This window comes from Stenotrophomonas sp. YJH_SMC_54 (genome assembly GCF_059368435.1).
Window position 1 is genome coordinate 109,942 of the sequence record NZ_JCAFRS010000011.1, and the last position, 48,546, is coordinate 158,487.

A 48,546-nucleotide genomic window follows, 5' to 3' on the forward strand; every position below is an offset into this window, starting at 1 on the left:
CCCCAGCAACTGGCGCAGCCAGGTGTCGCTGCAGGACTGGCTGATCCAGCGTGGCGTGGTTGCCATCGCCGGCATCGACACCCGCAAGCTGACCCGCATCCTGCGCGAGAAGGGCGCGCAGAACGGTGCGCTGATGGCCGGCGACACCGACGTGGAAAAGGCACTGGAAGCCGCCCGCAAGTTCCCGGGGCTGAAGGGCATGGATCTGGCCAAGGTCGTCACTACCGAGAAGACCTACACCTGGACCGAGGGCCAGCTGGACCTGGATGCCAATGCCTTCGTCAGCGTGCCGGCCAAGTACAAGGTCGTGGCCTACGATTTCGGCGTGAAGACCAACATCCTGCGCATGCTGGCCGAGCGCGGCTGCGAAGTGACCGTGGTGCCGGCGCAGACCCCGGCCGCCGAAGTGCTGGCGCTGAAGCCGGATGGCGTGTTCCTGTCCAACGGCCCGGGCGACCCGGAACCGTGCGACTACGCCATCGAAGCGATCAAGACCTTCATCGACGTGAAGATCCCGACCTTCGGCATCTGCCTGGGCCACCAGCTGCTGGGCCTGGCCTCGGGCGCGCAGACCATGAAGATGGGCCACGGCCACCACGGTGCCAACCACCCGGTGCAGGACCTGGACAGCGGCCGGGTGATGATCACCTCGCAGAACCACGGTTTCGCGATCGATGAAGCGACCCTGCCGCCGACCCTGCGCGTGACCCACCGCTCGCTGTTCGATGGCACCAACCAGGGCGTGGCCCGCACCGACGTGCCGGCGTTCTCGTTCCAGGGCCATCCGGAAGCGTCGCCGGGCCCGACCGATGTCGGCCCGCTGTTCGACCGCTTCGTGGTGCTGATGGAGCAGGCCAAGGCGTGATCAGTACGCCGCCGGCCCCCCGGTGGCGTCGCGATGGACCGTAAACCCCGCATCGCTGCTGCCCCTGGCGCGGCGCTGCGGATCAAGATTCCTGATCGACAGCGTGCGATCACTCCCCCTTGTCACGCTGTACTGACTTAGAGAAGAAAATGCCCAAGCGCACTGACCTCAAGACCATCCTCATCATCGGTGCTGGCCCGATCGTCATCGGCCAGGCCTGCGAGTTCGACTACTCCGGCGCCCAGGCCTGCAAGGCCCTGCGTGACGAGGGTTACCGCGTGGTGCTGGTCAACAGCAACCCGGCCACGATCATGACCGACCCGGAGATGGCCGATGCCGTCTACATCGAGCCGATCAACTGGCAGACGGTCGAGAAGATCATCGCCAAGGAAAAGCCCGATGCGCTGCTGCCGACCATGGGTGGCCAGACCGCGCTGAACTGCGCGCTGGACCTGGCCGACAATGGCGTGCTGGAGAAGTACAACGTCGAACTGATCGGCGCCAAGCGCGAAGCGATCCGCATGGCCGAAGACCGCGAGCTGTTCCGCGTGGCCATGGGTGAGATCGGCCTGGAATGCCCGACCGCCGCCGTCGCCCACACCCTGGACGAAGCGCTGGAGATCCAGACCCGCGTCGGCTACCCGACCATCATCCGCCCCAGCTTCACCCTGGGCGGCAGCGGTGGCGGCATCGCCTACAACCGCGAAGAGCTGGTCGAGATCGTCAGCCGTGGCCTGGAACTGTCGCCGACCACCGAAGTGCTGGTGGAAGAGTCGGTGCTGGGCTGGAAGGAGTTCGAGATGGAAGTGGTCCGCGATACCGCGGACAACTGCATCATCGTCTGCTCGATCGAAAACCTCGACCCGATGGGCGTGCACACCGGTGACTCGATCACCGTGGCGCCGGCACAGACCCTCACCGACAAGGAATACCAGCGCCTGCGCGATGCCTCCATCGCCGTGCTGCGCAAGATCGGCGTCGATACCGGTGGCTCGAACGTGCAGTTCGGCATCAACCCGAAGACCGGCCGCGTGGTCGTCATCGAGATGAACCCGCGCGTGTCGCGTTCCTCGGCGCTGGCGTCCAAGGCCACCGGCTTCCCGATCGCCAAGGTCGCCGCCAAGCTGGCCGTGGGCTACACCCTGGACGAACTGAAGAACGAGATCACCGGCGGCCTGACCCCGGCCTCGTTCGAGCCGTCCATCGATTACGTCGTCACCAAGATCCCGCGCTTCGCCTTCGAGAAGTTCCCGGCCGCCGACGCCCGCCTGACCACCCAGATGAAGTCGGTGGGCGAGGTGATGGCGATGGGCCGCACCTTCCAGGAGTCGGTGCAGAAGGCCCTGCGTGGCCTGGAAACCGGCAAGGTCGGCTTCGACCCGACCGGCCTGGACCTGGGCAACGAAGACGACCTGCAGACCCTGCGCCGCGAACTGAAGGCACCGGGTCCGGAGCGCCTGTTCTTCGTCGCCGATGCATTCCGCGCCGGCATGAGCGTGGAAGAGATCTACGCGCTGTCGTTCATCGATCACTGGTTCCTGGACCAGATCGAGGAAATCATCGCTGCCGAAGCTGACGTCGCCGCCGGTGGCATCGACGCACTGGACGCCGCACGCCTGCGCAAGCTGAAGCGCGCCGGCTTCTCCGACGCACGCCTGGCGCAGCTGACCGGCACCAACGAAGCCGCCATCCGCGCGCTGCGTCGTGCGCACAAGGTGCGCCCGGTCTACAAGCGCGTGGACTCCTGTGCCGGTGAATTCTCCACCGGTACCGCCTACCTCTACTCGACCTACGAGGACGAGTGCGAGGCCGCGCCGAGCAACCGCGACAAGATCATGATCCTGGGCGGTGGCCCGAACCGCATCGGTCAGGGCATCGAGTTCGACTACTGCTGCGTGCATGCGGCACTGGCGCTGCGCGAGGATGGCTATGAAACCATCATGGTCAACTGCAACCCGGAAACCGTGTCGACCGACTACGACACCTCCGACCGCCTGTATTTCGAACCGCTGACCCTGGAAGACGTGCTGGAAATCGTCGAGCTGGAACAGCCGAAGGGCGTGATCGTGCAGTACGGCGGCCAGACCCCGCTGAAGCTGGCGCGCGCGCTGGAAGCCAACGGCGTGCCGGTGATCGGTACCAGCCCGGATTCGATCGACCTGGCCGAGGACCGCGAGCGCTTCCAGCAGCTGGTCGACAAGCTGGGCCTGAAGCAGCCGCCGAACCGCATCGCCCGCAACGACCAGGAAGCGCTGCTGCTGGCCCGCGAGATCGGCTACCCGCTGGTGGTGCGCCCGAGCTACGTGCTGGGCGGCCGTGCGATGGAAATCGTCTACGGCGAAGCCGACCTGGCCCGCTACGTGCGCGACGCGGTGAAGGTGTCCAACGATTCGCCGGTGCTGCTGGACCGCTTCCTCGACAACGCCGTCGAGTGCGACGTCGACATCATCGCCGACAAGGAGGGCAACGTCCTGATCGGTGGCGTGATGGAGCACATCGAAGAAGCCGGCGTGCACTCGGGCGATTCCTCGTGCTCGCTGCCGCCGTACTCGCTGTCGGCTGAAACCCAGGCCGAGCTGCGCCGCCAGGTGGTGGAGCTGGCCAAGGCCCTGAACGTGGTCGGCCTGATGAACACCCAGTTCGCGATCCAGACCAGCGACGAAGGTGCCGACACCATCTACCTGCTGGAAGTGAACCCGCGTGCCTCGCGCACCGTGCCGTTCGTGTCCAAGGCCACCGGCATGCCGCTGGCCAAGATCGCGGCGCGCTGCATGGCCGGCAAGAGCCTGGCCGAGCAGGGCGCGACCAAGGAAATCGTGCCGGACTATTACTCGGTGAAGGAAGCGATCTTCCCGTTCGCCAAGTTCCAGGGCGTCGACCCGATCCTCGGGCCGGAGATGCGCTCCACCGGTGAGGTGATGGGCGTGGGCCGCAGCTTCAACGCCGCCTTCGCGCGTGCGCAGGAAGCCGGTGGCATCAAGGCACCGCCGGTCGGCAAGGCCTTCGTTTCGGTCCGCGATCCGGACAAGAAACGCGTGCTGCCGGTGGCCAAGGCGCTGCTGGCGCGTGGCTACAGCCTGGTCGCGACCCGTGGCACCGCCGCGTGGCTGCAGCAGCACGGCATGGACTGCGAGATCATCAACAAGGTGGTCGAAGGCCGTCCGCACATCGTCGACTCGATCAAGAACGGCGAGATCGTCTACATCGTCAACACGACCGAAGGTCGCTCGGCGATCAACGACTCGTTCTCGATCCGTCGCGAGGCGCTGCAGCATCGCGTCACCTACTCGACCACCATTGCCGGCGCCAAGGCGCTGGTGGATTCACTGGAATTCCGCGGCACCGGCCCCGTCTGGTCGCTGCAGGAGCTGCACAAGGAGTTGAATGCATGAGAGCCCCCATCACGATGAAGGGCGCGCAGAAGCTGCGCGACGAACTGGATCACCTGAAGTCGGTCAAGCGCCCCAAGGTGATCGCCGCCATCGCCGAAGCACGTGAGCATGGCGACCTGAAGGAGAATGCCGAGTACCACGCCGCGCGCGAGGAACAGGGCTTCATCGAAGGCCGCATCAAGCAGCTCGAAGGCGAGCTGTCGCACGCCGAGATCATCGACGTGAGCAAGCTCAATGCCGGCTCCAAGGTGGTGTTCGGCGCCAGCGTGACGCTGGCCGACGTGGAAACCGACGAAGAGAAGAAGTACCAGATCGTCGGTGACCTGGAGGCGGACATCAAGCAGGGCCTGATCGCGATTTCCTCGCCGGTGGCGCGCGCGATGATCGGCAAGCTGGAAGGTGATTCGATCGTGATCGACGCCCCGGCCGGCCAGCGCGAGTACGAGATCGTCAGCGTCAGCTACGTGGACTGACCCGGTGGCAACGGCGACCCTGCTGTTGCCGGCACGCAGCCGCTTTGCCGCGGCTGCGCTGCCGGACGATGTGGCGCGCGCGCTTGGCCGCGCCACGACGGTGCAGGTCGCACCGGGTGAACGCGCGCAGCTGACGCGCCATTTCACGGTCGCCGCGCCGCAATGGCCGGTGGCCGCGTTGACCCGCCAGCGCGACGTCGGCGATGCCGCTGGCGCCAGCTGGCTGCGTGCCGATCCGGCCTGCATGGTGCCGGACATGCATGGCGCGCGGATGATGGCCTACGGCGAAACGCTGCGACCGACCCTGGCCGACTGCCTGGCCCTGCTGCCGGTGCTGCAGCCGTTGTTCGCCGATGCCGGATTCGTGCTCGACGCACCGGACCCTTCGCGCTGGTACCTGCGCCTGCCGATCGACCTGGCCCTGCCGGACTTCGACAGTCCGGACGAGGTGCTGGGCGATGACCTGTTCTCGCACCTGCCGGAAGGCGAGGTCGGCCGCCGTTGGCGGGCGCTGATGACCGAAGCGCAGGTACTGCTGCACAACCATTCCTGGAACCAGCAGCGCGCCGCGCAGGGACAACAGCCGATCAATTCGCTGTGGTTCTGGGGTGGTGGCGTGATGCCGGTATCGGTCAGCACGCCGCATGCGCAGGTGCGCAGCCGCGATGCGCTGCTGCAGGGCCTGGCTCTTGCGGCTGGCGTAGCCGTGGATGGCGAGCAGGCGGTGGATGCACTGGTTGATCTGCGCCAGCTGCGCTCGCTGCAGCAGCTCGGCAACGATGCGATCCGTCCGCTGCTGGCCGCGCTGAAGCGCGGCGAGCTGCAGCGGCTGGTGCTGGATTTCGAGGACGGCCTGCAGTTCCAGCTGGATCGCGGACAGCGCTGGCAGTTCTGGAAGAAGCCGCGCCAGCTTCACGACTGATCGGGGCCTCGGCCGAGCGGGGTCGGATCCGTTTTCCTAGGGAAAACGGCTCTGACCCCATTTTGTCTATCGATATCTGAAAGATGTGTCGACCAAGGTCGACACCTACCAGCAGCGGCGTGAACCTGTCGAAGGTGGGGCGGTGTCGGATTGCGGGGTGTCAGCCGCATGGATGCGGCTGCCAAGCCTACAGGGACGTACTTGCGGCGTCCCCGCAATCCGACACCGCCCCGCCAACCCACGGACTCCCCGCTGTTGCTGTTGCTTCGGATGTTGCTTCGGCAGGTGCAGGGCGCAGCCCTGCAAACAATCACCTCACCGTGCTGACCACGGTCGGCAGCTGCCAATGCCCTCCCGCCACGCCGCGGCACTGCCCGGTGGTGAACTCGCCGCTCTTCACGAATCGCGCACCATCCCAGGCCCAGTCGTGGCCGGAGAAGCAGTCACCGATGCCGCGCCCACGGAAGCGCCCGCGCAGCGTCGCGTCATCGCGATCAAAGTCCTCCGCGTTGGAGGTCACGAACTTCGCCTGGTACGGCGCCTTGTCCTGCACTACCCAGTAGCCGCTGCTGAAGTTGTAGGCACCCATGAAGCAGCTGGTGCTTGCCAGTACATGCTGGGCGTCCAGTCGCTGGATCTCGATCTCGTCTGTCCCACCCTCGCTCAGGCGGCCGCACTCATCCGGCTTCGGCAGGCTGGCGATCAGTGCCTTGCGCAGGCCCGGTGCGTTCGCCAGTGCCGCGTCAGAGGCGCGCGGTGCCATCAGCGTGCCGCGCATGATCACTGGCACCGGCAACGCCGCAGGCACGCTCGCTTCGGGCTTGTCGCCACGCCGCACCAGCGCACCGGGTGTGCCCAGCCGGCCCTGGGCCTCGTCCATCTTCAGCAGTACGGCCGCTGCACCGCTGTCGGAGATCGGCCACGCCTTGCCCTTGCCGTCGATGATGTCGATGCGTGCGTGGCGCGGCAGCGCGGCGACCAGCGCATCGGTCTGTCCCTGCTGCAGCAGTACTTGATCTCCGTCGCCGGTGTCGCGCACCGGGCCCAGGTCCTTGCCGTTCAGGCGCAGGCGCAGCGCCCCGGTCGGCGTCGCGCTTTCGCCATCCTCGCCGTTGCGCAGCCGCGCGAGCACCTTCGTACCCGGGCCGCCCACGCGTTCCAGCATCAGGCTGAGCAGATTGCCGGGTTGTTCCGGACTGTAGCCGGCGGCGCGGCAGGTGCCGGTGTTGTCACAGGCCAGCGACCAGTCGTTGTGTTGGAACTGCACGCCGGCCTTCGGTTCGGGCGTGGCGGCGTGGGTGGCCGGGGCCAGGGCGAGGCCCAGCAGCGCGGGAAGGAGCGTACGATGCATGCGTTGAAGTCCATTTCCGGGCCGACAAGCATGGAAGATAGGCTGGCAGATTCCAAATGCCAGCGATCGGGGTGGAGCCTCCTGCGGGCAGAGAGATCCGACCCCGCGCTATCATGGGGATGTCTTCCGCAACCCGGCGATGCCGATGTCCCTTGCCGCCGATGCTGCGCAGCCGTCCTCTGATACGCCGATGATCCGCCGCCGCGATGCGGTCGTACCCGGCAGCTGGCCAGACGGCACGCTGCCACTGCTGGCGCGACTCTATGCCAGCCGCGGCGCCGGTACGCCAGAGCTGGCACTGCCGAAGCTGGGCAGCCTCCACGCGCCGGAGCTGCTGACCGGCATCGATGATGCGGTGGGTCTGCTGATCGAGGCCATCGCCAACGACAAGCGCATCCTGGTGGTCGGCGATTTCGATTGCGATGGCGCCACCGCCTGTGCGGTCGGCGTGCGTGGCCTGCGCATGCTCGGCGCGCAACACGTCTTCCACGCGGTGCCGAACCGCATGGTGCACGGCTACGGCCTGTCACCTTCTCTGGTGGAGGAGCTGGCCGCGCTGCAGCCGGACCTGCTGGTCACGGTCGACCACGGCATCGCCTGCCATGCGGGCGTGATCGCGGCCAAGGCGCGGGGCTGGCAGGTGCTGGTCACCGACCATCACCTTCCCGGGCCGCAGCTGCCGCCGGCCGATGTCATCGTCGATCCCAATCTCGACGGTGATGCGTTCCCCAGCAAGTCGCTGGCCGGCGTCGGTGTGATCTTCTACGTGCTGATGGCGCTGCGCCGTCACATGCGCGAGGCCGGCGTCTTCGCCGATGGCAAGGGGCCGGACCTGACCACGCTGCTGGACCTGGTGGCGGTCGGCACCGTCGCCGACCTGGTGGCGCTGGATCCGAACAACCGGGCACTGGTCAGCGCGGGCCTGCGCCGTCTGCGCGCGGGGCAGGGCTGCGTCGGTCTGCGAGCGCTGATCGAAGCCAGCGGCCGTGACGCGGCGCGGCTGACCGCCACCGACATCGGCTTCGCACTCGGCCCACGCCTGAACGCGGCGGGCCGGCTGGAAGACATGGCGCTGGGCATCGCGCTGTTGCTGACCGAAGACCCGCGCCAGGCGCGGGAGATCGCGCAGACGCTGGAGCAGATCAACTCGGAACGGCGCGCCGTCCAGCAGTCGATGACTGACGACGCCGAGCAGGCCTTGACCCGCGTGGTGCTGGACATGGCCGGTCAGCGACCGGTCGCGGCCTGCCTGTTCGATGCCGACTGGCATCCCGGTGTGGTCGGCCTGGTCGCTTCGAAGATGAAGGATCGCCTGCATCGCCCGGTGATCGCCTTTGCCCCGGCCGAACCGGGCGCCGACACCCTGCGTGGCTCGGCGCGCTCCATTCCCGGCCTGCACATCCGTGACGCGCTGGCGTTGGTCGATGCGCGCCATCCGGGCCTGATCGAGCGCTTCGGTGGGCATGCCATGGCGGCCGGGCTGAGCATGCGGCTGGATCACGTCGATGACTTCAAGGCCGCCTTCGTCGCCGTGGTGCTGGAGATGCTCGATCCGGCCGCACTGCAGCAGCAGGTGCTCAGTGACGGCGAACTGGCGGCGGATGAGCTGGACCATCGCCACGCCGATGCGCTGCGCCTGGCCGGGCCGTGGGGCCAGGGTTTCCCCGAGCCACTGTTCGACGGCCACTTCGAAGTGGCCAACTGGCGAGTACTGAAGGAACGCCACCTCAAGCTGGAACTGCGCCTGCCGGGCGTACCCGGCACGATCAACGCCATTCATTTCGGCGGCTGGCACGGCAACGCGCCATCACGTCACGTCCACCTGGCCTACCGACTGGCCTGCGATGACTACCGTGGCGGCAGCGCCATCCAGCTGATCATCGAACACTGCCTGCCCGCCTAAAAAAAGGGGACGGAGGGGATTAAGCCGCTTTTGCCTTGTTTGCCAATTGCGACTTAATCCCCTCCGTCCCCTTTTTGGGGGCCCGCCAACCCCGTTACGGTTGCTGGTGCGTTCAACGATCCACGATCCCACTGGAGTCCTGTCATGGTCTTCGCCCGTTGCTGCACTGTGTTGTTGCTGGCCCTTGCGGCCTGGCCCGCTGGCGCGCAGTCGCCGCCGATCTCCCGGCCGCAGGCCAGCACGCCGTTGCTGATTGCCCCGGCTGCCGAGCAGGCGGTCCAACTGCGACACGCCCGCATCGAAGGCGAGGTCCAGGCCGGCGTTGCCCAGACCCGGATCACCTTGGAATTCCACAACCCGAACCGTCGTGTGCTGGAGGGTGAGCTGCAGTTCCCGCTGGCTGATGGCCAGCAGATCACCGGCTTCGCGCTGGATATCAACGGCGAGATGCGTGACGCGGTGCCGGTGGCCAAGGACCGCGGCCGCCAGGTGTTCGAGGAAATCGCCCGCCGTGGTGTCGATCCGGGCCTGCTGGAACAGACCGCCGGCAACCAGTTCCGCCTGCGCGTCTACCCGCTGCCGCCCGGTGGCAGTCGGCGCGTGCAGCTGGTGATCCGCGAACCGCTGGCCTTCGCCGGCCAAAGCTGGCAGTGGACGCTGCCGCTGCAGTTCGCCGCCGGTGCAGCCTCGGTTGAACTGAAGGTGCATGCTCCCGACGCGGCCACCGCAGGTACTGCGCCATTCCGCATCAGCGCGGGCCAGCTGCAGTGGCAGGGCAAGGGTGCGCAGCTGCCGAAGCAACTGCAGTGGAACCTGCCGGCAGCCCGCCAGGCACAGGTGCAGGTGGCGCCCTGGCAGGATGGGCACTACCTGTTGGCACAGCTGCCGGTGGCGGCCAGCAGTACACCCCGCACGTTGCCCAGCGAGATCGGCCTGCTTTGGGACGGCTCCGGTTCGGCGGGGCAGCGCGATCGCACGCGTGAGTTCGCCCTGCTGGATCGCTATTTCGCAGCGCTGGGTGACGGCACCGTGGCCTTGACCGTGCTGCGTGATCGCGCTGAACCGGTGCGTCGCTTCCGCATCCGCGCCGGTAACTGGAACGAGCTGCGCGCAGCACTGCAGGCGGTGCGCCCGGACGGTGCCAGCGCGCTGGCGCAGTGGCAGTCGCAGCCGGGCGTGAAGGAGTACCTGCTGGTCAGCGATGGGCTGTTGACCTACGGGCCGGAACAGCTGCCGGCGATGGCGCCGGATCAACGCCTGTTTGCGGTCAGCAGCGCCGGTGCGCGCACCGATGCCGTGCGACTGCGTGGTTGGACCGAAGCGCGTGGCGGCCGCTTCGTTGCGCTGGGCGAGGATGTTGATGCGGCGGCGCGCGAGCTGCTGTCGTCGCCGCTGGATGTGCAGGTCGATGCAGGGCGCGGCGTGCAGGACGTGGTGATCGATCGTCGCAGTGAAGCCCAGGGCTGGTTGTGGCTGCATGCACGACTGGCGGCCGACAGTGTGCCGATGCGGGTGCGCGTGGGTGGCGGCGAATGGCAGGCGCTGCCCGCCACGCAGAAGAGTGAAGGCGGCGAGCTGCTGGCCGGCTTGTGGGCGCAGGCGCGCCTGCAGCAGCTGGCCGCCGACCGCCGTGGCAACCGCGAGGCGATGCAGCGGCTGTCGCAGCAGTTTGGCCTGGTCGGCCCGGACACCTCGCTGATCGTGCTGGAGACGTTGGAGGACTACCTGCGCTATGCGATCCGCCCTTCGGGCACGCTGCGCGCCGGGTACGACGCCAGGTTTGCAGTGCAGGTAAGAGATCGCGCCGCTGCTGATCGCCAGCGCCTGGATGAGGTGGCGGCACGCTGGAAGGAGCGCCAGCAGTGGTGGAGCCGCAGCTGGCCGAAGGGTGTGCCACCGCAGGCGAAGGGCGGGGCACTGGAAGTGGCCTCGGCGGACCATGCGACGGAATCGGCGCCGGTGGCAATGCTCGCCGCGCCGGCCCCTGCGGCACCGCCCGCCCCGGCACCGATGGCCGCCGCCGCCGAGCAGCGCATGGAAGCCAGCAGCGCGCGTGCACGTCGCTCGGCGCCTGCATCGAACAAGGCCCTGGATTCAATTACGGTCACTGGTGGCCGTGTCGCTGCGCCCGCTGCCGCCAACGAGGGCGAGCTCGGTATCCAGCTGGCGGCCTGGCAGCCGGACTCGGCCATCGCCCGGCGCCTGCGCCAGGGCCCGGCGTCGCAACTGTATGACCGCTACCTGGCCGAGCGCGATGCGCATGCCGACAGCAGCGCGTTCTTCCTCGACGTAGCCGACCTGCTGCTGGAGCAGGGTCAGCGCGACCTGGCACTGCGTGTGCTGTCGAACCTGGCCGAGATGGACCTGGACAACCGGCACCTGCTGCGCGTGCTCGGTTACCGGCTGATGCAGGCTGATGCCCCCGCACTGGCGGTGCCGGTGTTCGAGCAGGTGCTGGCGATGGGCCAGGAAGAGCCGCAGAGCTTCCGCGACCTGGGCCTGGCACTGGCAGCGGCCGGCAAGCCGCAGCAGGCGCTGGCGCCGCTGTACCAGGTGGTGGTGCGGCCGTGGGACAGCCGCTTCGATGGCATCGCCCTGATCGCATTGGATGAACTGACCAACCTGGTGGCCCGCAGCACGCCCCGGCTGGATACCACCAGCATCGACCCGCGCCTGCTGCAGGCAATGCCACTGGACCTGCGCGTGGTGCTGTCGTGGGACGCCGACAACAGCGACATGGACCTGTGGGTGACCGACCCGAACGGCGAGCGCGCCTACTACGGCAACCGCCTGACCTACCAGGGCGGGCAGATGTCGCAGGACTTCACCGGCGGCTATGGTCCCGAGCAGTTCTCGCTACGCAATGCCAAGCCGGGCAAGTACAAGGTGGAGGCGAACTACTTCGGCAGCCGCCAGCAGCTGGTGACCGGGGCGACGACGCTGATGCTGCGCCTGACCACCCACTGGGGCACGTCGAAGCAAAAGGACCAGATGGTCACGATGCGGTTGAAGGATCGCGCCGAAACCGTGCTGGTGGGCGAATTCGAGGTGCGGTAGTGCCGGGCCATGCCCGGCGGCTGCACAGCCGGGGAAGGGCCTGTCCGCGCATGGCGTGGATCTACCGCACGTCTTCGACTGCTGGAAGGCGCTGGCGCGGAATCCACCGCGTCAGCGCCACGCCGCCGCCGAGGATCAACAGCGTGCCCACGGTCTGCCACAGCAGCTCGGTCGCCGGTACCTCCGGCAGCGCCGCAGTTCCGGCAAGCCAGTCGATCAACGGCCGCGCCAGCAGGTAGATCAGCACCACGCCCAACACGCGCAATATCCGCTGCACGATACCCTGCGGGTCCTTCGGCCAGCCACGCCATTGCAGCCACGCCACCAGCAGGCCCAGTGCGAGCAGTCGACCGGCTTCACCCACCGGAACGAAGCGGGTGGTTACCGCCGCCCAGGCCATCAGCACGCCCAGCCCCGGCAGGACCGGCAGCTGCCAACGCTGGTTTGAGCGCATGCCTGGCATCAACTGCCACGCCAGCAACGCAACACCGATGCCGACCAGCCAGCCGGCCAGCACGTCGGCCAGGAAATGCCGGCCCAGGTACATCCGTGACACCGCCATCAGCAGTGGCCAACCGAACGCCAATGCCCAGCGCAGCCAGCGGCGGCGGATGCCGAACGCCAGCAGCAGGCCCACGCCGGCGGCGGTGGCTACGCCGACGTGGCCACTGTTGAAGCCATAGTCGGCATCGGGCTGCGCGCGCAGCATCGCGGTGGCCCGGGAATCAGGCAGGGACCAGAACGTGTGCCCTCCGCCATCGACCACGAACGGATGCGACGGCACCCCTTTGTCCAGCACGCGTGCATCCACGTCCGATGGGCGGGGCAGGGCGGCACCCTGCTTGATCGCGTGGGTGGCGCAGGCCATCATCAGTACCGCCAGCATCACGCACAGGCCGGCGCGCAATCGTGCGCCGAACGCGCAGAGCAGGATCAGCGCGGTGTAGGCCATTTCGTAGCCGAGCAGGCTGATGAACTGCATCAGCGCCAGCATCCAGCCGCCGTCGAAGGTCTGCTGCAGCCACAGGTGCCAGTGGGTCTGGAACATCCGTTGTCCTCATCGCGCCGTGGCGGCGCGTACCGCCGGTGACGATAGCGGATCGGCCTTCAGGCCGAACAGGGGCCGCAGCCAGCGGGAGCGTCGGATCAGCAGTTCGTGGATCAGCATGCAGCCGCCGACGGTGCCGCCCAGCAGTAGCGACGGTTCCAGCCAAGGACCCAGTTGCAACGGCTTGAGCCAGAACAGCAGGGCGATGATCAGGCTCTGGTGCAGCATGTACCAGGGATAGATCGCCTCGGTGCAGTACGGCAGCCAGCGGAACGGGCGGTCGAGGAAGACTTTGCCCCAGCCGAGGATGCTCAGCAGCGCGGTCCAGACGTACAGCGACTGGCTGGCCCGGCCCTGCAGGTCCCAGAACGGTTCGGGCCATTGCCGCAGCGGTGAGTCGGCGGGCAGCACCTGGCCGAGGATGCGCAACCCCAGATACCAGCCAACGGCAGCAAGCGCCAGCCACAGCGTGGTGCGGCGCAGGGCGACCACGCGCTGCCAGAACACCGGCTCACGACCCAGCAGGTAGCCGGCCAGGAATACGGTTGCGTACTTCGCGTGCTGGTACCAGTCGCTGAGCAGGGCATTGGTGGACGGGTAGATCGGCTCCAGCCAGATCACCCAGGCCAGCAGCAGGGCGGACGGAAGGCCGATCAGCAGCATCGGCGATGCTGCGCAGAACGCCACCGCGCGGCGCACCACCGCCGTTCCCAGCAACGGCATCAAAAGGGCCAGGGCCAGCGTGTAGTTCCAGAGATACGCCAGGTACCACAGATGGTTCCAGGTGATGCCGTACTGCCAACCGGCAAAGCTCCCTTCCGGCCACGGCCGCACCTGCCAATAGCGCAGCAGGAAGTGGCCGAAGCCGGGTGCCACGTGGCCGTTGGCTACGCCTTCGCAGTAGGGTTGGATCGGCACGATCACGAACATGCCGAACAGCAGCGGCAGCAGCAGCCGCCAGGTGCGCAGGCCGGCGAAGCGCAGCAACCTGCCTTCCGGCCGCATCAGCGCGATGGCGATACCCGAGATCAGGAACAGCAGCGACATCCGCCAGCGGTTGACGAACAGCATCGGCCACTGCAGCCATTCGGCGGTATGCACGCTCTTGAGGTGAAAGCCCCAGTCGTCCACGTAGGCCATGGCGGTGTGGTAGAGGATCAGCAGGGCGAAGGCGAACACGCGCAGGGCGTCGATGTCGTAGCGTCGGGTCATGGTGGTGGTGTGCCGGAGAGTCGAGCCAAGGTGACGCCGTCCGGTCCGTGCGGCGACCGGCAAGGGGCCGCTGGAACCGACGCAGTGACCAATGGCGGGGGTGGTGGGACCAATGGAGCCGCTACCCTTGGTCCCTTGAGGCAGGCTGGAGCACCGCAACGACATGGATGCAGCAATGACCCAGGGCCGACCACCGCGCTGGCGCATTTCAACCCGACTGCTGGTATGGGCGGCAATCCTGTCGGCCTCGGCGGTGGCCAACGCGTTGGTCGATGTTATGGATGCCAGTCGCCGCGGCGCTGATCTCGGCTTGTGGGAACCCTTGATCTGGGAGTTCAGCAGCCTCGGCCTGATCCTGTTGACCCTGCCGTTGCTGTGGTGGAGCTGTGAGCGCTGGCCGCTGCATGCCGATACCTGGAAGCGGCGGTTGCCGCTGTATCTGCTGGCCAGCGTCGGCTGGTCGTTGCTGCATGTGGTGGGGATGATGCTGCTGCGGCACCTGGCCTACGCGTCGCTGGGCTACCGCTACCAGGATGATGCCGGCTGGTTGGAGCGTTTTGCGTATGAATACCTGAAGGATGTGCGCACGTTCGCGATTTTCGTCGCGCTGGAGCACTTCGCCAGCTGGTTCGGCCGGCGCAGGCAGGGCGAGGCGCGCCTGCTGGCCGAGCCCGACGTCGGCCCGCCGGTGGAACCGGTCGAGCGCCCCCAGCACTTCCTGGTGCGCAAGCTGGGCAAGGAGTTCCTGGTGGCCACGGCAGACGTGGAGTACGCCCAGGCGGCGGGGAACTACGTGAACTTGCGGGTACGCGGCCACGACTACCCGCTGCGCATCACCATGGCGGTGCTGGAGCAGCGGCTGGACCCGGGCGAGTTCCTGCGCCCGCACCGCAGCTGGCTGATCAATCGCGGCCAGTTGCGCTCGATCGAGCCGCTGGATGGCGGCGAGGCCCTGCTGCACATGGCCGATGGAGCCAAAGTGCCCTGCAGCCGGCGCCAGCTGCCGGTCCTGCGGCAGGCGCTGGGCGGCGCGGGCGCGGGTAGAGTCGACTGTTGGTCGACTATCGCGCGCAGCGCGGGCTCCACCGCAACCTGAATGAAAAGCAGTCGACTGACAGTCGACTCTACAGAGGCGGGTCTACCAGTGGTTGGCTCCCAGCGGCAGGCCTGGTCCCTCATTCCGGGCGCCCCCGGCCTGCGGTATCATTGGCAGTCATCTTTTGAATGCATAACCGCCGACATGATCGAACTGAATCCTGTCCGCCAGCGCATCACCGATCTGACCGATCGCGTGCTGTCGCTTCGGGGGTATCTTTGACTACGACGCCAAGAAAGAGCGTCTTGAAGAAGTAACGCGGGAGCTGGAAAGCCCCGACGTCTGGAACAACGCCGAGTACGCCCAGAACCTGGGCCGCGAACGTTCCAGCCTGGAAAAGACCGTGGGCGGCATCGCCTCGGTGCTGGATGGCCTGAACGACGCCACCGAACTGCTCGAGCTGGCCGAGTCCGAGCAGGACGAGGACACCGCACTGGCGGTGGTCGCCGACCTGGACAAGCACCAGGCGCACGTGGAAAAGCTGGAGTTCCAGCGCATGTTCTCCGGCGAGATGGACAATGCCGCTGCGTTCGTCGACATCCAGGCCGGTGCCGGTGGCACCGAAGCCCAGGACTGGGCCGAGATCCTGCTGCGCATGTACCTGCGCTGGTGTGAATCGCGCGGCTGGAAGACCGAGCTGATGGAAGTCTCCGGCGGCGACGTCGCCGGCATCAAGTCGGGCACGCTGCGCGTGGAAGGCGACTATGCCTATGGCTGGCTGAAGACCGAGACCGGCGTGCACCGCCTGGTGCGCAAGTCGCCGTTCGACTCGGACAATCGCCGCCACACCAGCTTCACCTCGGTGTTCGTGTCGCCGGAAATCGATGACAACATCGACATCACCATCAATCCGGCCGACCTGCGTACCGACGTGTACCGTTCGTCGGGTGCCGGTGGCCAGCACGTCAACAAGACCGAGTCGGCGGTGCGCATCACCCACATCCCGACCAACATCGTGGTGGCCTGCCAGACCGGCCGCAGCCAGCACCAGAACCGCGACAACGCGATGAAGATGCTGGCCGCCAAGCTGTACGAGCTGGAGATCCAGAAGCGCAACGCCGAAAAGGACGCCGTGGAAGCGACCAAGTCCGACATCGGCTGGGGCAGCCAGATCCGCAATTACGTGCTCGACCAGAGCCGCATCAAGGACCTGCGCACCGGCATCGAGCGTTCGGATACGCAGAAGGTGCTGGACGGCGACCTGGACGAGTTCGTCGAGGCCAGCCTGAAGGCCGGCCTGGCCGTGGGCTCCAAGCGCGTCGATGCCTGATCTGCGCGCCTGCGCGGATATCGTCACCCTCGTGCGCAACGCCGAGGGTGGCTGATCACGCTTCCGGTAGAGCCGAGCCCATGCTCGGCTGCTGTTGGCGCAGTAGCAGATGCGTCGAGCATGGCTCGACGCTACAACGGGTACGGCGGTGGCGATGATGCGCAGCGAAAGTGAACGCAAGGAACTTGGCGGCTTCCTCAAGGCCTGCCGCGCCCGTGTCGACCCCGCCACGCTCGGCCTGCCGGCCGGGCGGCGGCGCACCCCGGGCCTGAAGCGCGAGGAAGTGGCGCTGGCGATCGGGGTCAGCGTGAGCTGGTACACCTGGATCGAGCAGGGCCGCGAAGTGCGTGCCTCGCCCGAAGTGCTCGAGCGCCTGGCACAGGTGCTGCGCATGAGCGACGACGAACGCGCCTATGCCTTCGCGCTGTCCGGCTACGGCGTACCGCTGGAATCACCGGACGAGAGCGTGACCGACGGCCTGCGCCAGCTGGTGGAGGCGATGCAGCCGATCCCGGCGTACGTGCGCAACACCCGCTTCGACATCCTGGCCTGGAACCCGGCCATCGCCGATCTGTTCGTGGACTACAGCCAGCTGGCGCCGCACGAGCGCAATACGCTGCGGCTGATGTTCCTGTACCCGCCGTACCGCACGCTGATCCTCAACTGGGAAGAAATGACCCGCGGCCTGCTGGCAGGCTTCCGCGCGGCGATGGCGCAGGCGCCGGACAAGGCTCCGTTCCTGGCGCTGGTCGAGGACATCTCGGCGCACAGCGAGGAGTTCCGCCAGTGGTGGCCGGAGCACGATGTGCGCCGATTCGATGAAGGTGCGAAGAAGTTGAACCATCCCACGCGCGGGTTGCTGGACCTGCAGTACGTGGCGCTGGTGCCGGAGAGCCGGCACGACCTTTCCCTGGTGACCTACCTGCCGCGGAAGTAGGTTGTTCGGCAGGGCTGCGCCCTGCACCCGCAGAGGCCGAAGCGACAGCAACGGCAACAGCAACAGCGGACTATCCGAGGGATGGCGGGGTGGTGTGGGTTGACAGGACACGCCGTAAACCCGTCCATGGGGGCTCGATGGCGCCATCCATGGCGCCAACGGTCCTGCCAACCCACACCACCCCACCTCAGACAGATTTCGCGCGGTTGTTGGCAACTGCGGCTTTGTTCCGCGCGGCTGTTGGTAGGTGTCGACCTTGGTCGACACGATTTTTCTCTCAGATATCGAATGAGTCATCCACGCATGGCGTGGATCTACTGTGTCGACCAAGGTCGACACCCACCAACAGCAACGCACAGCGCCGTCCCGACAGATCGCGGGAAATTGTCGAAGGCGGGATGGGTCCGGTTGCGGGAGTGTCCGCGGCATGGATGCCGCGGCCAAGCCCCCAAGGACGGGTTTACGGCGTCTCCCGCAACCGGACCCACCCCGCCATCCCTCAGGAAACCAGCTTCTGCTGTTGCTGTTGCTGTTGCTCTGGATCGTAGCGGGTGCAGGGCGCAGCCCTGCCGATAACCCCATTCAGGCAGGTAAGTGCGGGTCACAGGATAAGCAGACGCCTTGTTGCCTCCGCCATTCGGGTCCACATTCCTGTGCAGGAGACGGGCCGCCCGCCCGTTGTCGAGACAACAGGAGCCCTGCATGTCCGCTGCCCCCACCACCGCCATTTCCCGTGATCCGGCCACCGGCCAGCAGATCGCCAGCCATCCCTTCGCCACCGACGCCGAGCTGGAAACAATCCTGGATCGCGGCCAGGTCGGCTTTGCGGCCTGGAGCGTCAAGAGCCTCGAACAGCGCGCAGACGTACTGCGTGCGATGGCCGCGGTGCTACGCCGTGACCGTGAAAAGCTGGCCGCGCTGGCTACCGCCGAAATGGGCAAGGTCCAGGCCGAAGCGCTGGCCGAAATCGAGAAGTGTGCTGTGCTGTGCGACTGGTACGCCGACAACGGTGCGCAGTTCCTGCGCGACGAACCGACCCAGGTGCCCGACGACAAGGCTTACGTGTCATACCTGCCGCTGGGCGTGGTGCTGGGCATCATGCCGTGGAACTTCCCGTACTGGCAGGTGATGCGCGCGGCGGTGCCGATCCTGATGGGCGGCAACGGCTTCCTGCTGAAGCCGGCCGAGAACATCGTCGGTACCGCGCAGCTGCTCGACGCCGCATGGCGCGATGCCGGCTTGCCGGAGGGCACCTTCATCGCGGCCAACATCAGCCGCGAGGGCACCAGCCGCGCGATCGCCGATGACCGCATCGCGGCGGTGACCCTGACCGGAAGTGTGGCCGCCGGCCGCAGCATTGCTGCCCAGGCCGGGCAGGCGCTGAAGAAGGTGGTGCTGGAACTGGGCGGTTCCGATCCGTTCATCGTCCTGGCCGATGCCGATCTTGATGCGGCCGTCGATGCGGCGGTGGCCTCGCGCTTCCAGAACACCGGGCAGGTCTGCATCGCCGGCAAGCGCATCATCGTCGAAGACGCGGTCTACGATCGTTTCGTGGCGCAGTTCTGCCGGAAGGTGCAGGCACTGACCATTGGCGACGGCCGTGACCCGGCAAACCGCATCGGCCCGATGGCGCGCCAGGATCTGCTGGAGCAGCTCGACGCGCAGGTACGCGCTTCGGTCGACGCCGGTGCGCAGCTGCTGGTCGGCGGGCACCAGCTGGATCGTCCGGGTGCGTTCTATGCACCCACCGTGCTGGCCGGGGTTGAGCCGGGCATGCAGGCCTTCGATACCGAAACGTTCGGGCCGGTGGCCTCGATCAGCCGCGCCCGCGACGCCGACCATGCGGTGGAACTGGCCAACCAGAGCGAGTTCGGCCTCAGCGGCAACCTGTGGAGCGGCGACCGCGCCCGTGCGATGCAGCTGGCGCGCCGGCTGCAGACCGGCGGTGTATTCGTCAACGGCTTCTCCGCGTCCGATCCGCGCGTGCCGATCGGCGGCGTGAAGAAGAGCGGCTTCGGCCGTGAGCTCTCGCACTTCGGCATCCGCGAATTCGTCAACGCGCAGACGGTGTGGTTCGACAAGCGTTGACGCGCAGCTCCCATCCTTCCTGCAACGATCCACCATCAGTCCAGCGAAAAGGACGGCATTCCAATGTCCAAGGGTTCAGATCTGCTTGTCGCCGCACTTGAGAACGAAGGCGTCGAGCGCATTTTCGGCATTCCCGGCGAAGAAAATCTCGACGTGGTCGAGTCGCTGCGCCATTCCAGCATCGAGCTGGTCATCACCCGCCACGAGCAGGCGGCCGTGTTCATGGCGGCCACCTATGGCCGCCTGACCGGCAAGCCGGGCGTGTGCCTGGCCACGCTCGGCCCCGGCGCGCTGAATTTCACCACCGGCGCCGCGTATGCGCTGCTTGGCGCATGGCCGGTCATCATGATCACCGGGCAGAAGGGCATCGTCGCCAGCAAGCAGGCGCGCTTCCAGATCGTCGACATCGTCAGCACGATGAAGCCGCTGACCAAGCTGGCGCGTCAGATCGTCTCGGCGCGCACCATCCCGACCATCGTCCGCGAGGCGTTCCGTGTCGCCCAGGAAGAGCGCCCGGGCCCGGTGCTGCTGGAGCTGCCCGAAGATATCGCCGCCGATGAGGTCGAGGGCGTGGCGCTGATTCCGCCGCACGCGGTGGATCGTCCCATTGCCAGTCCGGAGGCGCTGGATCGGGCGGCGGAGATCATCCGCAACGCCAAGCGCCCCCTGCTGATGATCGCCTCGGCGGCGTCGCGGCCGCAGTCCAGCGAAGCGCTGTCGGCGTTCGTGTTGCGCGCCGGCATTCCGTTCTTCACCACGCAGATGGGCAAGGGCGCGGTGGCCGGTGGTTCGGGCCTGTACATGGGCACCGCGGCGCTGACCGAGCGCGATTACGTGCACATGGCGATCGACCAGGCCGACGTGATCGTGACCATCGGCCACGAGGTCACCGAGAAGCCGCCGTTCGTGATGCGCCCGGGTGGGCCGACCGTGATCCATATCGGCTACTCGCAGGCGGCCGTGGAGCAGGTGTACTTCCCGCAGGTGGAAGTGATCGGTGACATCGGTCGTTCGCTGACCCAGCTGGCCGACCGTATCGAAGGCGCGGTGCCGGATGCCGACGCGCTGCTGCCGCTGCGCGCGACCATTCTGGGACACCTGGCTGACCGTGCCGAGGAAGCTGGATTCACCCCGCAGCGGCTGGTGCACGACGTGCGCCAGGTGATGCCGCCGGACGGCATCGTGGCGCTGGACAACGGCATGTACAAGATCTGGTTCGCGCGCAATTACCGCACCCAGGTGGCCAATACGCTGCTGCTGGACAATGCGCTGGCGACCATGGGCGCGGGCCTGCCGTCGGCGATCATGGCTTCGATCCTGTACCCGCAGCGGCGGGTGCTGGCGGTGTGTGGCGATGGCGGGTTCATGATGAACAGCCAGGAGCTGGAGACCGCGCGTCGGCTGGGCCTGAACCTGGTGGTGCTGATCCTCAACGACGGCGCCTACGGCATGATCCGCTGGAAGCAGGCGGTAGATGGCTTCACCGACTACGGCATGACCTTCAGCAACCCGGATTTCGTGAAGTACGCTGAAGCCTACGGCTGCAAGGGCCACGAGGTGACCGCCATCGAGCAGTTCATCCCGACGCTGGAGGCGGCCTTCAACGAGGGCGGGGTGCACCTGGTGTCGGTGCCGGTGGACTATTCGGAGAACCAGCGGGTGCTGGTGGACGAGCTGCGGCAGGCGTTCCCCGGGAACAGGTAACGGCGAAGCAGGGTCGGCCGATCCGCCCGGTAGGTGTCGACCTTGGTCGGCACGCAGGACGCCAACCCAGGTTGTCGGCTACCGGGGGCATCGCCAAACGGGGTCAGATCCCTTTGCTGCGCAAAGGGATCTGACCCCTCTCCCGGCCGGGGCAGGGCGGTTTTGGTATGCTGGGCAACCGGCTGTGCCGGGTGCAACATCCCCCCTCACTACACGATTCCCGCAGATCCATGAGCGAAGCTACCGATACCCCCCCCGTTGACGAAAACAAGTTGATCGCCGAGCGCCGCGAGAAACTCAAAACGCTGCGTGGGCAGGGCATCGCGTACCCGAACGACTTCCGTCGCGAGGACTTCGCCGGCCGCCTGCAGGAAGAATTCGCCGATGCCGAGACCTGGACCGCCGAGGCGCTGGAAGGCAGCGGCCGCCAGGTGAAGATGGCCGGCCGCCTGATGGCCAAGCGCATCATGGGCAAGGCCAGCTTCGCGCAGATCCAGGACGAGTCCGGCCGCATCCAGCTGTTCCTGCAGGGCGCGGTGCTGGGCGATGCCTACACGGCCTTCAAGGGCTGGGACGTGGGCGACATCATCGCCGTCGAAGGCGGCCTGACCCGTACCAAGACCGGCGAACTGTCGGTCAAGGCCGAGTCGATCCGCCTGCTGACCAAGTCGCTGCGCCCGCTGCCGGACAAGTGGCACGGCCTGGCCGACGTCGAGCAGCGCTACCGCCAGCGTTACGTCGACCTGATCGTGACCCCGGAATCGCGCGCAGTGTTCATCAAGCGCTCGAAGATCATCCGCGCCATGCGCGCGTGGCTGGACAACCGCGACTTCCTGGAAGTCGAGACGCCGATGATGCATTACATCCCCGGCGGCGCGGCGGCCAAGCCGTTCACCACCCATCACAACGCGCTGGACCTGGACCTGTACCTGCGCGTGGCGCCGGAGCTGTACCTCAAGCGCCTGACCGTGGGTGGCCTGGAGCGTGTGTACGAGATCAACCGCAACTTCCGCAATGAAGGCGTCAGCACCCGCCACAATCCGGAATTCACCATGATGGAACTGTACGAGGCCTATGCCACGTACAACGAAATCATGGACCTGACCGAGGGTGTGATCCGTGATGTGGCCAAGGCCGTGAACGGTGGCACCGAAGTGGAATGGGACGGCGCGAAGATCGACCTGGGCCCGGCGTTCCGCCGCTGGCGCATGGATGAGGCAGTGCGCCACCACAACCCGGAAATCTCGGCCGCTGATTGCACTGACCGCGATGCGCTGCTGCGCCATTGCGAGCGCTTGAACATCCGCGTCAAGCCGTCCTACGGCTGGGGCAAGCTGTTGCTGGAGATCTTCGAGGCCACGGTCGAGCACACCCTGATCCAGCCGACCTTCATCACCGACCATCCGGTCGAGGTCTCGCCGCTGGCCCGTGCCAATGACAACGACCCGGGCTACACGGATCGCTTCGAGCTGTTCGTCAACGGCAAGGAGCTGGCCAACGGCTTCTCCGAACTGAACGACCCGGAAGACCAGGCCCAGCGTTTCCAGGCCCAGGTGGCCGCGAAGGAAGGCGGCGACGACGAGGCGATGCATTACGACGCCGACTACATCCGTGCGCTGGAGTACGGCATGGCCCCGACCGGCGGCCTCGGCATCGGCGTTGATCGCCTGGTGATGCTGCTGACCGGCAGCAGCTCGATCCGTGACGTGCTGCTGTTCCCGTACATGCGTCCGGAGCAGTAAGTCGTCTTTTTGACTCCCGTTTGTGCGCGCCGTCGCGAAATGAGACGGCGCGATTGACGCCTCCCGCGCTCGGCGTATCGTTAATGCACTACCTTGACGTCTGTTATGGCTTGATCGGCGCCAGGGGGAGTGCGCATTGTGGAGAGTCCGCTTCACAATGTGATGACGATCATGAACCGGGACGCATGACACGGGAGTCGGGCCGATGCAGGGTGCGAGCGTTCGCAGCAGCAGGGTATCCTCGCCTGCTGATGATCCAGCATGGTCGAGAAACCAGGCGGAGTACGCGTTGAACATCGTCATTGTTGACGACCAGACGTCCGCGCGGACGATGCTGCGTCACGTCATCGAAGACATTGCGCCGGAACTGAGCGTGTATGACTTCGGTGATCCGCTGACCGCATTGGCCTGGTGCGAGGCGCACCCGGTCGACCTGTTGCTGCTCGATTACCGCATGCCGGAGATGGACGGGCTGGAGTTCGCCCGTCGATTCCGGCGCCTGCCCAAGCACCGCGATATCCCGGTGATCCTGATCACCGTGGTCGGCGACGAGCCGATCCGCCAGGCGGCGCTGGAAGCAGGGGTCATCGACTTCCTGGTCAAGCCGATCCGTCCGCGCGAACTGCGCGCGCGCTGCTACAACCTGCTGCAGCTGCGCCAGCAGACCGAGAACGTGAAGCAACGTGCGTTGTCGCTGGAGCAGCGCCTGCTGGCCAGCATGCACGAGGTCGAGGAACGCGAACGCGAGACACTGTCGCGATTGGCGCGGGCGATCGAGTTCCGTGATGCCGGCACCAGCGCCTATCTCGAACGCATGGCGCGCGTTGCGGGGCTGATCGCCGAGCAGCTTGGCCTGCCCGAAGACGACGTGCGCCTGATCGAGATGGCGGCGCCGCTGCATGACATGGGCAAGATCGCCATTCCCGACGCGGTGCTGCTCAAGCAGGGCAAGCTCAATGACGAGGAGCTGGCGATCATGCGCCGGCACCCACGCATCGGCCACGAGCTGCTCAGTGGCAGCCAGAACCGTTTCATCCAGGTGGGCGCGCTCATCGCGCTGCGCCATCACGAACGTTACGACGGCAGCGGCTATCCCGACGGCCTGGTCGGCGAAGCGATCCCGCTGGAAGCGCGGATCGTTGCTGTCGCCGACGTCTTCGATGCGCTGATCTCGCCCCGTCCGTACAAGGAAGCATGGACCATGGAAGCCACTCTGGCTTATCTGTACGCCCAGCGTGGGCGACTGTTCGATCCGCGCTGCGTGGATGCGCTGATGCGCGGCCACCAGCAGTTGATGGATATCTGCGCCCAGCACTCGACGGCATCGACGCGACCGGGTGGGTGACATGCAGGACCTGTTCGCACGCGTGAGGCGTCGGCTGGCGCAGCGTCCGGATTCGGAACATGGCCAGGCGATCGTGCGGGTGGTGCTGATCTCGCTGATCCTGGTCTATGTTCTGTTGTCCGGCGCCCGCCTGCACCGGCTGGATCAGTACCAGGGCGCGCTGGCAACGGCGGTGACCGGGCTGGGCCTGTCGCTGCTGTTGTTCGGCTGGCTGCTGTGGAAGCCGCAGCGCTCGGACCCGCGGCGGGTGGCCGGGATGCTGGCCGATTACGGCCTGATCGCGATCGGCATGATCCAGATGGGTGAGCCGCTGGCGTGGGTGTATGCGGTGGTGATGTGGGTCACGGTGGGCAACGGCCTGCGCTTCGGGCCGCGTTACCTGACCGCTGCCATCGTGCTGGCGATGATCAGTTTCGGCACTACCGTGCTGTTGACTCCCTATTGGCAGGCCAACCTGGGGCTGGCCATTTCCCTGTGGTTGGGGTTGCTGGCAGTACCGTTGTGCTGCTCCTCCCTGCTGCGCCGAAGGATGCGACATCCAACCATGGATACGATTCCCGCCGCTGGATCCGACAAGCGCTCGCTGTTGGCCCGCTTCAAGCAGCGCCTGTCCGGGCGCGAGGACAGCGAGCACGCGCAGAACCTGATCCGCATCATCATCACGGCACTGTTCATCAGCTATCTCGGCTGGCGCTCGCTGAGCGGCGGCGGTGAGGCGCTGACGGCGACGTGGCTGATCCTCGCCTTCGAGCTGACCATTTCCGCCGGCCTGCTGACCGCGATCCTGGTCAATCCGGGCGTGTCGCATGTGCGCCGGGTGATCGGCATGCTGACCGATTACACCTGCATGGCCTGGATCATGACCATCCAGGGCGAGCCGGCCGCACCGCTGTATGCGGTGATGCTGTGGGTGACGATCGGCAACGGCATGCGCTACGGCAGCACCTACCTGCGCGTGGCCACGGCCATGGGCTGCCTGGCCTTCCTGTGCACGGTGATGCTGTCGCCGTACTGGCGCGGCCACGATTATCTGGGCTGGGGCCTGTTGCTGGGCCTGGGTGCGATTCCGCTGTACTTCGATTCGCTGCTGCATGCCTTGACCCGGGCGGTGGCCGAGGCGCGCCAGGCCAACGAAGCCAAGAGCCGCTTCCTGGCCAACATGAGCCATGAGTTCCGCACGCCGTTGAACGGGCTGGCCGGCATGACCGAAGTGCTGGCCACCACCCGCCTGGACGACGAACAGCGCGAGTGCCTGAACACCATCCAGGCCTCGACCCGCAGCCTGCTGGCGCTGGTGGAAGAGGTGCTGGACATCTCCGCGATCGAAGCTGGCAAGGTGCGCGTGGAGTGGCACGAGTTCGCGCTGGCCGACGTGCTGCAGGCGATCAACCTGATCCTGACCCCGCAGACCCGCTCCAAATCGCTGGATTATCGCGTGCAGGTGGACGACAACGTGCCGCCGCGCCTGCTCGGGGATGCCGGGCATCTGCAGCAGATCCTGCTGAACCTGATGGGCAACGCGGTCAAGTTCACCGACAGTGGCTACGTGCATCTGCGCGTGTCCAGCCCCGATGCGCTGGGCAGCGAGCGGATGCGCCTGCGATTCGAGATCGTCGATACCGGCATCGGCGTGCCGGTGGCGTTGCGCGGACGCCTGTTCAATGCGTTCGAGCAGGGCGATGTCGGCCTGGCCCGTCGCCATGAAGGCACCGGTCTGGGCACCGCCATTGCCAAGGGCCTGGTCGAGTCGATGGGCGGGCAGGTCGGCTATGCGCCGAACAGCCCGCGCGGCAGCGTGTTCTGGGTCGAGATCACGCTGGACGTCGCAGACACCTCATCAGCCCCGGCGGTTCCGTCCGAGGTGGCTGAAGCCGGCAATGTCATCGCGTTTTCCAACCCCTTCCTGCGCCATCGCGCACGGGTGCGGAGCCTGCGGGTTCTGGTCGCCGACGACCACGAGGCCAACCGCATGGTGCTGCAGCGGCTGCTGGAGAAGGCCGGCCACAAGGTCACCTGCGTCAACGGCGGCGCCGAAGTGCTCGATGCGCTGGAGCAGGCCAGTTACGACGCAGCGATCGTCGACCTGCACATGCCCGGCATGAGCGGACTGGATCTGCTCAAGCAGTTACGGGTGATGCAGGCCAGCGGCATGCCTTACGTTCCGGTCATGGTGCTGAGCGCAGACGTCACCCCCGAGTCCATCCTGCGTTGCGAGCAGGCCGGCGCCCGCGCCTTCCTTGCCAAGCCCGTGGTGGCCACCCGCCTGCTGGAAGTGCTGGCCGATGTCGCCGCCAACACCCGCTCAGAACCCGGCATCCAGTCGGTGCCTGCATTGCCGGTCGGCGATGGCGTGCTCGATACCGCGGTCCTGGACGAGTTGGCGTCGCTGGGCATGGGCGATGGCTTCGAACGCAAGTTCATCGACCAGTGCCTGGCGGACGTCGACGCGAGCATGGGCCAGCTCCAAGGCTGCGGCGAGCGCCAGGCCTGGGAGGATTTCCGCGAGCACGCCCACGCGCTGCGCGGCGTGGCAAGCAACCTGGGGCTTGTCCAGGTTGCCGCCTCCAGTGGCGAAATCATGCGCATGGCGGACTGGCAGCTGAAGGGTGAATGGAGCTCCCGCCTCAGCAACCTGGCGACCGCTCTGCGCAATGGCAGGAATGCGTTGGCTGCCCGTAGTGCGGGGGCACCGCACCGCGACGATAGCGAGCGCAGCCCGTCCTGACCCGCCAGACGATCAGGCCGGGTCGCCATTGCGCCGGGCCTGCGCCCGTACCAGCCGATCCATGGTGCGCAGGGACTTCTCGCCGAGCTGCATCGCAGTGTCTACCCAGATCTCGGTGATCCGCATCATTTCATGCAGCGGCACCATGGTGGCGATCTCGTTGACCTCACGCATCGCCGCCCAGGCGTGCGGGATGCGTCGGCTTTCCTTGATCACCTGTTCGACTGCGGCAACACCTTCGCCCACCGGCACCACGATGTCGACCAGGCCCATTTCCTTCAGCTGGCTGGCGGTGTAGAGGTTGCCTTCCAGCATGATCTTCTCCGCCAGCCGCGGACTGATCCGCTGGCACAGGAAGGAGTAGGCGCCCATGCCGGGGAACAGGTCGAACAGCACCTCCGGCAGGCCCATCAACACGCCTTCCTCGGCGACGATGGTGTGGCAGCTCAGTGCGGCCTCGAAGCCGCCCCCCAGTGCATTGCCCTGGACCAGGGCGATGCTGTGGGCACGGGTGCCCAGGCCGGCATGGAAGGCATGCACGCCGCGCACGCAGCGCTGGGCATAGTCGAGCAGGCGGGCGCGGTCGCCCTCGCGGATCAGGCGGCAGAATAGTTCGAGATCGCCGCCCAGGTTGAACACGTCGCTGTCCGAGGCAAGTACGACATGGGGTGACAGAGCGTGCGAGGCGCTGAGGCGATCGCCCAGTTCGCGCTGGTAGTCGACGATGTCATCGACCAGGCGTGAGGCGAAGCACGGCCGGCCTGGCTGGTTGACCAGGTTGGCGTGCATATGGATCCAGTAAACATCCCGCTCGGGTTCTTCGGTGATACGCAGGGTAGGGTGCTGCGAGGGACGGGTAATGATGGGGCGTACTGCAGACATGGGAGTTCTCCGTGTGACCGTCCGGCCAACCGCAGAGCGGACGGAGAGGAGTGAGGGGGCGAGCTGAACATGCGGCGGCGACTGATTCTATGCACCCGTCGTGAACCGCCCGCAAGCGCCGGGCCGGCCATGTTCCGGCAATAAAAAGACCCCGCCGTCTCCGGCGGGGTCCCCTGTACTGTCGTGTTGCCCGGAAACCCTTACTGGGCGGGCGTATCACGCAGCTCGCGACGGAGAATCTTGCCGACGTTGGTCTTCGGCAGCTCCTTTCGGAATTCTACGATTCTGGGGTGCTTGTAACCGGTCAGGTTGGCCCGGGCATGTTCCTTGACCATTTCCGCGGTCAGGTTCGGGTCCTTCTTCACGATCACGACCTTCACGACCTCGCCGGACTTCTCGTCCGGGACACCGACCGCAGCCACTTCCAACACGCCGGGCATCATCGCGATGACGTCCTCGACCTCGTTCGGGTACACGTTGAAGCCGGACACCAGGATCATGTCCTTCTTGCGGTCGACGATGTAGAAGAAGCCCTGTTCGTCCATCTTCGCCATGTCGCCGGTGTGCAGCCAGCCGTCGGCGTCGATGGCGGTGGCGGTTTCCTCCGGGCGCTGCCAGTAGCCCTTCATCACCTGCGGGCCCTTGATGCACAGCTCGCCCACTTCGCCCAGCGCCAAGATGTTGCCGTTGTCGTCCTTGATGCAGGCATCGGTGGACGGGATCGGCAGCCCGATGGCGCCGTTGTACTCGGGCAGGGTGAGCGGGTTGATGCAGGCTGCCGGCGAGGTCTCGGTCAGGCCATAGGCTTCGACCAGGGTCACCCCGGTGACCTTCTTCCAGCGTTCGGCCACGGCACGTTGTACCGCCATGCCGCCGCCGAGGGTGAACTTGACCGAAGAGAAGTCGATCTCGTCGAAGCCGGGCGTGTTGAGCAGGCCGTTGAACAGCGTGTTGACGCCGGTGATGGCGGTGAAGCGGGTGCCCTTGAGCTCCTTGACGAAGCCCTTCATGTCGCGCGGGTTGGTGATCAGGTGGTTGCAGCCACCGAACTTCATGAAGACCAGGCCGTTCGCGGTCAACGCGAAGATGTGGTACAGCGGCAGGGCAGTGATGATCACTTCCTTGCCCGGCTCGATGCCCGAGGTGGACAGCCACGCCGAGGCCTGCTGCATGTTGGCGATCAGGTTGCGGTTGGTCAGCATCGCGCCCTTGGCCACGCCGGTGGTACCGCCGGTGTACTGCAGGAAGGCGATGTCGTCGTGGTCGATCTCGACAGGCGGAAGCGCGTGCCGGCTGCCCAGCTTGAGCGCCTGCCTGAAGCGGACGGCGCCCTTGATGTGGTAGTTGGGCACCATCTTCTTGACGTACTTCAGTACGAAGTTGACGATCGCGCCCTTGGCGCCGAGCAGGTCGCCCAGGCCGGTGGTGACCACGTGCTTGACCGGCGTATCGGCGATGACCTGTTCGACGGTGTCGCCGAAGTTGTCGACCACCACCAGCGCACTGACGCCCGCGTCGATCAGCTGGTGCTTGAGCTCGCGCGCGGTGTACAGCGGGTTGACGTTGACCACGGTCAGTCCGGCGCGCAGCACGCCGAAGGTGGCCACCGGGTACTGCAGGCAGTTGGGCATCATCAGGGCGACGCGGTCACCCTTCTTGAGCTTGAGCTCACCCAGCAGGTAGGCGGCGAACTGGGTGACCAGCGCATCGGTCTCACCGTAGGTGAGCACTTTGCCGAAGCTGGAGTAGGCCGGACGGTCGCGGAATTTCGCGACGGAAGCGTCGAAGACCGAAGCTACCGAATGGAACTCGTTGACGTCGATTTCGGCGGGAACGCCTTTCGGATAGCTCTGCAGCCAGGGACGATCCAGACTCATATTCCCCCTCCAGGAATCGTGATGTATTAGGTTCCGGCCCTGAGCGTAGCGACAATGGCCGTTCATTGCAGCATACCCCGCCGTAGGGAAAACGCGAAGAGGCCCCGAAGGGCCTCTTTGCTTGGTCGTGCCGGCCGCTGGCCGGCGTCTGCGCTCGATCGGGATTCCGGTGGATGCCGGCCAGCGGCCGGCACGACCGTGTCGCCAAGCGGGGCGCTTGCGTCAGTCCTGCTTGCGCACCGGTGCACCGTTGGCCTTGTAGTACGGCGCGGTGCTGCGGGCCAGCGGGGTGCGGCCGCGGATCACGTCGGCCAGCTTCTCGGCCATCATGATGGTCGGCGCGTTGAGGTTGCCGGTCACCACCTGCGGCATGATCGAGGCATCGACGATGCGCAGGCCTTCCAGCCCGTGCACGCGGCCCTGGCCGTCGACCACCGCCATCGGGTCATCGGCGTGGCCCATCTTGTTCGAGCACGACGGGTGGTAGGCGGTCTCGGCATGTTCGCGGACGAACGCATCGATCTGCGCATCGGTCTGCAGCGCGCTGCCCGGGGAAATCTCGCGGCCGCTGTACGGTGCCAGCGCCGGCTGCGCGAAGATCTCGCGGGTGATGCGGATCGCCGCGCGGAACTCGCGCCAGTCCTGCTCATGCGACATGTAGTTGAAGAGGATGCTCGGATGTTCGCGCGGATCCTTCGAACGCACGTGGATGCGGCCGCGGCTGGGCGAGCGCATCGAACCGACGTGCATCTGGAAGCTGTGCGCCTTGATCGGGTTGGAGCCGTTGTAATTGATCGCCACCGGCAGGAAGTGGTACTGCAGGTTCGGCCAGTCGAATTCGGCGTCGCTGCGGATGAAGCCGCCGGCCTCGAACTGGTTGCTGGCGCCGATGCCGGTGCCCAGGAACAGCCACTCGGCGCCGATGGCCGGCTGGTTGTACAGCTTCAGTGCCGGTGCCAGCGAGACCGGCTTCTTGCACTCGTACTGCAGGTACATCTCCAGGTGGTCCTGCAGGTTGGCGCCGACGCCCGGCAGGTGGTGCACCAGGTCGATGTCCAGGCTGCGCAGCAGGTCGGCCGGGCCGACGCCCGAACGCTGCAGGATCTGCGGCGAGGCGATGGCGCCGCCACACAGCAGCACTTCGCGGCGCGCGGTGGCACGCTGCGGCTGGTCGTTGTGCAGCCACTGCACGCCCACCGCACGCTTGCCCGAGAACAGGATGCGGTCGGTAAGCGCGTGGGTGACGATGGTCAGGTTCGGGCGCGGCTTGGCGAGGTCCAGGTAACCACGGGCGGTGCTGGAGCGACGGCCCTTCGGGGTCACCGTGCGGTCCATCGGGCCGAAGCCTTCCTGCTGGTAGCCGTTGAGGTCGTCGGTGCGCGGGTAGCCGGCCTGCACGCCGGCTTCGACCATCGCAGCGAACAGCTCGTTGTTACCGGCCTTCGGCGTGGTCACGCGCAGCGGGCCGTCGCCACCGTGGTAGTCATTGGGGCCGATGTCGCGGGTTTCCGCCTTGCGGAAGTACGGCAGGCAGTCCAGGTAGGTCCAGTCTTCCAGGCCCGGCATGCTGGCCCAGTTGTCGTAATCCATCGCGTTGCCGCGGATATAGCACATGCCGTTGATCAGCGACGAGCCGCCCAGCCCCTTGCCGCGGCCGCAGTCCATGCGGCGGTTGTTCATGAAGGGCTCGGGATCGGTCTTGTACGCCCAGTTGTAGCGCTTGCCCTGCAGCGGGAAGGCCAGTGCCGCCGGCATCTGGGTACGGAAGTCGAGCCGGTAGTCCGGGCCACCGGCTTCCAGCAGCAGCACGCTGACATCGGCATCTTCGGTGAGGCGGGTAGCCAGCACGTTGCCGGCCGAACCGGCGCCGATGATGATGTAGTCGTACTCGTTGTGGGTGCTCATGGGTGTCTCCTGCAGGCCGGGGCGCGCTGCATGCAGGCGTCCCGGCGGAATGTCGGATCGGCGCGGTGGCCGGACGAGGGTGCGCGCTCGGGGCGCGCCGGTCAGAACACGCTGGCGTAGTCGCCCAGTTCCACCTGCACCGACTTGATGCGGGTGTAGTGGCCGAGGGTGGAGATGCCGTTCTCGCGGCCGACGCCGGATTCCTTGTAGCCACCGACCGGCATTTCGGCCGGCGACTCACCCCACGTATTGATCCAGCAGATGCCGGCTTCCAGGCGGTGGATGATGCGGTGGGCGCGGCTGATGTCCTTGCTGACCACGCCGGCGGCCAGACCGAAGGTGGTGTCGTTGGCGCGACGCACCACTTCGTCTTCGTCGTCGTAGGCGAGGATGCTCATGACCGGCCCGAAGATCTCTTCCTTGACGATGGTCATGTCATCGCGGCAGTCGGAGAACACGGTCGGCAGAACGTAGGCGCCATTGGCCAGCGCGCCTTCGGTGGCACGGCCACCGCCGGTCAGCAGGCGGGCGCCTTCGGCCTTGCCGCTTTCGATGTAGCGCAGCACGTTTTCCATGTGCGGGAAGCTGGTCAGCGGGCCGAAGTTGGTTTCGGCGGCCATCGGGTCGCCGATGCGGATGCGCTTGACGCGCTCGACAACGGCGGCCTCGAACGCGGCGAGCATGCTGCGCGGCACGAACACGCGGGTGCCGTTGGTGCAGACCTGGCCGGAGCTGAAGAAGTTGGCCATCACCGCGATGTCGGCGGCGCGGTCCAGGTCGGCGTCATCGCAGATCACCAGCGGCGACTTGCCGCCCAGCTCCATGGTCACTTCCTTCAGCGAGGAGGACGCGGCGCTGGCCATGACCTTCTTGCCGGTGGCGACGCCGCCGGTGAAGGAAATCTTCTCGATCACCGGGTGCTCGGTCAGCCACTGGCCGATCTCGCGGCCCGGGCCCTGCACGACGTTGAACACGCCGGCCGGCACGCCGGCTTCGGTGTAGATCTCGGCCAGCCGGATCGCGGTCAGCGGGGTCACTTCCGAAGGCTTGAACACCATCGCGTTGCCGGCGGCCAGGGCCGGGGCCGACTTCCACATGGCGATCTGGATCGGGTAGTTCCAGGCGCCGATGCCGGCGACCACGCCCAGCGGCTCGCGGCGGGTGTAGAAGAAGCTCGATTCGCGCAGCGGCAGCTGGATGCCCTCGATGGCGGTGGCCAGGCCGGCGTAGTACTCGACCACGTCGGCCCCGGTGACGATGTCCACCGTGGTGGTTTCGGCCAGCGCCTTGCCGGTGTCCAGGGTTTCCAGGTGGGCCAGCTCGTCGTTGCGCTCACGCAGGATCTCAACGGCGCGGCGCAGGATGCGCGAGCGCTCCATGGCGGTCATGGCGGCCCACACCTTCTGGCCTTCGGACGCGCTCTGCACGGCACGCTCGACGTCGGCCTGGCTGGCAACCTGCACTTCGGCGATCACCTCACCGGTGGCCGGATTGACGGTCTTGAAGGTCTTGCCGCTGGTGGCATCGACGCGCTGGCCGTGGATGTAGAGCTGTTGGACGGGCAGGGTGGTCATGGGGCGTACTCCTTGGAAGGGGGCGGGTGCTGAAGCGCTTATAGCGCGACAGCCTGCAACTGGAAGTCGATGTAGCCGTAAGCGATGCGCCGGGACTTCTCGGCGTTGAACTGGCCGCCGACCAAGCTGCCGCGCAGCCACAGGCCATCGATCATCGCGGCCAGCCCGCGGGCGGCCAGGCGGGCCTGCGGGTGGGGCAGCAGGCGGTTGAACTGGTGGCACAGGTTGGAGAACAGGCGCTGGTCGTTGGCGCGCTGCAGCCGGGCCAGTTCCGGCTGGTGCATGCTCGCGGCCCAGAAGGTGAGCCAGACGCGCATCGCGGTGCCGTTGATCTGGCTGTCGTCGAAGTTGCCGTCGACGATGGCGCGCAGCTGCTCGCGTGGGTCGTCGCTGGCGTCGGCGCGGTAGCGGGCGACCGCGTCCTTCAGCTCGCGCAGGATCTGCCGCATTGCAGCATTGAGCAGGCCGTCCTTGTCGCCGAAGTAGTGGGCGACGATGCCGCTGGACAGCCCTGCCTTCTTCGCGATGGTGGCGACGGTCGCATCGGCCATGCCGATCTCGTCGATGGTCTGGAAAGTGGCCCGGATCAGCTGTTCGCGCCGTACCGGTTCCACGCCTTTCTTCGGCATTGTCTCTCCACGGATTGCGACCCGAAGGATCGGGCTGCCCGCCATTATGCTTTTTATTGATTGAACGTTCAATCAATAAACCCTAGGATGCGCTCGCGCCCCACGCCATGGGCCCGGTTTACTGGTCCGGCCCCGCCCATGTGCTCCCTCGGACTTGATGAGACGACCCCATGTCTTCCCTGGCTCATCCCAAGCGTTCGCCCCTGCGCTTGAACCGTTTTGTCTTCTTCAGCTCCTCGGTGTCGATCGGCATCCTCGGGCTGCTCACCGTTCTCTATCCCGAAGGCAGCGAGCACTGGCTGCAATGGGCGCAGGCCGAGGTGTCGGCCGCGTTCGGCTGGTGGTACATGCTGCTGATCGTGCTGTGCCTGGGCTTCGTGCTGTGGCTGGCGTTCTCGCCGTATGGCCGCATCCGCCTGGGCCACAACGAGGAATCGCCGGCCTTCGGCTACGTCGCCTGGGTCTCGATGCTGTTCTCGGCCGGCATCGGCATCGCGCTGCTGTATTACGGCGCCTACGAGCCGCTGGACCACTTCCTGCATCCGCCCGGGCAACCCGGCGGCACCGTGGCCGCCGGCCGCGAGGCGATGGTGCTCACCTTCCTGCACTGGGGCCTGCACGGCTGGGCGCTGTATGCGCTGGTCGGCGTGGCACTGGGCTATTTCGCCTACCGCCGTGACCTGCCGCTGGCGCTGCGCTCGGCGCTGTACCCGATCTTCGGTGAGCGCATCCATGGCCGGATCGGCGACATGGTCGATGGCTTCGGCATCCTCGCCACGCTGATCTCGATGGTCACCAACCTCGGCATCGGCGCGCTGGTGGTGCAGTCCGGCCTGGTCTACCTGTTCCACATCCCGGATACGCCGCAGGTGCTGGTGGCGATCGTGCTGGTGATGATGGTGGTGGCCACCATCGGCGTGGTCGCCGGTGTGGAGAAGGGCATTGCCTGGTTGTCCAATCTCAACGTGCGCCTGCTGTGCGGCCTGCTGCTGTTCGTGCTGGTCACCGGCCCGACCCTGCACCTGTTCGATGGCCTGATCCAGAACACCGGCGATTACCTCGGTGCGTTCGTGCGCAAGAGTTTCGACATGTACCTCAACGACCCGAAGGGCCGTGAGTGGATGGGCTCGTGGACGCTGTTCTACTGGGCCTGGTGGATCGCCTGGGCGCCGTTCGTCGGCCTTTTCGTGGCGCGCATCTCGCGGGGCCGCACCATCCGCGAAGTGATCATGGGCGTGCTGCTGATCCCGCTCGGCTTCACCCTGGCCTGGCTGTCGATCTTCGGCAACACCGCCATCGACCTGGTGCTCAACCATGGCCAGGCGATCCTGGGTGACGTGGCCCAGCACGATGCGGCGATGACGCTGTTCAAGCTGCTGGAATACCTGCCCGCCGCGCCGTACGTGGCCGGTGCCGCAGTGGTGATCGGCTTCGTGCTGTTCCTGACCCCGGTCGATTCGGGCACGCTGATGATCGCCAACCTGTGTACCCGTCGCGTTGACGATGGGGTGGAAGACGGCCATGACGCGCCGATCTGGCTGCGCGTGTTCTGGGCCGTCGGCATCACCGTGGCCAGCGTCGGGCTGCTGCTGGCCGGCAATTTCAGCGCAATGCAGACGGCGGTGGTGCTGTGCGGCCTGCCGTTCTCGTTCACCCTGGCGTTCTACATGTGGGGCCTGCTGAAGGCGCTGCGCACCGACCCGGACGCGCCGCGCCGCTGAGCGCGCACCTGGCGCCCATCCCGGTGCCGCCGGAGATGCGGTAGAGCCAGGCCATGCCTGGCTGCAGAGAAACAGGAAGGGCCGGATCCGCGAGGATCCGGCCCTTTTGTTGGGTAGTCGACCAGCAGTCGACTCTACCGAGAGCGGAACGTTACTTGCTGGCCAACTGGCGCAGCACGTACTGCAGCAGGCCACCATGACGGAAGTATTCGACTTCCTTCGGGGTCAGCAGCATCACCGACACCTCGAAGGTCTTCTTCGTGCCATCGGCCTTGGTCGCGGTGACCGTGGCGCGCTTGCTGGCGCCATCCTGCAGGCCGGTGATGTCGATCACTTCCGAGCCGTCCAGGCCCAGGCTCTGCGCGTTCTCGCCGTTGCGGAACTGCAGCGGCAGCACGCCCATGCCGACCAGGTTGGAGCGGTGGATGCGCTCGAAGCTTTCGGCGATGACCGCCTTCACCCCCAGCAGCAGGGTGCCCTTGGCAGCCCAGTCACGCGACGAGCCGGTACCGTATTCCTTGCCGGCCAGCACCACCAGCGGCACCTTGTCGGCCTTGTACTTCATGGCCGCATCGTAGATCGCCAGCTTTTCCGGCTGGCCGCCACCGGCCGGGTAGTACAGGGTGTTGCCGCCTTCCTCGCCACCGAACATCAGGTTCTTGATGCGGATGTTGGCGAAGGTGCCGCGCACCATCACGTCATCATTGCCGCGGCGGCTGCCGTAGCTGTTGAAGTCGGCCGGCTGCACGCCACGTTCCTGCAGGAAGCGGCCCGCCGGCGAGTCCTTCTTGATGTTGCCGGCCGGGGAGATGTGGTCGGTGGTGATCGAATCGCCGAACAGGCCCATCACGCGCGCACCATGCACGTCGTCGATGCTGCCGGTCTGCATGGTCATGCCATCGAAGTACGGCGGGTTCTTGATGTAGGTGGACGCATCGCTCCACGCGTACAGGTTGCCGTCCGGCGAGGCGATGGTGTTCCAGCGGGTGTCACCCTTGAACACATCCGCGTAGTTCTGCTTGAACATCTCCGGGCCGATGGTGGCGGCGATGACGTCACCGATTTCCTTGTTGCTCGGCCAGATGTCGCGCAGGAACACCGGCTGGCCATCGCTGCCGGTACCCAGCGGCTGGGTGGTCAGGTCGATGTCGGTGGTTCCGGCGATGGCGTAGGCCACCACCAGCGGCGGGCTGGCCAGGTAGTTCATCTTCACTTCGGGGTGTACGCGGCCCTCGAAGTTGCGATTGCCCGACAGCACCGAGGTGACCACCAGGTCGCCGGTGGCGATGCCGGCGCTGACTTCGGTCGGCAGCGGGCCGGAGTTGCCGATGCAGGTGGTGCAGCCGTAGCCGACCACGTAGAAGCCGATCTTTTCCAGCTCCTTCAGTACGCCGGCCTTTTCCAGGTAATCGGTGACCACGCGCGAGCCCGGCCCGAGCGAGGTCTTCACCCACGGCTGGCGGTTCAGGCCCTTGGCGGCCGCATTGCGGGCCAGCAGGCCGGCCCCGATCATCACCGCCGGGTTGGAGGTATTGGTGCACGAAGTGATGGCAGCGATGACCACCGCGCCGTCCTTCAGGCGGACCTTGCGGCCTTCGATCTCGATGTCGGCGAAGCCCTTGGCCAGCTGCTCGTTGCCGACCGCGGCGCCGCCGCCTTCGTTGACGAACGAGGAGACGTCGTCGCTGCGCTTGTCACGGTTGGCGGTCATGCCGACCAGGGCTTCACGGTAGTTCTTCTGCACGTCTTCCAGCAGCACGCGGTCCTGCGGGCGCTTCGGGCCGGCCAGCGACGGCTTCACCGTGCCCATGTCCAGTTCCAGCGTGGTGCTGTACTGGGCGTGCGGGCTGCCCGGCTCGTGCCACAGGCCCTGCGCCTTGGCGTAGGCCTCGACCAGGTTGATCTGCTCTTCGCTGCGGCCGGACAGGCGCAGGTAGTTCAGCGACTCAGCGTCGATCGGGAAGATGCCACAGGTGGCGCCGTATTCCGGGGCCATGTTGCCGATGGTGGCGCGGTCGGCCAGCGGCAGGTGCTGCAGGCCGTCACCGTAGAACTCGACGAACTTGCCGACGACGCCCAGCTTGCGCAGCATCTGGGTGACGGTCAGCACCAGGTCGGTGGCGGTGGCACCCTCGGGCAGCTTGCCGGTCAGCTTGAAGCCGACCACCTGCGGGATCAGCATCGACGATGGCTGGCCGAGCATGGCGGCCTCCGCTTCGATGCCGCCAACGCCCCAGCCCAGCACGCCGATGCCGTTGATCATCGTGGTGTGGCTGTCGGTACCGAACACGGTATCGGGGTAGGCCACGGCTTTGCCATCCTTCTCCGCGGTCATCACCACGCGGGCGAGGTTTTCCAGGTTCACCTGGTGGACGATGCCGGTGTTCGGCGGCACCACCTTGAAGTTGTCGAAGGCCTTCTGGCCCCAGCGCAGGAAGCCGTAGCGTTCCTGGTTGCGCTGGAATTCGATCTTGCCGTTGAGGTCCAGTGCGTCCGGCTTGCCGAACACATCGACCTGCACCGAGTGGTCGATGACCAGTTCGGAGGGAATCTGCGGGTTGATCTGCTCCGGCGAGCCGCCGAGCTTGACCACCGCATCGCGCATCGCGGCCAGGTCGACCACGCAGGGCACGCCGGTGAAATCCTGCAGGACCACGCGCGCCGGCATGAAGGCGATCTCGGTATCCGGTTCGGCCGCCGGATTCCAGCGGGCCACGGCTTCGATGTGGTCCTTGCCGACGGTGATGCCGCCGTCCTCGTGCCGGAGCAGATTCTCCAGCAGGATCTTCATCGAGTAGGGCAGGTGGGAGATATCGAAGCGCTGGCCCAGCGTGGGCAGGCTGAAGTAGTCGTAGGTCTTGCCGCCGACGTTCAGCTGGCTGCGGGTGGAGAACGAATCGCTCATGCGGGGTAACTCCTTCTTGCGGATGGCTTGCTCTGGCCCATGCGTGCAGGGGCCTGCTTGCGGTCGCCGGTGGCATTCCGGCCCCGGATCCTGCCCAGTATCGGCGATCCAGCGCCCGGCAATGACCCGGCTGGCTTGGAACGCAAGGTTACAGCGGTGTGTGTAGCCTTCGTGTCAGCGCGTGCGGTCGTCGCCCGCTGGCCCGAACGCAGACGGGACGCCCATGGGCGCCCCGTCCGGAAGTGCGTGTCGAGCAGGACTTACTTGCCGTTGGCGGCATCCAGCAGCGGATTGCCGGTCTTGCCAACAGCGTTGCTCTTGGACTTGGCCGTCAGCACACCCTGCTTGTTGAATTCCAGGACGGTCGCTTCCTGGATGTTCTTGCCGAAGGTCTTGATCTTCACGTAGTCGTAGTACCAGACCTGCGTGTCGCCCAGCTGTTCGCGGCGGCCGGGTGCGCCGAACTTCTCACGGACCTGGTCCTGGCTGGTCTTGCCGACTTCCAGGGTGTCCATCTGCTGTTGGGTGATCTCGACGCCGGTGGTGTAGGCGCCGAACGGATTGGCGTGGGCTGCCGTCGTCGAAAGGGCCAGCGGGGCAGCCAGCATCAGGGCAAGGGTCAAGGCGCGCATGGAACATCCTTTTATGGCGGGTAGGTGCGGGCGGCACGCGGTGCGTCCAGCCCGGGGCCGCAGCAGGTCGCTGCGGAGCCAGTCTAACCCCCGGATGCGACCAGCGCAGGATCGCGGTCACGGATTGGGCGGGTTTGTTCCAGATGCCGCGAGTATGTATAATTCATGCATACTTTTTGAGGCGTACCCCCCATGGAAGCCACCGTCGCTGAACGCGGACAGATCACCCTGCCCAAGGCGGTGCGTGATGCCCTCGGCCTGACCAAGGGCACGCTGCTGAAGGTCGAGCTGGACGGCAGCCGCATCATCCTGCGCAAGAGTGTTGACGATGCCATCTCACGGGCGCGCGGCAAGTTCGCGCTGGACGGCTTCGAATCGTCCGACGCGGCGGTGCGCGCGGTGCGTGACGAGGAGTAAGCGGTGATGATCGCCGTCGATTCACCAGTTCTGGTCGAGCTGCTCAGCAATGGTCCGCAGGCCGATGCCGTGGAAGCCATCCTGCGGCAGAGCCTGGTCGGCGGCCGCGTGGTGGTCTGTGGCGCAACGTTGGCCGAAGTCTGCGCATCGCTGCGCGGCGGTGCCGAAGTGCTCGAAGCGCTGGAAGAGATGGGCGTGCATTTCAACCCGATGGAAGCCAAGTCGGCACTGCGCGCCGGCGAGATGCACCGCCGTCATCGCCAGCGCGGCGGCAGCCGCCGCAGCCTGGACGAATTCATGGTCGGCGCCCACGCACTGCTGCAGTGCGACGGCCTGATCACCTGGAACGACACGTTTTACCGCGACTACTTCAAGGGCCTGAAGCTGATCGTGCCGCAAGCCTGAGCCCACTTTGTTATTTCAACCTACGCATTACCCGGGAGTTGTCATGTTGGAAGCCTACCGCCACCACGTCGCCGAGCGCGCTGCGCTTGGCATCCCGCCGCTGCCGCTGAGCGCGCAGCAGACGGCCGATGTCATCGAACTGCTGAAGAACCCGCCGCAGGGCGAGGCCGAGTTCCTGCTCGACCTGCTGACCCACCGCGTGCCGGCCGGCGTCGATGACGCAGCCAAGGTCAAGGCCTCGTACCTGGCCGCGATCGCGCTGGGCAGCGAGCAGAACCCGCTGATCAGCCGCGAGCGCGCCACCGAACTGCTGGGCACCATGCTCGGCGGTTACAACGTTGCGCCGCTGGTGCAGCTGCTTGACGACACCAGCGTCGGCACCATTGCCGCCAACGGCCTGAAGAAGACCCTGCTGGTGTTCGACGCGTTCCACGACGTGCAGGAAAAGGCCAAGGCCGGCAACGCCAACGCCCAGGCCGTGCTGCAGAGCTGGGCCGATGCCGAGTGGTTCACCAGCAACCCGGAAGTGCCGCAGAGCCTGACGGTCACCGTGTTCAAGGTGCCTGGCGAGACCAACACCGACGACCTGTCGCCGGCACCGGATGCGACCACCCGCCCGGACATCCCGATGCACGCCCTGGCGATGCTGAAGAACAAGCGCGACGACGCGCCGTTCACCCCGGAAGAAGACGGCAAGCGCGGCCCGATCCAGCAGATCCTCGACCTGAAGGACAAGGGCCACCTGGTTGCCTATGTCGGCGACGTGGTCGGTACCGGCTCCTCGCGCAAGTCGGCCACCAACAGCGTGCTGTGGTGGACCGGTGATGACATTCCGTTCATCCCGAACAAGCGCGCCGGTGGCGTCTGCCTGGGTTCGAAGATCGCCCCGATCTTCTACAACACCATGGAAGATGCCGGCGCACTGCCGATCGAGCTGGACGTGTCGAAGATGGAGCACGGCGATGTGGTCGAGCTGCGTCCGTACGAAGGCAAGGCGCTGAAGAACGGTGAAGTGATCGCCGAGTTCCAGGTCAAGTCCGAAGTGCTGTTCGACGAAGTGCGTGCCGGTGGCCGCATTCCGCTGATCATCGGCCGTGGCCTGACCGGCAAGGCGCGCGAAGCGCTGGGCCTGGCCCCGACCAACCTGTTCCGCCTGCCGGTGCAGCCGGCCGACACCGGCAAGGGCTTCTCGCTGGCACAGAAGATGGTCGGCCGCGCCTGTGGCCTGCCGGAAGGCCAGGGCATGCGCCCGGGCACCTACTGCGAACCGAAGATGACCTCGGTCGGCTCGCAGGACACCACCGGCCCGATGACCCGTGACGAGCTGAAGGACCTGGCCTGCCTGGGCTTCTCGGCCGATCTGGTGATGCAGTCGTTCTGCCACACCGCCGCCTACCCGAAGCCGGTGGACGTGAAGACCCACCACACCCTGCCGGAGTTCATCTCCACCCGTGGCGGCGTTTCGCTGCGCCCGGGCGACGGCGTGATCCACAGCTGGCTCAACCGCATGCTGCTGCCGGACACCGTGGGTACCGGTGGTGACTCGCACACCCGCTTCCCGGTGGGCATTTCGTTCCCGGCCGGTTCGGGCCTGGTCGCCTTCGCTGCGGCCACCGGCGTGATGCCGCTGGACATGCCGGAGTCGGTGCTGGTGCGCTTCAAGGGCAAGATGCAGCCGGGCGTGACCCTGCGTGACCTGGTCAACGCGATCCCGCTGTACGCGATCAAGTCGGGCCTGCTGACCGTGGCCAAGGCTGGCAAGAAGAACATCTTCTCCGGCCGCATCCTGGAAATCGAAGGCCTGCCGGAGTTGAAGGTCGAACAGGCGTTCGAACTGTCCGACGCCTCGGCCGAGCGTTCGGCGGCCGGTTGCTCGGTGCGCCTGAACAAGGAACCGATCATCGAGTACCTGACCAGCAACATCACGCTGCTGAAGTGGATGATTGCCGAGGGCTACCAGGATCCGCGTTCGCTGCAGCGTCGCATCGAGAAGATGGAGGCGTGGCTGGCCAACCCGCAGCTGCTGGAGCCGGATGCCGACGCCGAGTACGCCGCCGTCATCGAGATCGACCTGGCCGACATCCACGAGCCGATCGTGGCCTGCCCGAACGATCCGGACGACGTGAAGACCCTGTCCGAAGTCGCTGGCGCCAAGATCGACGAAGTGTTCATCGGTTCGTGCATGACCAACATCGGTCACTTCCGTGCCGCTGCCAAGCTGCTGGAAGGCAAGCGTGACCTGCCGACCCGCCTGTGGGTGGCCCCGCCGACCAAGATGGATGCTTCGGAGCTGACCAAGGAAGGCGTGTACGGCACCTTCGGCGCCACCGGCGCCCGCATGGAAATGCCGGGCTGCTCGCTGTGCATGGGCAACCAGGCGCAGATCCGCGAAGGCTCCACCGCGATGTCGACCTCGACCCGCAACTTCCCGAACCGCCTGGGCCGCAACACCAACGTGTACCTGGGTTCGGCCGAACTGGCCGCGATCTGCTCGCGTCTGGGCCGCATCCCGACCAAGGAGGAGTACATGGCGGACATCGGCGTGATCAACGCCAATGGTGCGGAGATCTACCGCTACATGAACTTCGACCAGATCGAGGAATACCAGGACGTGGCCAACACGGTCGCTGCCTGATGCGGTAGTGCCGGCCGCTGGCCGGCACGCCGTTGAAACGAAGAACCCCCGGTGAGAGCCGGGGGTTCTTCGTTTGGGGGCGTACCCAGGTTCAGGCCTGGGTAACGGCCGCCGCTTCCTCGGTCACGGCCGGCGTTTCCGCCGGAAGCTCGGCTTCCACCGCAGGCTGCGGCAGAGCGCCATGGTCGGGGAACAGGCGGGGCAGCTCAGCCACGAAACGCGCGATGCAGGCCTCGGCGAACTCACGCGACGCCGCCTTGGCCTTCGCATAGTCGTCTGCCTGCCATTCCTGCAGCGGGGCAACCCGTGCTTCGTCCCGGCAGTGCACGCCCTGGCCGCCACTGGCGCTGCGGAACAGCTTGCGCACCACCGGGAAGCCGATGGTTACATCGTGGCGCAGCTCGTAGGGGGTCTCTGCATCGCTGAGCTTCTGGTACACCAGCGACCACTGGCCGGCACTGGCTTCCACGGTGCGCTCGTCGCTGGGAATGGCGCCGGGGTGGGCCGCGAAATAGAGTGCCAGCTGCTCGCGGATCATGCCGGGCAATGCGCCGAAGGCCGGGCTGGGCACAGAGTTGATGTCCTCGCCACGGACGTTGTTCTTGCTGAAGCTGTTGCTGGTGCCGATGTCACCCACGCCAGTGACGAACGCCAGAGCAGACAGGCCGACCTTGGCCGCGGTGACGGCAGCGGTGTCGGCACGCATCACCAGGCGCAGCACGTGATCGCCCACGCGATTGCCGTTGGGGCCTGCACCCAGTCCGGAAGTGACCTTGATGTGCTGCAGGCTGCTGTAGTCGACAGGAGGTGCCACGGCGGCTGTCACATTCCCGATGGCCGGATCGGCCGCGGTGGGGGCGTGCGCCGCGTCTGGCGCGGTCGCCGCATCCGTTGCTGGATCGAGCGTTGATCCGCTGGTGACCGCGGAATCCACGGCAGGCGTGGGTGTGGGTGCTTCGTCGTTGGCGTAGGCCGACGGCGCCAGCAGCAGGGTGGCCGCGATCGCGGCGGTGAGGCAGGTTGGGCGTAATGCCACGGTAGTACTCCTTGGGGAAACGAAGACGAGGCGCTGTGCGCGCTCTGGTGGTTGATGCCCGGCGAAGGCCGAAGGTAGGGGAGCGATTGCTCAGTGCGGCGCGAATTCCCTGATCGGGAACGCATTGCAATGGGCGATCGCAGCGGCGATGTCGACCGGAGCATCGGCGGCGGCACTGCGGCGCCTGTTCACCGTGGCCGCCTCGTCCCACAGGCTGGGCAATACCTGCGGTGCGTCCAGTACGCGTTCGCGCACGGCATCGTGAAGGGCGCTGCTGTAATCGGTAGCCGGTACCACCACGCACAGGCGTGTGCCGGGATTGCTGCTGGCCTGCTGCAGCATCTTCCGCACTGCCTCGGTGCTGCCCGCGTCGTCGGTCAACCGTTCCGGTGCGCCGCCCTGACGGGCATCCTGGATCTGCAGCTGGCCTGGGCTGAACAGCAGGACCTGCATGTCCTGCCGCGGTTCAACGCGCACCGGCGCACGCGTGCCCTCACAGATGCTGGGGGTCTTGCGCGCAACCTGTGGCGTCGTGCTGCCATCGGCGTGTACCTGGCGCAGATGCAGGCGGCACATCTTGTCGGCCACTTCCATTTCCACTTCGTAGTCCTGTCCGGGCCTGGCCACGAACTGACCCGACAACTGCCCGTCGCAGTACATGCGGCTTGATGCGTCGAAGCGCGCTTCGACAATCAGCGGCTTGCCGCCGGCGACTTCGTACTCCTGGTAGCTGAGCATGGAGAACCGCTCGTTCTCCTTGCTGCGCAGGGTTTCCGTGGCGGGGATGCCGAGCACGCCCTTGTCACCGGCGTTGTTGTACTTGACGTCGATCCTGTCGCGGTAGTCCTCGCGGCAGGCGGCGTCGGTGTACAGGGTGGTGGTCCGCCCCAGGCTGGCATAGATGCGCACCCGTGCCGGCGGCACGGCACCGCCTGCGTAGGCCGTGAGATCTTCAGCAGCAAGCGGGCGAGGGTACATCGCCGGTATTCGCTTGATGAGCTGCTCGGTGCACTTCATCGTGATCACCTGGGCGGCAATCTTGAGCCTGGCGTAGTCATTGGCCTGCCACTCGCCCAGGGTCGCCCGGTCGTCGCTGTCACTGCATCTGATGATTTCAGCCAGGGTGCCATCGGCACGGCGTTGCTCGATGGTGCTGACGTGGTTGAGGCGGTAAAGGGGATCCTTCCGCGTGTTGCCCTGGTGCACCAGCGCCCAGGTGTCTGCACTGAAACGCAGGGTGCTGCTCTGGTTGGGCAGCGCGTCGGGCGCATAGCTGAAGTAGCCACCCACCAGCGCCCTGGCTACGTTGGGCATCAGCGTGGTGGCGGGGCTGGCCTGGCTCTCGACGATGCTGCCGGGCAGGGTGTTGCGCCGGAAGTAGTCCGGCTCATTGCCGCTGAAGAGCAGTGCGAGGCCCTTTGGCGTGAGCGACTCGCTGTCATCGGGGGTGACGATGCGCAACGCCACGTCGGGTGCGTGGAGGCGCTTCGATGCGGTATCCGGACCACTCTGGATGTGGACGCGATCGGTCCAGGCGGTGCCCTTCGCGACGGGGGCGGGGGGAAGGCCCGGGGTGGCCTGCGGCGGTGCCGGCACGCCGGCTGCGGTAGCTGCCAGCGGAGCCAGCAGGGCGGCCGCCAGCAGTGACGGTTGGTAACGGAAGAGACGCAGGGCCATGGTCAAACTCCTTGGAAAACACGACAGCCGTGCCGGCCCTTCCGGGGCCGGCATCTGAAAGAGGGAATCAGGCGGTGCGATGCCGCGGACGATCAGCCGCGGGCGAGCGCCAAGAGTCGTTCGGCGATCCGTTCCAATGGCACCTGTTCTTCGGCCGCTCCCAGTTTGAAGGCAGCGCCGGGCATGCCCCAGACCACGCTGGTGGCTTCATCCTGGACCAGCGTCGGCGCGCCGGCCTGGCGCATTTCCAGCAGGCCGCGCGCGCCATCGTCACCCATGCCGGTGAGGATGGCGCCGATGGCGTTGCCGCCCGCGCTCTGCGCGACCGAACGGAACAGCACGTCCACCGCGGGCTTGTGACGGTTCACCGCAGGGCCATCATCGACGCGGCAGCGCCAGCGCGCACCGTCGCGGATGATCCGCAGGTGCTTGCCGCCCGGTGGCAGGTAGGCATGGCCAGGCAGCACTGCCTCGCCGTCGCTGGCCTCACGCACGGCCATCGCGGAATGCCGGTCCAGGCGTTCGGCGAAGGCGCTGCTGAAGCTGGCAGGCAGGTGCTGGGTCATCACCACGGCAGGCGCATCGGCCGGCATGCCTTCCAGCACCACGCGCAGCGCCTCGGTGCCGCCGGCCGAAGAACCAATCGCGATCAGGCGGTCGGTGGTGCGGAACTGCGGTGCAGCCGGGCGCATTGCAGGAGCTGCTTCCAGCAGGAGTTTCGGAGCGGCAGCACGCACCAGCGGGCGCACCCGCGAGCGCGCCGCCATCTTCACCTTGGCGATGATCTCGTCGGCGTAGCCCTGCAGACCGCGTGCGACGTCCAGCTTGGGCTTGGAGACGAAGTCCACGGCGCCCAGTGCCAGTGCCTGCAGCGTGGTATCGGCGCCGCGCTCGGTCAACGAGGAGATCATCACCACAGGCAGTGGGTGCAGCCGCATCAGGTTTTCCAGGAAGGCGAGGCCGTCCATGCGTGGCATTTCCACGTCCAGCGTGATCACGTCCGGGGCCAGGCGCTTGATCTTCTCGCGCGCCAGCAGCGGGTCGGCAGCTGTGCCGACCACGTCGATGGCCGGATCGCTGGACAGGATTTCCGTGAGCATCTGGCGCACGACGGCGGAGTCGTCGACGATCAGGACCCGGCAGGGGGCGTTGCCGGTCAGGGTCATTCGAACAACTCCACGCCACCGGTGACCGGGGCCTTGGACAGGCGCGCACGCACTGCCGATTCGGTGGCAGCCACTTCGGCTTCGTGGGCATGCGGCAGGCGCTGCACCACCACGCGGCCGGTGTCGGCGAAGAACCAGATCTTGCGCGGATGGATGCCGCACAGGTCCTCGGCGATGATCGGAATATGCTCGGCCTGCAGGTACTGGCGCACGAACTCGGCGTTACGGGTACCGACCGGATTGCTGGTGAAGCCCTTCAGTACGTTGGCGCCGCCGAACACCTTGGCCTCGATGCGCTTGCGGTGCGCGCCGCGCTTGAGCATGTCGTTGATCAGCAGTTCCATCGCATAGCTGCCGTAACGCGCGGGCGCGCCGTCGCCGGCGTTGCCCTCGGGCAGCAGAAAGTGGTTCATGCCGCCGATCTTCAGCACCGGGTCGCGCAGGCAGGCGGCCACGCACGAACCCAGGGTGGTGGTCAGCGCGGTGGTGTCATCGACCACCAGGTACTGGGTGGGCAGCAGCTTGGCGGCAAGGGTCTGGAAGCGTGCATCCTGGTAGCGCATCACGTCGTCGGTACGCAGTGAGGCGTTCATGCGCCGGCCTTTGCCGCGCGGCGGTACAGGGTGCGCCCGCAGGGCTGGATCAGGTCGGCGGCGTGCAGGTAGTTCTCCGAGTGTCCGGTGTAGAGCAGGCCATCGTCGGCCAGGTGCTGCACCAGGCGGCCGAGGATGGCGCGCTGGGTCGGCTTGTCGAAGTAGATCATCACATTGCGGCAGAACAGCGCGTCGAACGGGCCGCCGACGTCGTAGCGCGGGGCGAGCAGGTTCAGCGGACGGAACTCGATCAGCTCGCGCAGCGCCGGCAGCACGCGGCACTGCCCCTCGTTGGGACCGCTGCCACGCTGGAAGTAGCGGCGGCGCAGGTCCGGGTCGAGATTGGCGACACGGTCGATGTTGTAGACGCCGCGGCCGGCGGTGGCCAGTACCTGGGTATCGACGTCGGTAGCGATGATGCGCACCGGCGGCTTCAGCGTACCGAAGGCCTCGCAGGCGGTGATCGCCATCGAATAGGGTTCCTCACCGGTGGACGCCGCGCACGACCACAGCAGCAGCGGCGAACGGCTGGAACGCTGCTGCAGTTCTTCGCGCAGCTTGTCGAAGTGGTGCGGCTCGCGGAAGAACGAGGTCAGGTTGGTGGTCAGCGCGTTGGTGAACGCCTGCCACTCGTCACCGTCTTCCTGCTCAAGATGGTCCAGGTACTGCTGGAAGCTGCGCATGCCCAGCGTGCGCAGGCGGCGCGACAGGCGGCCATAGACCATGTCGCGCTTGGCCGGTGCGAGGGCGATGCCCACGCGCTGGTAGATCAGGTCGCAGACGCGGCGGAAATCACGGTCGGCGAACTCGAATTCGCGCGGGCCGGTGACGATGGGAGTAGGACTTTGCACGGGGGACGTGTCCATCGGCAGAGGCGGCGGCCGAAGCCGCCGCGGGTGGGTCTCAGAATTCCTGCCAGTCGCTGTCGCTGGCGGCGAAGGTGCTGGCGTTGCTGCTGCGACGTACCGGCGTGGGCGTGCTGGTCGGCTGCGAACGTGCCACGGTGGTGATGCGCGCCGGTTCCACGCGTTCGGCGACAGCCTTCACCGCGGCCGAGACCTGGTTGTCGAGGCGGAAGATCGCCACGGCGTCGGCCAGCTGCGCGGCCTGGTCTTCCATCGCACGTGCGGCGGCGGTGGCTTCTTCCACCAGTGCAGCATTCTGCTGGGTGGTCTCGTCCATCTGCACCACGGTCTGGTTGACCTGCTCGATGCCGGCGCTCTGTTCCTGCGAAGCGGCGGAGATCTCGGCCATGATGTCGGTCACGCGCTGCACCGAGGCGACGATCTCGCCCATGGTGCTGCCGGCCTGGTGCACCAGGCTGGAGCCTTCGGCGACCTTGCCGACCGAATCATCGATCAG

34 protein-coding genes (1 of these 34 only partly in view) are annotated in these 48,546 nt (G+C 66.6%); 18 read left to right on the forward strand and 16 right to left on the reverse strand.

The features are described 5' to 3' along the window. The 4 genes from carA to AC5P5S_RS13960 form a co-directional block, all read left to right on the forward strand. Positions 1–865: the 3' portion of a glutamine-hydrolyzing carbamoyl-phosphate synthase small subunit gene (gene carA, locus AC5P5S_RS13945; protein ID WP_062605879.1), read on the forward strand. The gene continues 263 nt to the left of window position 1, outside the view; 865 of the gene's 1,128 nt are visible here — the last part of the coding sequence; its start codon lies off the left edge, out of view; its stop codon occupies positions 863–865. Positions 866–1,014: 149 nt separating this feature from the next. Beyond that, positions 1,015–4,257: a carbamoyl-phosphate synthase large subunit gene (gene carB / locus AC5P5S_RS13950; RefSeq protein WP_049448962.1), complete on the forward strand. Its 3,243-nt coding sequence runs from the start codon at positions 1,015–1,017 to the stop codon at positions 4,255–4,257. Positions 4,258–4,265: 8 nt separating this feature from the next. After that, positions 4,266–4,730: a transcription elongation factor GreA gene (greA, locus tag AC5P5S_RS13955; protein ID WP_181453298.1), complete on the forward strand. Its 465-nt coding sequence runs from the start codon at positions 4,266–4,268 to the stop codon at positions 4,728–4,730. Positions 4,731–4,734: 4 nt separating this feature from the next. Beyond that, complete coding sequence (locus AC5P5S_RS13960) at positions 4,735–5,652, forward strand: hypothetical protein (RefSeq protein ID WP_012480070.1); 918 nt, start codon at positions 4,735–4,737, stop codon at positions 5,650–5,652. A gap of 310 nt (positions 5,653–5,962) precedes the next feature. Here the strand turns inward: AC5P5S_RS13960 and AC5P5S_RS13965 are convergent, their stop codons facing one another. Further along, positions 5,963–7,003, reverse strand: coding sequence for a DUF1176 domain-containing protein (locus AC5P5S_RS13965; protein ID WP_043035391.1), 1,041 nt, complete (start codon positions 7,001–7,003; stop codon positions 5,963–5,965). A 145-nt stretch (positions 7,004–7,148) separates the two neighbouring features. Here AC5P5S_RS13965 and recJ point away from each other — a divergent pair, with 145 nt between their 5' ends. Next, a complete protein-coding gene (recJ, locus tag AC5P5S_RS13970; protein WP_062605963.1) occupies positions 7,149–8,906 on the forward strand; it encodes a single-stranded-DNA-specific exonuclease RecJ in 1,758 nt (585 codons plus the stop codon). Between the two features lie 144 nt (positions 8,907–9,050). Beyond that, positions 9,051–11,963, forward strand: a complete 2,913-nt coding sequence (locus AC5P5S_RS13975; protein ID WP_062605877.1) for a DUF2135 domain-containing protein — start codon at positions 9,051–9,053, stop codon at positions 11,961–11,963. A 61-nt stretch (positions 11,964–12,024) separates the two neighbouring features. Here AC5P5S_RS13975 and AC5P5S_RS13980 read toward each other — a convergent pair whose 3' ends face one another. Together AC5P5S_RS13980 and AC5P5S_RS13985 are read right to left on the reverse strand one after the other, a co-directional pair. After that, complete coding sequence (locus tag AC5P5S_RS13980) at positions 12,025–13,011, reverse strand: phosphatase PAP2 family protein (protein ID WP_049460697.1); 987 nt, start codon at positions 13,009–13,011, stop codon at positions 12,025–12,027. Positions 13,012–13,020: 9 nt separating this feature from the next. Continuing rightward, entirely contained in the window at positions 13,021–14,223 is a 1,203-nt protein-coding gene (locus AC5P5S_RS13985) for an acyltransferase family protein (protein ID WP_049475981.1), read from the reverse strand. Positions 14,224–14,398: 175 nt separating this feature from the next. On the opposite strand from AC5P5S_RS13985, the gene AC5P5S_RS13990 reads away from it, so the two are divergent. From AC5P5S_RS13990 to AC5P5S_RS14025, 8 genes are all read left to right on the forward strand, one after another. After that, positions 14,399–15,319, forward strand: a complete 921-nt coding sequence (locus AC5P5S_RS13990) for a LytTR family DNA-binding domain-containing protein (protein WP_032966701.1) — start codon at positions 14,399–14,401, stop codon at positions 15,317–15,319. A 144-nt stretch (positions 15,320–15,463) separates the two neighbouring features. Next, positions 15,464–16,589 (forward strand): peptide chain release factor 2 gene (gene prfB, locus AC5P5S_RS13995; protein WP_197594969.1). Its coding sequence is split into 2 segments (ribosomal slippage): positions 15,464–15,538 and positions 15,540–16,589, totalling 1,125 coding nucleotides; the frame shifts between segments, so codons are not numbered across the junction. Positions 16,590–16,743: 154 nt separating this feature from the next. Next, positions 16,744–17,526, forward strand: coding sequence for a helix-turn-helix transcriptional regulator (locus AC5P5S_RS14000; protein WP_005409491.1), 783 nt, complete (start codon positions 16,744–16,746; stop codon positions 17,524–17,526). Positions 17,527–18,228: 702 nt separating this feature from the next. Then, positions 18,229–19,614: an NAD-dependent succinate-semialdehyde dehydrogenase gene (locus tag AC5P5S_RS14005; RefSeq protein WP_062605875.1), complete on the forward strand. Its 1,386-nt coding sequence runs from the start codon at positions 18,229–18,231 to the stop codon at positions 19,612–19,614. 63 nt (positions 19,615–19,677) lie between these two features. Beyond that, the gene (locus AC5P5S_RS14010; RefSeq protein ID WP_062605873.1) at positions 19,678–21,318 is read left to right on the forward strand and encodes an acetolactate synthase large subunit; all 1,641 of its coding nucleotides are present in this window, start codon (positions 19,678–19,680) and stop codon (positions 21,316–21,318) included. 230 nt (positions 21,319–21,548) lie between these two features. Next, positions 21,549–23,060 carry a lysine--tRNA ligase gene (lysS, locus tag AC5P5S_RS14015; RefSeq protein ID WP_062605872.1) on the forward strand — a complete coding sequence of 504 codons (1,512 nt, stop codon included), beginning with the start codon at positions 21,549–21,551 and terminating at the stop codon, positions 23,058–23,060. Between the two features lie 205 nt (positions 23,061–23,265). Further along, positions 23,266–24,405 carry a cyclic di-GMP phosphodiesterase response regulator RpfG gene (gene rpfG / locus AC5P5S_RS14020; protein ID WP_005409495.1) on the forward strand — a complete coding sequence of 380 codons (1,140 nt, stop codon included), beginning with the start codon at positions 23,266–23,268 and terminating at the stop codon, positions 24,403–24,405. 1 nt (position 24,406) lies between these two features. Further along, on the forward strand, positions 24,407–27,130 hold the full coding sequence (locus tag AC5P5S_RS14025) for a response regulator (protein WP_081113735.1): 2,724 nt from the start codon (positions 24,407–24,409) through the stop codon (positions 27,128–27,130). A gap of 12 nt (positions 27,131–27,142) precedes the next feature. Here AC5P5S_RS14025 and rpfF read toward each other — a convergent pair whose 3' ends face one another. The 5 genes from rpfF to betI form a co-directional block, all read right to left on the reverse strand. Further along, entirely contained in the window at positions 27,143–28,012 is an 870-nt protein-coding gene (gene rpfF / locus AC5P5S_RS14030; protein WP_012480080.1) for a diffusible signal factor synthase RpfF, read from the reverse strand. A 200-nt stretch (positions 28,013–28,212) separates the two neighbouring features. Beyond that, the gene (locus AC5P5S_RS14035; RefSeq protein WP_062605870.1) at positions 28,213–29,889 is read right to left on the reverse strand and encodes a long-chain fatty acid--CoA ligase; all 1,677 of its coding nucleotides are present in this window, start codon (positions 29,887–29,889) and stop codon (positions 28,213–28,215) included. 222 nt (positions 29,890–30,111) lie between these two features. After that, positions 30,112–31,794, reverse strand: a complete 1,683-nt coding sequence (gene betA / locus AC5P5S_RS14040; protein WP_005409499.1) for a choline dehydrogenase — start codon at positions 31,792–31,794, stop codon at positions 30,112–30,114. Between the two features lie 101 nt (positions 31,795–31,895). Then, complete coding sequence (betB, locus tag AC5P5S_RS14045) at positions 31,896–33,368, reverse strand: betaine-aldehyde dehydrogenase (RefSeq protein WP_005409500.1); 1,473 nt, start codon at positions 33,366–33,368, stop codon at positions 31,896–31,898. Positions 33,369–33,406: 38 nt separating this feature from the next. Next, positions 33,407–33,997, reverse strand: coding sequence for a transcriptional regulator BetI (gene betI, locus AC5P5S_RS14050; protein ID WP_005409501.1), 591 nt, complete (start codon positions 33,995–33,997; stop codon positions 33,407–33,409). Between the two features lie 170 nt (positions 33,998–34,167). Here betI and AC5P5S_RS14055 point away from each other — a divergent pair, with 170 nt between their 5' ends. Further along, a complete protein-coding gene (locus AC5P5S_RS14055; protein WP_005409502.1) occupies positions 34,168–35,718 on the forward strand; it encodes a BCCT family transporter in 1,551 nt (516 codons plus the stop codon). 151 nt (positions 35,719–35,869) lie between these two features. On the opposite strand, the gene acnA is transcribed toward AC5P5S_RS14055, so the two are convergent. Together acnA and bamE are read right to left on the reverse strand one after the other, a co-directional pair. Next, positions 35,870–38,623 carry an aconitate hydratase AcnA gene (gene acnA / locus AC5P5S_RS14060; protein ID WP_024957437.1) on the reverse strand — a complete coding sequence of 918 codons (2,754 nt, stop codon included), beginning with the start codon at positions 38,621–38,623 and terminating at the stop codon, positions 35,870–35,872. Between the two features lie 260 nt (positions 38,624–38,883). Then, positions 38,884–39,255, reverse strand: coding sequence for an outer membrane protein assembly factor BamE domain-containing protein (gene bamE / locus AC5P5S_RS14065; protein ID WP_005409504.1), 372 nt, complete (start codon positions 39,253–39,255; stop codon positions 38,884–38,886). A gap of 192 nt (positions 39,256–39,447) precedes the next feature. Between bamE and AC5P5S_RS14070 the strand changes: the two genes are divergently transcribed. Genes AC5P5S_RS14070 through acnB form a run of 3 tightly spaced genes read left to right on the forward strand, consistent with a single transcriptional unit; the run spans position 39,448 to position 42,712 of the window. Further along, positions 39,448–39,672: an AbrB/MazE/SpoVT family DNA-binding domain-containing protein gene (locus AC5P5S_RS14070; protein WP_005409505.1), complete on the forward strand. Its 225-nt coding sequence runs from the start codon at positions 39,448–39,450 to the stop codon at positions 39,670–39,672. A 6-nt stretch (positions 39,673–39,678) separates the two neighbouring features. Next, positions 39,679–40,077 (forward strand): type II toxin-antitoxin system VapC family toxin, encoded by a 399-nt coding sequence (locus tag AC5P5S_RS14075; RefSeq protein WP_005409506.1) that lies wholly within the window; start codon positions 39,679–39,681, stop codon positions 40,075–40,077. Positions 40,078–40,120: 43 nt separating this feature from the next. Beyond that, positions 40,121–42,712 carry a bifunctional aconitate hydratase 2/2-methylisocitrate dehydratase gene (acnB, locus tag AC5P5S_RS14080; protein ID WP_005409507.1) on the forward strand — a complete coding sequence of 864 codons (2,592 nt, stop codon included), beginning with the start codon at positions 40,121–40,123 and terminating at the stop codon, positions 42,710–42,712. Between the two features lie 91 nt (positions 42,713–42,803). On the opposite strand, the gene AC5P5S_RS14085 is transcribed toward acnB, so the two are convergent. The 6 genes from AC5P5S_RS14085 to AC5P5S_RS14110 form a co-directional block, all read right to left on the reverse strand. Next, positions 42,804–43,748, reverse strand: coding sequence for a hypothetical protein (locus tag AC5P5S_RS14085; protein WP_005409508.1), 945 nt, complete (start codon positions 43,746–43,748; stop codon positions 42,804–42,806). Between the two features lie 90 nt (positions 43,749–43,838). Continuing rightward, positions 43,839–45,425 carry a hypothetical protein gene (locus AC5P5S_RS14090; RefSeq protein WP_062605868.1) on the reverse strand — a complete coding sequence of 529 codons (1,587 nt, stop codon included), beginning with the start codon at positions 45,423–45,425 and terminating at the stop codon, positions 43,839–43,841. A gap of 92 nt (positions 45,426–45,517) precedes the next feature. After that, positions 45,518–46,591: a protein-glutamate methylesterase/protein-glutamine glutaminase gene (locus tag AC5P5S_RS14095; protein WP_005409510.1), complete on the reverse strand. Its 1,074-nt coding sequence runs from the start codon at positions 46,589–46,591 to the stop codon at positions 45,518–45,520. Then, positions 46,588–47,184 carry a chemoreceptor glutamine deamidase CheD gene (gene cheD, locus AC5P5S_RS14100; protein ID WP_005409511.1) on the reverse strand — a complete coding sequence of 199 codons (597 nt, stop codon included), beginning with the start codon at positions 47,182–47,184 and terminating at the stop codon, positions 46,588–46,590. Before cheD ends, AC5P5S_RS14095 begins: the two co-directional genes overlap by 4 nt. Next, positions 47,181–48,050 carry a CheR family methyltransferase gene (locus AC5P5S_RS14105; protein ID WP_049402309.1) on the reverse strand — a complete coding sequence of 290 codons (870 nt, stop codon included), beginning with the start codon at positions 48,048–48,050 and terminating at the stop codon, positions 47,181–47,183. The genes cheD and AC5P5S_RS14105 overlap by 4 nt, the downstream gene beginning before the upstream one ends. Before the next feature lie 37 nt (positions 48,051–48,087). Then, the coding region (locus AC5P5S_RS14110) for a methyl-accepting chemotaxis protein (RefSeq protein ID WP_495205351.1) at positions 48,088–48,546 on the reverse strand (459 nt) is incomplete at its 5' end.

Coding starts and splice junctions, on each gene's coding strand:
- carB (WP_049448962.1), top strand. CDS start 1,015: ATGCCCAAGCGCACTGACCTCAAGACCATCCTCATCATCGGTGCTGGC.
- AC5P5S_RS13965 (WP_043035391.1), bottom strand. CDS start 7,003: ATGCATCGTACGCTCCTTCCCGCGCTGCTGGGCCTCGCCCTGGCCCCG.
- recJ (WP_062605963.1), top strand. CDS start 7,149: ATGTCCCTTGCCGCCGATGCTGCGCAGCCGTCCTCTGATACGCCGATG.
- AC5P5S_RS13975 (WP_062605877.1), top strand. CDS start 9,051: ATGGTCTTCGCCCGTTGCTGCACTGTGTTGTTGCTGGCCCTTGCGGCC.
- AC5P5S_RS13980 (WP_049460697.1), bottom strand. CDS start 13,011: ATGTTCCAGACCCACTGGCACCTGTGGCTGCAGCAGACCTTCGACGGC.
- AC5P5S_RS13985 (WP_049475981.1), bottom strand. CDS start 14,223: ATGACCCGACGCTACGACATCGACGCCCTGCGCGTGTTCGCCTTCGCC.
- AC5P5S_RS13990 (WP_032966701.1), top strand. CDS start 14,399: ATGACCCAGGGCCGACCACCGCGCTGGCGCATTTCAACCCGACTGCTG.
- AC5P5S_RS14000 (WP_005409491.1), top strand. CDS start 16,744: ATGATGCGCAGCGAAAGTGAACGCAAGGAACTTGGCGGCTTCCTCAAG.
- AC5P5S_RS14005 (WP_062605875.1), top strand. CDS start 18,229: ATGTCCGCTGCCCCCACCACCGCCATTTCCCGTGATCCGGCCACCGGC.
- AC5P5S_RS14010 (WP_062605873.1), top strand. CDS start 19,678: ATGTCCAAGGGTTCAGATCTGCTTGTCGCCGCACTTGAGAACGAAGGC.
- lysS (WP_062605872.1), top strand. CDS start 21,549: ATGAGCGAAGCTACCGATACCCCCCCCGTTGACGAAAACAAGTTGATC.
- rpfG (WP_005409495.1), top strand. CDS start 23,266: ATGCAGGGTGCGAGCGTTCGCAGCAGCAGGGTATCCTCGCCTGCTGAT.
- AC5P5S_RS14025 (WP_081113735.1), top strand. CDS start 24,407: ATGCAGGACCTGTTCGCACGCGTGAGGCGTCGGCTGGCGCAGCGTCCG.
- rpfF (WP_012480080.1), bottom strand. CDS start 28,012: ATGTCTGCAGTACGCCCCATCATTACCCGTCCCTCGCAGCACCCTACC.
- AC5P5S_RS14035 (WP_062605870.1), bottom strand. CDS start 29,889: ATGAGTCTGGATCGTCCCTGGCTGCAGAGCTATCCGAAAGGCGTTCCC.
- betA (WP_005409499.1), bottom strand. CDS start 31,794: ATGAGCACCCACAACGAGTACGACTACATCATCATCGGCGCCGGTTCG.
- betB (WP_005409500.1), bottom strand. CDS start 33,368: ATGACCACCCTGCCCGTCCAACAGCTCTACATCCACGGCCAGCGCGTC.
- betI (WP_005409501.1), bottom strand. CDS start 33,997: ATGCCGAAGAAAGGCGTGGAACCGGTACGGCGCGAACAGCTGATCCGG.
- AC5P5S_RS14055 (WP_005409502.1), top strand. CDS start 34,168: ATGTCTTCCCTGGCTCATCCCAAGCGTTCGCCCCTGCGCTTGAACCGT.
- acnA (WP_024957437.1), bottom strand. CDS start 38,623: ATGAGCGATTCGTTCTCCACCCGCAGCCAGCTGAACGTCGGCGGCAAG.
- bamE (WP_005409504.1), bottom strand. CDS start 39,255: ATGCGCGCCTTGACCCTTGCCCTGATGCTGGCTGCCCCGCTGGCCCTT.
- AC5P5S_RS14070 (WP_005409505.1), top strand. CDS start 39,448: ATGGAAGCCACCGTCGCTGAACGCGGACAGATCACCCTGCCCAAGGCG.
- AC5P5S_RS14075 (WP_005409506.1), top strand. CDS start 39,679: ATGATCGCCGTCGATTCACCAGTTCTGGTCGAGCTGCTCAGCAATGGT.
- acnB (WP_005409507.1), top strand. CDS start 40,121: ATGTTGGAAGCCTACCGCCACCACGTCGCCGAGCGCGCTGCGCTTGGC.
- AC5P5S_RS14090 (WP_062605868.1), bottom strand. CDS start 45,425: ATGGCCCTGCGTCTCTTCCGTTACCAACCGTCACTGCTGGCGGCCGCC.
- AC5P5S_RS14095 (WP_005409510.1), bottom strand. CDS start 46,591: ATGACCCTGACCGGCAACGCCCCCTGCCGGGTCCTGATCGTCGACGAC.
- cheD (WP_005409511.1), bottom strand. CDS start 47,184: ATGAACGCCTCACTGCGTACCGACGACGTGATGCGCTACCAGGATGCA.
- AC5P5S_RS14105 (WP_049402309.1), bottom strand. CDS start 48,050: ATGGACACGTCCCCCGTGCAAAGTCCTACTCCCATCGTCACCGGCCCG.